The organism is Marinoscillum sp. MHG1-6, from assembly GCF_024714475.1.
GTDB lineage: Bacteria > Bacteroidota > Bacteroidia > Cytophagales > Cyclobacteriaceae > JAMZMI01.
Genome location: NZ_JAMZMI010000009.1, coordinates 115,343 through 173,013, shown reverse-complemented (window position 1 = coordinate 173,013; position 57,671 = coordinate 115,343). Strand labels below are relative to the sequence as shown.

The 57,671-nt window shown below is 41.9% G+C and carries 26 protein-coding genes (2 of these 26 running past the window's edge); 20 read left to right on the top strand and 6 right to left on the bottom strand.

Annotated elements, in window-relative coordinates; translation table 11 throughout:
* Positions 1 to 765 carry the 5' portion of a PorP/SprF family type IX secretion system membrane protein gene (locus NXR94_RS16475; protein WP_258105778.1) on the bottom strand. It extends 1,266 nt beyond the left edge of the window, so 765 of the gene's 2,031 nt are visible here — the first part of the coding sequence; its start codon is at positions 763 to 765; the stop codon falls past the left edge of the window.
* Between the two features lie 202 nt (positions 766 to 967).
* On the opposite strand from NXR94_RS16475, the gene NXR94_RS16470 reads away from it, so the two are divergent.
* From NXR94_RS16470 to NXR94_RS16440, 7 genes are all read left to right on the top strand, one after another.
* Positions 968 to 1,777: a PorT family protein gene (locus tag NXR94_RS16470; protein WP_258105777.1), complete on the top strand. Its 810-nt coding sequence runs from the start codon at positions 968 to 970 to the stop codon at positions 1,775 to 1,777.
* 130 nt (positions 1,778 to 1,907) lie between these two features.
* Positions 1,908 to 5,171 (top strand): HEAT repeat domain-containing protein, encoded by a 3,264-nt coding sequence (locus NXR94_RS16465; protein WP_258105776.1) that lies wholly within the window; start codon positions 1,908 to 1,910, stop codon positions 5,169 to 5,171.
* Positions 5,172 to 5,235: 64 nt separating this feature from the next.
* Positions 5,236 to 6,741 (top strand): DUF4062 domain-containing protein, encoded by a 1,506-nt coding sequence (locus tag NXR94_RS16460; RefSeq protein ID WP_258105775.1) that lies wholly within the window; start codon positions 5,236 to 5,238, stop codon positions 6,739 to 6,741.
* A gap of 1 nt (position 6,742) precedes the next feature.
* Entirely contained in the window at positions 6,743 to 9,982 is a 3,240-nt protein-coding gene (locus NXR94_RS16455) for a hypothetical protein (RefSeq protein WP_258105774.1), read from the top strand.
* A gap of 18 nt (positions 9,983 to 10,000) precedes the next feature.
* Positions 10,001 to 11,104 carry a PorT family protein gene (locus NXR94_RS16450; protein WP_258105773.1) on the top strand — a complete coding sequence of 368 codons (1,104 nt, stop codon included), beginning with the start codon at positions 10,001 to 10,003 and terminating at the stop codon, positions 11,102 to 11,104.
* A gap of 1 nt (position 11,105) precedes the next feature.
* The gene (locus NXR94_RS16445; protein WP_258105772.1) at positions 11,106 to 12,425 is read left to right on the top strand and encodes a hypothetical protein; all 1,320 of its coding nucleotides are present in this window, start codon (positions 11,106 to 11,108) and stop codon (positions 12,423 to 12,425) included.
* A gap of 82 nt (positions 12,426 to 12,507) precedes the next feature.
* Positions 12,508 to 26,706 carry an Ig-like domain-containing protein gene (locus tag NXR94_RS16440; RefSeq protein ID WP_258105771.1) on the top strand — a complete coding sequence of 4,733 codons (14,199 nt, stop codon included), beginning with the start codon at positions 12,508 to 12,510 and terminating at the stop codon, positions 26,704 to 26,706.
* 69 nt (positions 26,707 to 26,775) lie between these two features.
* Here NXR94_RS16440 and NXR94_RS16435 read toward each other — a convergent pair whose 3' ends face one another.
* Entirely contained in the window at positions 26,776 to 27,306 is a 531-nt protein-coding gene (locus tag NXR94_RS16435) for a hypothetical protein (RefSeq protein ID WP_258105770.1), read from the bottom strand.
* A 226-nt stretch (positions 27,307 to 27,532) separates the two neighbouring features.
* Here NXR94_RS16435 and NXR94_RS16430 point away from each other — a divergent pair, with 226 nt between their 5' ends.
* Positions 27,533 to 28,267 carry a DUF3108 domain-containing protein gene (locus tag NXR94_RS16430; RefSeq protein ID WP_258105769.1) on the top strand — a complete coding sequence of 245 codons (735 nt, stop codon included), beginning with the start codon at positions 27,533 to 27,535 and terminating at the stop codon, positions 28,265 to 28,267.
* A 4-nt stretch (positions 28,268 to 28,271) separates the two neighbouring features.
* Here the strand turns inward: NXR94_RS16430 and NXR94_RS16425 are convergent, their stop codons facing one another.
* Positions 28,272 to 28,802: a YdeI/OmpD-associated family protein gene (locus NXR94_RS16425; RefSeq protein ID WP_258105768.1), complete on the bottom strand. Its 531-nt coding sequence runs from the start codon at positions 28,800 to 28,802 to the stop codon at positions 28,272 to 28,274.
* Positions 28,799 to 29,104 (bottom strand): hypothetical protein, encoded by a 306-nt coding sequence (locus NXR94_RS16420; protein ID WP_258105767.1) that lies wholly within the window; start codon positions 29,102 to 29,104, stop codon positions 28,799 to 28,801. Before NXR94_RS16420 ends, NXR94_RS16425 begins: the two co-directional genes overlap by 4 nt.
* 134 nt (positions 29,105 to 29,238) lie before the next feature.
* Between NXR94_RS16420 and NXR94_RS16415 the strand changes: the two genes are divergently transcribed.
* Positions 29,239 to 30,030, top strand: coding sequence for an ion transporter (locus tag NXR94_RS16415; RefSeq protein WP_258105766.1), 792 nt, complete (start codon positions 29,239 to 29,241; stop codon positions 30,028 to 30,030).
* Positions 30,031 to 30,038: 8 nt separating this feature from the next.
* Here the strand turns inward: NXR94_RS16415 and NXR94_RS16410 are convergent, their stop codons facing one another.
* Together NXR94_RS16410 and NXR94_RS16405 are read right to left on the bottom strand one after the other, a co-directional pair.
* Entirely contained in the window at positions 30,039 to 32,342 is a 2,304-nt protein-coding gene (locus NXR94_RS16410) for a DUF5703 domain-containing protein (protein WP_258105765.1), read from the bottom strand.
* Positions 32,342 to 33,778: a sialate O-acetylesterase gene (locus NXR94_RS16405; protein ID WP_258105764.1), complete on the bottom strand. Its 1,437-nt coding sequence runs from the start codon at positions 33,776 to 33,778 to the stop codon at positions 32,342 to 32,344. The genes NXR94_RS16410 and NXR94_RS16405 overlap by 1 nt, the downstream gene beginning before the upstream one ends.
* Before the next feature lie 148 nt (positions 33,779 to 33,926).
* Here NXR94_RS16405 and NXR94_RS16400 point away from each other — a divergent pair, with 148 nt between their 5' ends.
* The 11 genes from NXR94_RS16400 to NXR94_RS16350 form a co-directional block, all read left to right on the top strand.
* On the top strand, positions 33,927 to 37,418 hold the full coding sequence (locus NXR94_RS16400) for a malectin domain-containing carbohydrate-binding protein (RefSeq protein ID WP_258105763.1): 3,492 nt from the start codon (positions 33,927 to 33,929) through the stop codon (positions 37,416 to 37,418).
* A gap of 108 nt (positions 37,419 to 37,526) precedes the next feature.
* Positions 37,527 to 40,202: a glycoside hydrolase family 20 zincin-like fold domain-containing protein gene (locus NXR94_RS16395; protein WP_258105762.1), complete on the top strand. Its 2,676-nt coding sequence runs from the start codon at positions 37,527 to 37,529 to the stop codon at positions 40,200 to 40,202.
* Between the two features lie 66 nt (positions 40,203 to 40,268).
* Positions 40,269 to 41,735: a cytosine permease gene (locus NXR94_RS16390; protein ID WP_258105761.1), complete on the top strand. Its 1,467-nt coding sequence runs from the start codon at positions 40,269 to 40,271 to the stop codon at positions 41,733 to 41,735.
* A 22-nt stretch (positions 41,736 to 41,757) separates the two neighbouring features.
* Positions 41,758 to 41,934 carry a hypothetical protein gene (locus tag NXR94_RS16385; RefSeq protein ID WP_258105760.1) on the top strand — a complete coding sequence of 59 codons (177 nt, stop codon included), beginning with the start codon at positions 41,758 to 41,760 and terminating at the stop codon, positions 41,932 to 41,934.
* Positions 41,935 to 41,955: 21 nt separating this feature from the next.
* Complete coding sequence (locus tag NXR94_RS16380; RefSeq protein WP_258105759.1) at positions 41,956 to 44,649, top strand: alpha-L-rhamnosidase; 2,694 nt, start codon at positions 41,956 to 41,958, stop codon at positions 44,647 to 44,649.
* A gap of 32 nt (positions 44,650 to 44,681) precedes the next feature.
* Positions 44,682 to 46,253, top strand: a complete 1,572-nt coding sequence (locus NXR94_RS16375; RefSeq protein WP_258105758.1) for a glycoside hydrolase family 28 protein — start codon at positions 44,682 to 44,684, stop codon at positions 46,251 to 46,253.
* On the top strand, positions 46,250 to 49,108 hold the full coding sequence (locus NXR94_RS16370; RefSeq protein ID WP_258105757.1) for a glycoside hydrolase family 95 protein: 2,859 nt from the start codon (positions 46,250 to 46,252) through the stop codon (positions 49,106 to 49,108). Before NXR94_RS16375 ends, NXR94_RS16370 begins: the two co-directional genes overlap by 4 nt.
* Positions 49,109 to 49,555: 447 nt before the next feature.
* Positions 49,556 to 52,666: a TonB-dependent receptor gene (locus NXR94_RS16365; RefSeq protein WP_258105756.1), complete on the top strand. Its 3,111-nt coding sequence runs from the start codon at positions 49,556 to 49,558 to the stop codon at positions 52,664 to 52,666.
* Positions 52,667 to 52,672: 6 nt separating this feature from the next.
* Positions 52,673 to 54,517, top strand: coding sequence for a RagB/SusD family nutrient uptake outer membrane protein (locus NXR94_RS16360; RefSeq protein ID WP_258105755.1), 1,845 nt, complete (start codon positions 52,673 to 52,675; stop codon positions 54,515 to 54,517).
* Positions 54,518 to 54,553: 36 nt separating this feature from the next.
* On the top strand, positions 54,554 to 55,594 hold the full coding sequence (locus NXR94_RS16355; protein WP_258105754.1) for a hypothetical protein: 1,041 nt from the start codon (positions 54,554 to 54,556) through the stop codon (positions 55,592 to 55,594).
* An 83-nt stretch (positions 55,595 to 55,677) separates the two neighbouring features.
* Positions 55,678 to 57,671: the start of an Ig-like domain-containing protein gene (locus NXR94_RS16350; protein WP_258105753.1), read on the top strand. The gene runs 3,313 nt beyond the window's last position; only the first 1,994 of its 5,307 coding nucleotides appear in the window; its start codon is at positions 55,678 to 55,680; its stop codon lies off the right edge, out of view.

Sequence of the window (57,671 nt, the reverse complement as noted above, 5' to 3'; positions counted from 1 at the left end):
TCCGAGTAGGGCTGCAATACCTGCGTCTTGTCGGTAGGTAGCTCCTGCCCAGACCATGTGATAAATATGGAAGATGACTGTCCCCTCGTATTGATTTGGGAAGTACTTATTATACCTATATATTATATGAGGTTCTACAGCAAGATTATCATTGATATGGCCACGGTAATTTGCCTTTACCATGACGTTATCTGTAGGTTTGAATCTTATGGGTGCCAATCCTTCCACCTTACTAATGGATAAACCGGGATTGAAGAGGGTAGGTAAGGAAACACCAACATTAAAATGACCAAAATGGTAAGTGGCGCCCAGGTCTCCTAAAAGGAAGCTACTCGATTTGACCAAACCGCCAATGGCCGGATCGCTCAGGTCCAGTCCGTTTTGATTGAGCATGGTATTTCCTGCACCGATAGAAAGTCCAAATCTTAGAAAGTGGGTTCGATCCATATTAACAAGATAGCCCCCGGTGATCTTGCCACCACTGGTCGTCAACGGGCCATTGGACTCATTATATGCGAAAGCACCAAATGCCATACCTCCTTTAAGTGGAATATGAAAATTAGCATGCATTTCCACAGGAGCGCCATCAACTTTGGCCCACTGATTTTTGTACATCACAAATAACACACTATGTCCTTCAACACCCGCATACGCAGGGTTGTAAACGTAGGGATTCATGAAAAACTGATTGTAGACATGAGGTACTTGTTGCGCACTTAAGTGAATAGTGGCAAACAATAGAAGTACAGGAAGAATTCTTTTCATACACCAGTTGACCCTTTTTACTAAAAGGATTTGTCGAATTAATGCTAAAATAACAAACTAATCTGATGATCTGCAACTGCTGAGGCAATTGGTGTTTTATAATGATATCTGGTTTTCATTGAATCATACTAAGAAAAAAGGGGGTGAAAATGGCCCTAACTAGCTCGGGTTTTAGTATTATTACAATCAAGAATAACTGACAATGAGAACTTTCACCTTCCTGGCAATCTTTCTTTTTACCATTTTATCTGCTGATGCGCAGTACTGGTTTGGCCCAAAAGCGGGAGTTAGCTTAAGTAGTTTCAAATATCAGAGCCCAAGATATACTGAAGAGGATGTGAAAGTGAGTCCTACTTTTAATTTTGAAGCTGGCGGAGTAGTGATCTACCAGGCATCTGAGCTTTTCTCGGTTCATGGTGAGCTTTACTACGAGCAGATTAGAAAAGATTTGGAAAGCAGGTTTGATCTTGGGTACGATGCTTCGAGCAGCACCACCAACCATTTTATTTCAGCTCCTATGCTTTTTAGGATGACTTTTGGCAGGACTCCTCCAGTGCATTATTATGTTAATGGCGGGATTAAAATGCGATTTTGGGTAGCTGGTAAAGGGCAGATCAATGGAGGGGAGTCAGAATTTGAGCAGGGATTATTGAAATATGATAAGGTTGTGTTTCAGCAATCAAAATCGGATATAGAAAACGGTGTGGTCGCAGTGCCTCAGGCAAACATTATGCAGTTTGGCTTGGCGGTAGGAGGAGGGTTCTATCTGGATTTAATTACTAAATGTCGCTTGCAGGTAGACTTTAGATATTACTATGGTCACTCAAACATGGGCTTTAATGGAAACCCTGATTTAACGGTAGGAATTTACGGATATAACGAAAGGATGTCATATAGGAATAATACATTTTCTGTATCTGTTTCCTATTTATTTGAATTTGACCAACAGCTCCAGAGAAAAGGAAGAAGTACTAACGCTGAGAGCAACAAGAAAAAGGGACATAAAAAGTAAATGAATCTTTTGACTTGAATTGGGTTATTGGTTGAATTTTAACTTTTCGTGAATTGACTTGACCATTTGATTGATTGATTCACGAAATATTCATAGTTTTAACTCACTGATCACCTAATACCGACCGAACGTGTTAAAGTCTTTTCTAGCATTCCTCGGGGGAGAACCCGGAGAAGAAAAGCCAATGTTGTTATTACTGGGCATGGGCTTTTTTATGGGAATCTTCCTGGCGACCTATCAAGTAGGTGCCGAAACCCTGTTTCTTCTTGAAATGGATGAAAGCTATTTGGACCAGGCTTTCTTCGCTGCGGGTGCTGCCGGGATATTTACTACATACCTTTTTGTAATTCTTCAGAAGCGTATTAACTACAGTACGCTGATTGTTTCTATCTTTTTCCTCATTGTTCTCTTTATGGTGGGTATGCGTGGGGCCTTTTCATTCACTCAATTTGAAAGTGGTAAAGAGGAGCTGAAGTATCTGCCATTTACGATGTTCGTTATGATTGGTCCGATAACAGCCATAACGTTGGTTGGGTTTTGGGGACTTTTCGGTAGGATGTTCGATCTGAGGGCTTCAAAAAGAATTATTGGAGGAATAGATACGGGAGCGCTGACTGCAACGATCCTTGCTTTCTTCTCGATTCCGTTCATTCAAGAAATTCCGGGGATGGATCACCCATATGATTTGCTATTGGTTTCAGCGATAGCCTCTTTTGGGGTGCTGATTTTCACGCTTTGGATCATTAAAGATTTCAATGTAGATAAAGCCACTAAAAGTGGCGATAATGATAAGAACAAGCCTAAAGAGGTGAATTTCTTTGGGTTGTTTAAAAATCCATATCTGCGATTACTTTGCTTCTTCCTGATATTTTCAGTGGGTGCCAGCATTTTCGTTGATTATACATTTTATAGTGTAACAGACATCAATTTTCCGGACGAGGATCAATTAACGACGTTCCTTTCCTTCTTCTCAGGAACGGTGATGATCATGAGTTTCCTGATCCAGAGTTTTGTCAATGACATTATTATTGATCGCTTTGGGTTGAAGGTGGCCCTGATGACTATGCCCATTATCCTGATACTCTTTACTATAGGTGGTATTTTTTCAGGACACTTATATGGTTATGAGACCAGGACTAAGGAATTCTTGTATTTCTTTCTCTTTACTGTAAGTGCAAAAGCGTTTACGGCCAGTTTGCGTGATGCCCTGGAAAGTCCGGCTTTCAAGCTTTTCTTCTTACCAATAGATATCAGAATACGCTTTGATATCCAGTCAAGGATTGAAGGGGTAATTAATCAGTTAGCGATCCTCGTAGCCGGTGCAGCCCAGATGGGACTTGGTTTGCTTACCTATTTTGAGCTGATCCATTACTCATACTTTATTGTGGGAATTGCCGTAGGAGTAATTTTCGCGGCAATCAAACTGTTTGATCAATATAAGGTCACCTTAAAAGAGACACTTGAGGAGCAGAAGAAAGCCTTGAAGGGAGAGGGTGCCAGAAATGAAGATACTCCGATGAATGTGATTAAGGAAGAGCTTTCCAGCAAGGAACCGTCTCGGATTATCAATGCATTGAAAGTATTGGAGAGAATTGATCCAATTCAACTTGAAAGGTCTTTGTTGGATTCACTAAATGTACGTTTTCCGGAGGTTAGACGATATGCTTATAAAAAGCTAGATGAACTTGTTTGCTTTGATGCCCTTGAGATTATTAAAAAGGATGCGAAGTCAGAAGGTGACGAAGAAGCTTTAGCGTTGGCAAAAACAGCCATCAAAAACCTGGAGAAAGCAGAAGCCTACGAAATGAATGATGTGAGTTTGAGAAAACTCATCAGATCAACAGAATCTGAAGATCGTGTATATGGTGCCAGAATATTGTCAAAGTCAACAGATGACAAACATTTGCCCTATGTGTTGGAGTTGCTTCGAGACATCAACCCTAAGGTGAGAAAAGCTGCGATAATTTCAGCAGGAAAATTACGCAGACCGGAACTTTGGCCTGTTCTTGTGGAACATTTACATCATTCTACCTACTCAAATGTTGCGATGTCGGCGATTGCATTAGGTGGTGAGGCGGCTTTTCATACTATTGATACCTCTTTTTATAAAACCGGGCAGTATCCAAGCACCATGTTTAGGATTATTCAATTGCTTGGTAAAATAGGCGGGCGTTCCGCTCAGGATCTTCTTTGGAAGAAAATAGATTTTCCGGATAAGCAAATTGTTTCTGAACTTCTGCTTGCGCTTAGCTATCAGGGATTCCAATCAAGAGATTTCCAATCGGCAAGGATCAAATTGATCTTCGAGTCAGAAATTGGTGATATCACCTGGAATATGAAAACGGCTACTGAGATTCAGGAAGAGAACCATGTGGATGAAATGATTTCAGCAGCTTTCAAGGAAGAGGATCGAAGAAATTATAATAACCTCTTCATGCTTTTGAGCATGATCTATGATTCTCAAAACATACGACTGGTTAAAGAAAACATTCAGGACGGAACCTCAGAAAGTATCACTTTCGGAGTGGAGATGATGAATATATTCGTCGAGGAAGAGCTCAAACCAAAATTATTCCCAGTTGTCGATGAAATCAAGTTAGAGGACAAACTGAATAAGCTTCATAATTTCTATCCTCCGGAAGACTTTGAATCTTATTATGATCTTTTGTTGCAGGTCATCAATCGAGATTATAACAGGATAAACAGGTATACAAAGGCTTTGGCATTATACCGCATTAGTCAGATGGAAGGAGTGGAGGTTTCTAATGACCTAATAGCCAATTTATTTAACCCTGATCCATTATTGTTACAAACCGCGGCTTATACCATGTATAAGCTGGATACCGATGCCTATCACCTGAATACTAAGAGGTTAAAGCCTTCTGTGAAAAAGGAACTGGATAAGGCGATACTGCCTCCGGTATTCCGTGGAGAAGATGAGGACTTCCATCAAAAGCTATTATTGATTGAGAGAGTACTTTTTGTGAAGGAGGTTTATGAGTTGCAACATATTCCGGGAGACATGATCGCTGACCTGACTGAATTATTGGATGAGGTTCGTATTCAGGAAGGCACCACCATAGTAGAGGAAGGGGATCATGGGCAATTGCCTATATATATGATCCTGGAAGGAGAGGTTGATATATATAAGGGAGATCAGATGATGGAGACCAGAGGCAAGGGAAGCCTTGTTGGTGAGCAGGTCATTTTGGATGATGACGTGTATGACTTTACAGCGCTCACACGTAACCGTTGTACTTTCTTGATTTTGTCAAAAGAGGATCTATTTGACTTCATGTCCAAGCATATCGAGGCCATGGAGGTATTTGTGAATATATTCAATGGATATGTTGAAAAAGAGGTCGAGTTATCGGATGCTTTGTTCAGCGTTTAGCTATAATTTGAATTGGTTCATGCAATTGGTACATTTGAATATTAACCACCTAATTAAATGAGAAATGAGTTCTAAAAGGGACATTCTACTATGTTATTCGGAAGCGGATAATCAACCCATTGAGGGCGGTTTAAAAGGTTGGGTGTCGAACTTTCATAAATTCTTATCCACTCTATTGTCTCAAATTTCAAAGCACGATGCCGAAATCAAAATGATCTCGGATAGCGATCTTGGAGATGTGGATTTGGATAATGCTGGAGCTATCCTTCTGGTAACCACCCCTAACCTAATTAGTAATCAAGGATTCATTTCGGCTGTGGAGAACTTTGCAAGTGCAGCGACCTCCAAAGGTACCTTGAGGGTGGGAGGGATCCCACGGGTATTTAAGATCAATATCAAACCTTATGAAGTTGACCAACATTTACCATCCCTGGGTGATCTGATTCCTTATGATTTCTATATCGTTGATCCGTTAACTGGTGAACCTCTGGTGTTCAAACGTTTCTTTGGAAATGAAGCTGAAAGAAGTTACTGGATGAAGTTGGTGGATATGGCTTACGATATCAATCAATTGATTAGTGAGGGGATCAAAAGTGAGAAAAAGGATGATAAATCAGTAGTTGATCGGGAAAAAACAGTTTACCTGGCCAGTACTGGAGTAGACATGGTGATTCAGCGCGACATCATCAAGCGTGAGTTGTTACGTCATGGCTATAAGGTATTGCCTCAGCACTCCCTTCCTAAGGAATCTGCTCCTTTGGAGGCAATGGTGAAGGGAGACCTGGATAAATGCCGCCTGTCTATTCACTTGATTGGTGAGGATTATGGTTATAAACCTAAAGGGTCTGACTTATCTATTGTGGACATTCAAAATCGATTGGCTTCTACTCATACTTACGATATGGCGGAGTACAATAAGACCGCCAAGGACAAAACACCATTTAGTAGATTAATTTGGCTGTCTCCAGATCTTAAAAATGTTACAGAGCGACAAAAGATATTTATTGAAGATTTGAAAAGTGAGGCTGCTTCTTTGGAGGAAGCTGAAGTTCTTCAAATCACCATTCCTGAATTAAAATCCATTATTCGGGAGGAACTGGTAACCGGAGGTAGGTTTAATACGCAACGAAACATCAAAGGGTATAAACTTGAGGAAGAAGGGGACAACAAGGTGATTTATCTGATGACAGATAAGAAGGATAGAAATGAAAGCAAAGAAGTAAAGAAATACCTGGAAGATTCGGGATATAAAGTAGTGCTTCCGAGTTTTGACGGAGACCTTGTGGACATAAGGTATATCCACCAGGAGAACCTGAGAAGATGTGATGCTTCAATCATTTATTACGGAAAATCTTCTGAAGCATGGCTGAAAACCAAATTACAGGATTTATTGAAAGCCCCTGGATTTGGACGCGAAAAGAAACTTTTGGCTAAGGCAGTTTATATGGATGGCCCGAAGGAAGACATAGATTTAAAACAATTTGAAAAAAATAACGCACTGGTCTTGGGAAATAATGGAGGGTTTAAACCAGAGCATCTAAAACCATTTCTAACCAAACTCGAGAACTAAAATGAGTGAGAAAGAAATCAAAATTGACGAGGGGCAGGATATCGTTGATATCACCGAGTTAATTAACCCTTTTCCAGGACTAAGACCGTTCGGAATTGAAGAAAGCCACCTGTTTTTTGGCCGTGAGGGTCAGAGTGACGAGGTATTGGTGAAATTGGCAGAAAATCGATTTGTTGCGATTCTGGGTTCTTCCGGTAGTGGTAAGTCGTCATTCATGTATTGTGGTTTGGTGCCTTCATTGAATGGAGGGTTTATGACCGAAGCCGGTTCCAACTGGCGAACGGTAGTAGCCAGACCAGGAGGTGGGCCTATAGATAATTTAGCTGAGGCGTTGTTGATAAAAGACAAGGCCTTTTCCAGTTTATCAGAGGAAGACAAACTGATCAAGAAAACCATCATTGGAACTGTTCTAAGGAGTAGTTCACTTGGGTTGGTTGAGGTGATCAAGCAACTTAAAACCGATGATGATCAGAATATCCTGGTTGTAATTGACCAGTTTGAAGAGCTTTTCAGGTTTAGGAAGCTCGAAGCAGCACATTCTGATATGGATGAGTCTTCCGCTTTTGTGAATCTCCTTTTAGAGGCGATACACCAATTTGAAGAACCAATTTATGTGACGATTACCATGAGGTCAGACTTTATTGGGGAGTGTGCTAAGTTCCCTGATCTGACTCAGATGATAAACGATTCCCATTATCTGATTCCTCAGATGACCCGGGATCAAAAAAGGAATGCTATTGATGGCCCGGTTGCTGTTGGTGGAGGTAAAATTGCTCCGCGTTTAATTCAGCAGCTATTGAATGATGTTGGGGACAATCCTGACCAACTTCCTATTCTTCAACATGCTTTGATGAGAACCTGGTCTTTCTGGGTAGATAACAGAAAGCATGGTGAGATGATGGACTTGCGTCATTACAATGCCATCGGTACCCTGAGAGAAGCCCTGTCTCAACATGCCAATGAAGCCTATGACTCTTTATCAAAGAGGGAAAAGGAAATTTGTGAGGTAATGTTTAAGTCACTGACGGAACGTGGTAGTGAAAACCAGGGAATCAGGAGACCGACGAAATTGGGAACCATTGCTTCCATTGCAGGTGTGACTGATGATGAGGTGATTCATGTGGTGGACAAGTTCAGGGAGCCCGGACGATCACTTTTGATGCCTCCATATGGTATACGACTTGAAAGCGAAACTGTAATCGATATCTCTCACGAGAGTTTGATGCGTATCTGGGATAGGCTGAAGAGATGGTTGGATGAGGAATCTAAAGCTGCTGAAATGTACCTCAAACTGTCTGAGGCTGCTGAAAGGTTCCAGCAGGGTAGAGCATCTCTATGGAAAATGCCTGACCTTCAGTTGGCACTGAACTGGAGAGAGGAAAACAAGCCGACTCTTGTTTGGGGGCAGAGATACAATCCTGCTTTTGAAAGAACCATTGTATTCCTGGAGACCTCCGAGAAGGCTTATATCACTGAACAAAGGAATAAAGAACTACTTCAGAAACGCCAGATAAAACGGATGAGGTTTGCCGCCTTGTTCCTTGGTTTTGCGGTGTTAGTTTCTTTGTTTTTCATTATTAATGCCTATCTGCAAAAAGGATACGCGGAGGAGGCTCTCGTGGTAGCTGAAGAACAAAGACAAAGAGCGGAAGATTTGCAGGTTGAGGCTGAAAAGAATGCAGAGGAAGCTATTCTGGAAAGAAATAAAGCAACGAAGGCGCAAAAAGAAGCGGAAGAACAGAGAGAGGAAGCTGTGAAGCAGACAGCCATTGCTGAGGCACAAACGGAGATAGCCAATGCAGAGAAAGCAAAGGCTGAAGTGGCGAGGATAGCGGCGGATGAAGCAAGAGTAGTGGCTGAGGATGCCCAGAAAGAGGCCCAAAGGAATGCTAAAATAGCCGAAGAGCAGCGGATTCAGGCGGAAAACTTGAGGATGCAGTCCATTGCCCAATCTATGGCGATCAAGGCAACGAAAATCCAGAACGATGATGAGCTAAAAGCTGTCGTAGCCAAGCAGGCCTTCTTATACAATGAGGAGTATGGTGATCCTAATAAAAATTATAACGGTGATATTTATGCCGGTATTTATTATGGTTTGCAAGGAGTACTGGATACAAAAGAAACTATCGATGTCGATGGTGAAAAGGTAACTTATAGCCTGAATGACGGTGATTCAGTGATGAATCAGTATCGTGGTTATCAGGATATAGTTGATCCGGAAACCGGTATTGTCAAAAACGTAGGTGTGAAATCTGTTCTTTATTCAGCCGATGGAAATAAAATGTACTCAGCTGGTAGCGATGGCCGTCTATTGGTTTGGGACATGAAGTCTGGTAAAAGGCAATACAAGGAAATCTTCCGTAAGACGGCTTTCAGTAGTGTTGCTAACATTAGTCCGGATGAGAAGTATTTGGCGTTGGGAACCAATGACGCCAATATTCTCCTGATTGATCTAAAGAATCCATCTGAAAAGCCTAAGAAGATTGAAGGGCACAGGGGAGGAAGTGTATATGATTTGGTATTCTTGCCGGAATCAAGTCAAAAATTCATTTCAACGGGTGCTGACAACAGGGTGTTACTTCATACAGAAGATACGAATGAAGAAATTGCCTTGCTGACTGCTAAACCTACCGCTTTGGCTATTAATTACCATGGTACAAGAATAGCAGTAGGTACTGATAGAGGCGAAATTTATATGATTGACCTTACCTCCGAAGGTTATGAGAAAACCAAAATTGTATACAAAAAAGGTAGTGAACAACGCATCCAGGCTCTAGATTTTAGTCATGATGACAGATTACTAGCAATTGGAGATTATGAAGGAGTAGTTACGGTATGGGATTTGGAGAAACGCGAACGTTCCGGTCCAAGATTAACTGGGTTTACCTCCCCGGTTACTGTTGTGCAATTTAGCCCGGATGATAAGCTTATTCTTGCGTCAAGCACAGACCAATCGGTACGTATGTGGGATACTGAGAATATTTATGATTTGCCTACCGTATTTGACGACCATACCGACTGGGTAAATTCAGTTGATTTTGCTCCAACTGGAGACAGGTTTGTAACAGCGTGTGAGGATGGAATCATAAGATTGTTCGAAACTACTCCCGATAACTACGCTGCACGAATTTGCGGTTTGATTGGAGGAAATATGTCAGATACAGAGTGGAGTCAATATGTTGGTGAGGATATTGATTATGTCACAACATGTGAGGGACTACCACAAAGAGAGGACGATTAATAGGTTTAAAAATCAGTTATGAAAAAAATTGTACTGATCATTTTTTTGATATCGGTAGGTACTATTCATCAATTATTAGCACAAAACTGTACGCAGCGATTAAATAAAGCGGAAGATGACTATGAAGCAGGGCGTCTATTGGCTATACCTGGGGTCATCAATGATTTACTTTCAGCGGACTGTTTGTCTAAGGAAGAGGAAATCAGAGCTCGGAAGCTTCTCACCAAGACCTATATATTCATGGATGAGGAGACCAAGGCCGAAATAGCGCTTATTGGTTTGTTAAAGGCCGATCCGGAGCATCAACTGGATAACCAGGTTGATCCCCGAGAACTGGAGTTTTTGATGGCGGAGTTTAGAACAGATCCAATTCTAAGAATTGCACTTCGAATTGGGGCTAATATGACGATGATTAACATCATTGATGATTATAGTTACAGCCCTACCAATACAGAGACTTTTCCCAAGTATTATAATGGTAAGTTGGTTTCAGGATCAGGGAGTGGCTATAAGCCGGTTTCCGGTCAGGGAATAGGTCTGACAATTGAGTTAATGGCGGAAAGACATCTATGGAAAGGTATAGAAGTAGCAGGAGGTCCGCAGATCAGAATATCAAGTTACAATGTGGATACCTATTTGGTGAATTCCAGTACCGTATCGTCGGTTAACAATCGTCAGGTTTATTTTCGAACACCGGTTTTAGCGAGATATAACTTGTGGTACAGCCAACACCAGGCACATAAAATCAAACCTTATGTCTATGGAGGTATGAGTGCTGACTTCCTAATGAGTGGAACTTATGCAGAAGCATCAAGGCAAGGTGGTACAGCTTATACGTTACCGGGAAATAGGAGTGATCTTCAGGACTATGATCTTGTGAACACTTTTGATGTGTCCTGGTTTGGAGGACTTGGAATGAAGTTGAGAATCAAAACCCACTATCTGACGGTGGAGGCACGTTATGATAATGCCTTAACTAACTATATCAAAGCGGAGAACAGATACGAAAGCAAGAGCACATCTTTTGACCTGGGATATGTACCAGATAATGTATCTATCAATGCCCTGAGCTTTACCGTGGGTTGGTCACATTCGATATATAGTCCTAAGAAAATTTATTAATATGAAGTTTCCGAAACTTTTAATCGGTGCCTTGTTATTGGCTTCTTGTTCTGTGACAGACAATACCAGCCCGATACCCTCTGATATATTTATCAAATACTTTGGAGAGTCTGGTGTTCATCGTGCCGTAGATGTTGTCTATAATGAAGCGCATGGAGAGTTCATGCTTCTCGGCTCTCAGAATTTGGGCGGTGATTTAACTACTGATTTCTATTTTGCCAAAGCCGATGAAGGAGGTAATCTGATAGAAGCAGTTTCCAAAGATTTTACAGATAGCTTAGGTGAGAGTTTGATTGATGTGCCTAAAAAGCTGGTTCAATTGGATGATGACAGATACCTGGTAATTGGTACTTCAGCAAATACTTCTGAGGAAACCAAACTTGTGTGGGGAATCGTGGGTCACGACCTGAATATGGATAACGCTACTTTTTATGAAATCACCAATGCCGGTAATGATTTGGAAGGTGCCGATATCATTAAAGTTGAGGGAGAAGAAAGTGTTTTGATTCTTGGGTCGGCATTAACGCTTGAGCCCAACGATCTTGCCAATCCTTCAACAGCTGGCCGCCAATTTTATCTTTCTAAGCGTGCAATGGCTGATAACTCGGAGGTCTGGGGTGAAAGTAGAACAACCGGTGTTGTTGGAAATGATATTCCATTGAGAGTTTTCCAAAGAGCGGATGGAACCTTTGCTGTTTTTGGATCAACACAAGAGCAAAGTGGAGACTGGTCAGGTACTAATGTCAGGGTAGTATTTACCAATATCTACGGAGAAGTCGATGCCTCGGGTGTATATGGACTGGATGCAACAACAGAAGTTAGTAATCTGAATCAGTTCAATGATGTGCCTTACGATGTGTTGCAAACTCAGGCGGGCTATAAAGTTGTTGGTGGTAGCTCAATTACAGGTGCTTCGCATACCTCTTTTTTGATGGAAATCACTAATCAGGCCAATCTTCAATATGCTACACCAATATCTAACGACTTTAGCCTTAATTCTCAGGCCTTTACGATCACCCGAGCATTTAATGGAAATTACGTGATCATGGGAAGCTACAACTCCTTTCAACCAAACGTGACTGAAACGGGTCTAAATGAGTCAAGGCTGGAGGAGGCCATGGTGATCCAGGTGGATGCATTTGGAAATAAAATAGAGGACATTGATGATTTTTTTGGATTGGAATCTGGTAATGACAGGGCGATTAGAGCCATCACGTTGCCGGTAACCGGAGAAATTGTGATGCTGGGTACTTTCGATTTTGGAAGTGGTATTAGTCTACTAGGGCTGATAAAATTTAATCAGGATGCCGAATTAAAGTAAGGAATTCCTGAATAGTGAAAGTTTATATTGAAATAGTTTAAAAAATAATTGACCTTTATAATTGGTTAAAACCCGTCTATATATGAAAAAACTTTACTCCATATTCTTTTTCATATTTCTCGCCTCCTTAAGTGTTTATGCTCAACCAGCGATATCCTCACTTGATCCTTTAGATGATGCCACAGGTGTTGCTTTGGATAAAAGCATCTCGATCACGTTTGATGTAAAAGTGGAACCTGTCGCTAATGGAGGTTCTGTCTATATCAGAAAGACCGCTGATTCCACGGCTGTAGATTCATTTGTAGCTTTTACAGATTTAAGTTGGAGTCCAGATAGCATGACTGTATCCTTTCAGTCTGCCTTTTTAGCTGAACTTACCGAATACTCTATCATTATACCAGATACCATTTTCAGGGATAAGTCGACGCTACAAGCATTTCCGGGAATCTTGACATTGGCAGAATGGAGTTTTACCACTGGAGAATTTACGCCGCCCACTGCTACAGCTTTTTACCCGGGAAGTGGAAATACTAATATTAATCCCGACACTGTTCTTTCCATAAAGTTTGATGAAACAGTCGCAATTGCTTCAGATGGTTTCATTCAAATCGTCCTTACATCCGATTCCACAGTCGTCGAAAATATTGATGTTGCTACGGCCGCAGTAGTGAGTACAGGAGACAGTGTAGTGATTACTCCAACGGCGTTGGTAGACAGTGAAAGTTATTCAGTAATAATACCTGATAGCGTTATCCTAGATGCTTTTGGTAATTATTATGTCGGAGTTCCGGATAAAAGTGGTTGGTCTTTTTCAACGGGAGACTACACGGCTCCTCTCGCAGTCAATCTTTACCCTGGTAATGGCTCTATTGATATAACGTTTGATTCCACGCTGGTTATTACCTTCAATGAGCTCGTTTCTGGTGCGCCGGGTGGATTTGTCTATGTAATGCAACAAGACTCAGTACAATTCGATGCTATAGATGTCTCAGGATTTGGTAGTTCGGATAGTGTAGTTATCTCTGTAGCAACATTTTTAGAGGATTCAACTTATTCGATCATTATTCCTGAAGGTGCATTCGAAGATGGAAACGGTAATGCTTATGCCGGCATCAATGACTTGTCTACGTGGAGTTTCACAATCGGAGATTTTACAGCGCCTTCTGTTACTGCTGTTTACCCAATGGATGAGAATTCAAATATTAATCCGGATACTGCGCTTTACATTAAATTTGATGAAGATTTAGTACTTGATCCGGCCGGGACGATTACTATTAGAAGAACTCCGGACTTAGCTTTAGTAGAGTCGATTTCTTTAGGTTCAGGGGCGGTTACTTTGGTTGGGAGCGATAGTGTAAGGGTTGCTACATCACTTTTGGTAGATACTACTCGCTATACTATCACGTTTTCTGGCGATGCGTTCTCCGATGCATCTGGTAATTATGTTCCGGCATTGACGGATACCTCTGTTTGGAATTTTTCAACAGGGGATTACACGGCGCCATTAGCCGAAAACTTTTATCCTGCGAATGGTTCTATTGATATTGCTGTAGATTCCACATTGGTAATCACATTCAATGAGACTGTTTCTGCCTCCTTGGGAGGTGGCGATATTTATATAATAGATATCACTGCTGGAGATTCAGTATTGTTTCAGACCCTTGATATTAATTCAGTAATACCTGTATCCGATGTTGATAGTGTAGCATTCTCTGCAGGGTTATCATTCTCGGAGAATACCTCTTATGCTGTAATTATTCCTGAAGGAGTAATAGTCGATGGGAATAACAATGCGTATGCGGGAATAGGGGATACCACGGTTTGGAATTTCACCATTGGTGATTTTACAGCGCCTAGTTACACCAACCTTTATCCGGCTGACGAGTCCGTGAACATTCGTCCCGATTCGGTTTTGAAGATAAAATTCACTGAACCTATTCAACTGGCGAATGACGGATTTATTACCATTTTCAACTCTCCGGATTCTACGGAGGTTTTCTCTTTGAGTATTTTATCTCCGAATGTAAATCTGGCCGATGCGGATAGTAGTGTCACGATAACAGCTGCATTATCAGATACAACGAGATATGCAGTAGTCATTCCGGATAGTGTTATTCTTGATGGTGCGGGCTTCTTTTTTGCCGGGATACAAGACACAACTTTATGGAATTTTGAGACGGGGGATTATACAGCGCCCTTAGCAGAGAACTTTTACCCAGGCAATGGCGCAATTGATATTGCCGTCGATTCCACGCTGGTAATTACTTTCAATGAACCGGTTACCGGGGTCGGCTCTGTTTATGTGATGCAGCAAGATTCATCAATTTACGAAACCATTGATGTTTCTGGAATTATCAACACGGATAGTGTTGTTATTTCAGCGGCAGTATTCCTGGAGGACTCTACTTATTCAATCTATATTCCTGATGGTGCTTTTGTAGATGCAAATAATAACTCCTATGCTGGTATCAATGACCTGTCTACCTGGAGTTTTACAATCGGTGATTTCACCGTTCCGAGCGTTCTTAACTTTTATCCTGCCAATGGTGATGTAGATATCACGAAGGATACAACCCTATCGGTAAAATTCGATGATGTTGTTCAGCCATCAGATGATGGCTCTATTTATCTGGTTTATGGAGACTCTTCAAATTTTGAAGCTATTCCAATAGCCTCGGTTAACTTTTCCGGAGATAGCATCTATTTCTCTCACAGCCTTTTCTTAGATGATTCTACTTATGCAGTCATTATTCCTGATACGGTAATAACAGATGACAAGGGCAATTTCTTTGGAGGCGTAAATGACCTTGCTACCTGGAGCTTTACCATTGGGGATTTTACCGCCCCAATTGTTGAAGCGGTTTATCCAATGGATGGAGCCACTGGAATCACTAATGACTCCACGCTTTCGATTAAGTTCAACGAGCCGGTTCAAAAAGGATCAGGAAACATAACCATTGTGCTTACATCTTCTCCCGGGACTATCATTGAAACTATTGATGTTAACACTCCGGCGGTAACCATTTCTGGAGATAGTGTTACCATCTCTCATGCATTACTTTCAGATGTGACGGATTACTCAATAATTGTTCCCGGATCTACTATTACAGATTTATCTGGTAATGCATTCGCGGGTATTAATAATGCAGGGGACTGGAATTTTGAAACAGGTGATTTTACACCGCCGGTGATCTCTAACGTTTCGATAGAAATATATCGTGCAGATAGTATCGGTCTGGATTACGAGTTTGGGGAGATAGGGCGACTTTATTATACAATAAATGATTCCGATTTTAATCCGGATTCCACTGAGGTTTTCACTCCTATCGGTAATGTTTCATCCGGTGATACGGCAGTATCAGTAGATAATACCCCATTAACATTGAATATTGACCTACAGGGACTTTTAACGAATGGCACAGAATACTTTATCGCTATAGTTTCCGAGGATTCTGTCGGTAACCTGAGTGCTGTGCAGAAATATAGCTGGACAGCAGATGATGTCGCTCCAAATATTTCGGTCTTGACACTGCAGCCTGTTAGTAATACTGGAATTGAGCTTAATTATCAGGTCAATGAGTTTGACTCCATCTATTTCGCCATTTTTGAAGGACCTGCTATACCTGCACCTGACTCACTCGAATTAAGAAATAAATCGTCACTGGGTAGCGTTTTGAATGATGGGTTTGCGATTGCTGCCGTCGGTTCAACACAAACGCAGTTAATCGAATTCTCATTTACTGATGCTACACAGTATTATATTTATGTGACATCTGTTGATACAGCGAACAATCTTGGCATCGTTCAGTCATTGAATTGGACAGCTGATGGTACTCCACCAACAATTGAACTGATGACCATCTTCGATAATGACAATGATGGCTTCATTGATAGTTTAATCCTTGATTTTTCTGAGCCTGTAGTGGAAACCGGTTCCACACCTGTGTTAGGAACTGATTTCAATCTGGAAATGCCGGATGATTCATTGGCTATATCCGCAATAGTAACAGATCCACTTGGGAGTGATATAGTGACCATATATAATATTGTGGGCCAAAAGGTTCCTAATACGGCTGCTGATTCAATTCTTATTTACGGATTAACGGGCATTTGGGAGGATTTAGCACTGAATGATATTGTCGTAGACAGTTATAATCACACCATTGTTGCCGATAGCGCGAGTCCGGTGATCCTTGGTTCATTCCTGCCTTTGAGCAATAATTATTTGGATGTAACATTTAGTGAAGAAGTTTATAATACTGATACTGCATCACTATCTGGGACAATAGAAAATGAATTTGCGTTTACGTTTATAGATGATGGTGATGGAACAACGGCCAGTGTTACCAGTATAACCCTGGTGGATGGTACGACTGAACCATCGATATTCGGAGAAGATGTATTGAGATTTAATTTATCAGTTGGGGGAACTGATCCTTCAGGAGATGAGACGATTGAAATTGGTGTGAACACTGCTTCTGTATATGATGCCTATCATAATGTTGTCTATGATACGATTTCCACGGGCTTAATCAACCTGTTTAATAAGGATCCGAGGATTACAAAATCTGCTACACATAATAGCATTTCGTCTGTAGAAAATACCTCTACCGGGGCGATTGTTTTTGAGTTTGACATTACTAATATTCTGGCGAGTGACCTGCTTATTACTGGTATGGTATTCGAGAAGGGAACTTCCAATACTGTCTCAGATTGGACCGATGTCATTGCCGGGGCACGTTTAAAATCGGGTAATGACGTTAGTTTTGCAACCATATACAGTGATTCAATCAAGTTTACCGGATTAGGGATATCAGGTAATGATGTTCTTGGTAAAATCAATAAGCCCGGAGGAAACGGAAACCCGGTGGTAAAAACTTACGAATTTAACATTTGGCTGAATACTAGCATTACTGATTCGGTCAATCTTGACGATCAGATTTTACAGTTTGAATTATCAGGTAATGACATGACTTACAACGATGCGACAACATTGTTGGAAACGGATTCTGCTAATTCGGATGCGGTTGATATTGAAGTTATTGCAACAGAGCTTGTTGCTTTAGAAGAGGAGCCGGTTCAGTTCCAAAGGCAGTCATCAAACACAATGACGATAGTCGGAACGGATGTGAATGGAAATTTTGATTTAGGATTTTCGACAACTGTAAACGTCAATGATCAGACTATTGTGGCTGGAACGTTTACAGGCACATCAAGTGTGCTAATGGTTAATGACACTGCGCTGTTTACAGATCTCAATATCGATCAACTTGGAACAGGAAATGTGCTTAGGTTCTCTGCATCTGGTTTTTCAAATCTGGATGTTACCGTTGATGTTGTTGATAACATAGGGCCATCCAAGGTTGCCGTGTATCCAGCTGAAGGAGCCACGGGAATTGAGCTCACGGATACGCTGGTACTCAAACTTGATGAAACCATTGAAATTCAAACAGGTAAGATTTATCTGGTCAGGGACGCCGTACCACCGACTATCACTGAAATTGATGTGACCGATGCCACGCAGGTCTTTGCTTCCAATGATTCTCTTTATGTTGTGCCTACAGATCCATTAGTGGGGAATAGTGATTATTATTTATTGGCAGACTCAGGAATTATTTCTGACAATATTCTGGCTACTAACTTGTTTGCCGGAATTTCTTCCGCAACGGAATGGTACTTCAGCACGACAACTGTTGATAATTTAGCGCCAATACTTACTATCACAAGAAATACGCCTGCGACTGGGACACCGGATGCTACCAGGGAGGATTCTGTAACTTTCGCCCTTAAGTTTAATGAGCAGATCAATACGGCTTCTTTTACCGCCGCAGATATAATGGTGAATCCTGTTGGCTTGACATATAGTAGTGGGCCGACGATTATTGCTACTGGTGACAAGAAAAACTTTACGGTGACCATAGCGCAGATTGATAATGCGGCAGATGGGTATTTGAGCATAGAAGTTGGACCAGCAATTACCGATTTGGCGGGCAATCCAATGTCGTCTGCGGTAACTTCTGCTAGTTTCAAAATTGACCGTGTTGCACCTGCGGCAGATTCTATTGCGATATCCTCTAATAATGCGTTAACTGATAGTCTGGCAACAACAAGTGATGACATCTCATTGTATTTAAGGTTTGACGAGCCTGTTGGTGCAAATCCTTCTTTAGTTTTCAAAAGTGGGGGAGTGGCCGTAGTGAATGCTGTTTCCATTACACCTGTTAATGACAGCACATTTACAGCTGATTATACTGTAAGCCCATCAGATGTTCAGGGTGAAGTTACTTTCTCGGTAACCTTCGTGGATTCTGCCGGGAACCAAACGGTGCATGCTTCAACGACTGATGGTTCAGATATGTTCATGGATAGGACAGTGCCGTCTGTAACATTATCGACTTCGGAACCAGCCACTACAAATGCTGATCCATTCGTTGCGGTTGCAACGTTCAGTGAAGGTATTATCGGATTTACACAGTCTGATCTTGACTCCACTAACTGTACTATTGATAGTATTGTTCTAGTGAGTCCTAATGTTTACAATATTTACGTTAACCCGGATGATAATATCACGTCTTCAGTCACATTGAAAGTACGAGCCGGAACGGTAACGGACAGTGTTGGTCTGGCCAATACGGTTTCGAATACATTGAATGTAAGCTTTGATGATGTTCCTCCAGCTTTTAATTCCAAGACAGCTAATGCGGTGTCGACTACAGGGATCAATTTTGATCTTGAGTTGGATCAGTTGGGAACTGTTTATTATATGCTCAAGGAAAGAGGTGTTGGGACCGTTCCTGATACTTCTGATGTGGTTGATAGAGTTGCGGTTACGGGACATATTGCTGATGGAGTAACCTCTACAGGTACCATCTTTGATTTTACCATTACCGGGCTTAATGCCACCACAGCATATGACTTATATATTGTAGCCGTAGATCCTGTTGGCAATGAATCAGCGGTAGACTCTATTATAGATGTGAGAACAATCCCATCAGCGCCAACCTTGACTGAAAATCCAACCGGGCTTTCCGGAGATACCAGTCCAAGTGTTGCAATGTATCGTACTTTTAGAAACCTGAATCCGTCCGGTAATACCCCTGTTAATATATTCCCGACATTTGATGGTAATACCATTACCATTTACGGTAACTCGGATCTGGATTCTGCAATATTTAGTATTGGATCTGCCAGCCTAGCGGGGGAAGCTCCTCAAGTGGCTGATTTCTTTGCTGATAGTGCTGCTATTGGGTTGGCTTTCAGTGATCTTGAGGATGATAATGGTATTTATACTTTCTACATTACTCAAACCAATACTGGTAACTCACCTAGCCAAAGTGCGGCAAAAAAATATTCAATTGCGCTATTAGATAATATTGGAAACTCTAGAGGAGTAACAGTTTATACAAATGATGATCAGGTAGGTACTACATTAGGCGTTGGAAACCACCCATCAGCAGATCAGGAAGTCACTTTTAGTGGAGCAGGTCTTTCAGGCTATGACTATAGTTATGTAGCCGGGGATACCTCATATGTTGATTTTATACCTGCAGATGCTAGCACCGGGTTAAATCAAATTTCTGTTCGTTGGTTCAATTTAATTTCCAATGTTTCAGCCACTTTCCTTCCAGGTGAATTGAACTTTACTGTGAATGCAGTTTCTTCTGTATTTGTGGTTGCTGGTCCTGCGAGCTACTGTAAGGTAGATGATGCTGATGCACTTCCAATTAACCCTGATCCTGATGGCGTTGATGTTTTAACAGACGGGGATGGGTCTGATCCGGACTTCCATACTGTTGAAGTTTATTACATCAGAAATGGAAAGGTTGATAATACCATTGCGGGAGCGAAAGTGGGTGTTCTAAGTAATCAGACAGCTAACATTGCTGACCTGGTTATCACTTATGACAGTGCGCTTGTAAGTAATTTGAATGCGGATTTCGGTAACCCTCACAGTACTGATTTATGGGATTTCAGACCATCAGCGCTCTATGAGATCGGTGGTTTTTCAGGTCAGGAAATAGATACGTTGGTGTTTGCAACGATTATTTCGGATGATACTGATTCATTGTTTACAGTATTGGGAACTGAGTTTGTTTACTTATATCCTGACCCAACAACTACAATCACTAATGTCAACGAGTACTACTGTGAGGATGATGGATCGTTTGATATAACCGCTACTGTTGTCGCATATACAGGCGGACCAACCACAAGCGGAGTTATATCAAATGGATATCTACTAGAGCGTCATGCTGATGCCTTTTACTCAGGACCTGTGCAGTCAGTGAGTTCAGGAGGATCCGCTTTATTTGATCCTTCTAATCCATTTGGAGGAGGCCCTCAGACAGGATATTATAGAATTATTTATCAATCAAATGCTTCAGTGAATGGGGGTTGCGTCGGTGCAGACACTGCTGATTTCCAAATATTAACAAAACCTGTAGAGCCTGAAGTTGATGAGACGGCTTATACAAGCATTGGTACTTTATCGAGTGGCGAGTACCTGTTTGAATATTGTGGAGGTGATGATATATTGGATATAAGCATTCTAACAGCTGGTGTAGACACAGTGCTTTGGTATCTGGACGCTGGTGGGGTTGATGTGGTTGCTCCAGAAAATGTCTCCGGGACTCAGGGAGAAACCCTTAGTGTGCTTGACGAGTTCTTTGGGGGATCGATTCCAACGCAGAATAGAACCAGACAAGTTTGGGTTTCTGTCATAACAGATAAGAACATTAATGGATCTGGTTATGACGGCTGTGAAAGTGATCTACGTCATATTACTATTCAGGTTTATACTCCGCCAAACACTATAGTTATTGATGATGCACTTGATGCGGTTGCTACTAACGAGACGAATCTTGGAACCTTTACCGTGTCTCCATCGGTGGATACGATTGATGCGACAGGCTACATTTATGAATATTGTGTAGATGGGGGAGCGGCAGCAACTCTTGAGGATATTGTGGTGAATAGTGGTCTGAATGGTACGGTTTCGAGTGAGTCTTATTTCACGATTTATAACAGTGCGTTTTCACCAGTTGATAGTTTTGGAGTGACTGACTTAACAGGAGGCACTTTTGATGGTGATTTAATCTACAATCCATCATCTGCTCCATTGTCATTGTCACTAGTGGCAGGAGAAAAGGATACCTTCTATATCTCAAGAACGGATTATGATAATAACTATCCTATTGATCCTGATACCGCAGCCTTCTCCGGTTGTGAAAGTGATTTGAGGATGTTCACGATCTCTGTTTTTGATATTCCAGATGCTCCTGTTAATGCTAATTTCAAGGGTGGAGAAAATACTGCAAGTCGTCAGGCACTCCCAGGTAATGTTATCCAGTATTACATGTGTAGTGGCGATGAAAATGAATTTGTTCAGTTAGAATCTCCAGGCGTTACTGGTTCAGTGTATACATGGTATACGGATAACGGCGGTCCAGATGTGCCAATCCCAGTCGAGGCATTCAATGGACGATTAATTACTATTGATGAATTGGAGACGTTTGGTGGGTTTGATGATTCACTAGCTTCTACCTATACTTATTGGGTAACTCAGACTCGTGAAGCTAGTAATACGACTGACTTTTTAGGTTGTGAAAGTAGCCCTACTCAGGTTGATATTACAGTTTATCCGGATCCATCACCTGTGCTATTCACCAATGGGGGTGCACAAGATCTTGTGATCAGTGCATGTACCGATGAAATCGCTAGTACATTTATTACTGCAACAGGCGTTGTTCCGTCTACCTTTAAGTGGTATTTATCAAATGCAGGAAGGACGATAGAAAGTAGTTCAGCTATATATACACAATTGTATAGTGTGTCACCTGGAGCTTTTGGTCAAACTACTGCTAGTGGAGCTAACCTGCAGCTTTCCACCATTAATAAAGATTCGACGGTATATTTCTTGGTATCACAGACCAATAATATTGCTCCTAATGGTTCCACATTTGGAGGTTGTGAGTCTGAATTAGCCAATATGGCATATCTAACTTTTAATGTGTTTGATATACCGGCAACTCCAACAACTGCTGACCAGACATTATTTTATTGTGATGATGATGTGGTAAACAGCATTACTGTTTCTGGTGAGGCGACTACTGAATATAACTGGTTTGTTGATGATGGAACTGGCTTCCCTGCTGGAGGGGCGATCCATACTACTTCAGGATCTTCCAATTCGACCATTACGGATGCGGAACTTGGATTAGATGCTGGTGTGAATACTCCTGGAGTGTACAAGTATTTGGTAAGTCAGACATCCGATATCGGAGGGGGAGGAGATGGTACTTTCCTTGGATGTGAAAGTCCTTATTTGTCTATTAGCATTACCGTTGTTGGAACACCAGCAGCACCTGGGGTCGCAGATCCATTGCCGCAGTGTGAACCTGATGTAACACCTTCATCAACAGTAATTAGTTATACTGGATCCGCGAATATTCAGGGAACTACCGAGTTTGTTTGGTATGCTGATGACATGACTACAGAGTTGGATCGTATTGCGACCACTACTCCGACAGCCAAGTTGACCTATACACCTTCCAATATTGAGGATTATGTTGCATCACCTACGGATACTCTGATTACCATTTATGTATCTCAGGTGCTAAATATTGTAAGTGGAGAAGGGTTTTCGGGTTGTGAAAGTGCAATGTCGAGGGTTGATATTATTGTTTATCCTGAACCATCAAAACCGTCAACAGTTGGCAATGTGGAAGCCAATACTTACGTATTCTGCGAAGGAGATGATTTTACAGGACAAACAGTAGATATATTCAATCCACAAGGAGATGAAGTTTATACCTGGTATCAGACCTCAACAGGTTCAAATGTGATCAATACCGGACCTAGTATCAGTTTTATTAATGATCTTGATGGTATTTCGTTAGATGGAAAGGCATTCTCCGTATTCAACAATGTAACGGACTCTACTCAAGGTACCTACAACTTTTACGTTTCTCGAACTCAAAATATTCGATCAGATTTAGGGTTCACTTCAGGTTGTGAAGGGCCAAGAGAAACTGTTACAATAAAACTTCAGCCAAAACCTGATAATATGGCATTTGTGGGACTGTCTTCTACTTATTGCTATGATGATGATGTGGTAAATATTTCATCAACAGCACGAATAGAGGGAACCAATTATGGAAGTGTCACGGATTATTTAAACAGTTACTCTGGAGGATCCGCGACAATAACGGTAACCTCGGGAGGGACTAGTGTTAATATTGATAATGGCGACGGTACTGCAACCTTTGACCCATCAGATTTAGCAGATGCAGTGGGGGAAGATTCTATTGGAAATACCAATGTTCATCAGCTAACACTCCAAATTACCACCGAACAAGGATGTATTGAAACCTATTCACAATCATTCACCATTTATCCTAAACCGGATATTAGTCTTCAAATAAGTGAAGCTGGGGTTGGTGGAGCGGTTGTTCTTGGACCAACAAGGCCAGAGGATCACTACTATATGTCTGTTCGTGGAGGAAATGTGCTACTACAGGGTTGGGATTTTGATGCCAATTTTGGATTAGGAGGTAGGTTGACCTCTGGTACATTTACCAGTAATGGAATAGCCATCGGACAAGGAGAGGGTGTTGGAGTGACTACTACCGGGGAGGCATTGTTTGACCCTAATGGAACGGATGGCTCAGGCGCGAAGACTAATTTGTACAGTCCTGCAGAAAGCTTTGAAATTTACTATAATGCGGTTGGTCCAAATGATTGTGAAAATACGATCATGAAGAACCTTACTGTATTGCCAGTTCCGGAGTTCACTGATTACATTGATGGAAATGGAAATCCAAGAAAGGTTAAGAGTTTGCAAATTTGTTTAACTCAGGATGTTATTCTGGAAGCAGGAATTGACAATCTGGCGGACTTGGGTGTATCCTTTAATAATGTCCATTTTAACTGGTATGCAAGAGCACAAGGTGCTGAATTGGATACGTTGGTTATGGGAGATGTTCAACATGGTACCTACACGGTTGATGTAGACAAAACCGGAACAACTTGCAAAATTCAGTTCACCAATGCGTTTGATGAGAATCTGAATACTCCGGGTTACCCTAACCTTGAAGGTACGGTTGATTTTATTGTAGAGGCGTATTATTCTTATACGGCTCCTCATGGAGATGTTGTTCCATTGAATGTTACACCTGGTGAAGCGTATACTTTGGGTAATACACCTCAGCCTAAGATGAGGTGGGATAGTACAACCGTAGGTAGCAATACCATTGTCTATTTCTCTGATGATATAGGAGCGGAGCAACCTTTGGATGACATGCTGTTCAGTGTAATTAATGTAAATAATTCAACAGATACCTTATATAATTATTATAGAGACTCTTCATATGTGAATGCAGCACCTGGAAACACCATTCGAGACAGTTTGGTATTGACTTCTGCGGAGTATTCGTTCGCGGCAGGTGAATACATGTTGAGTCTTGAGTACAACACCACTTCTCAATGTAATGCTACTGAAACCAGGTACATTACGATCAATGATCATGTTGCATTGGCAACCGGGGCAGAGTTTATTGAAACATTTGAAGGTGGACCTGGAGGATGGTACATCAATGATATAAGTTACTCAGCCGGTAAATTAGGGTTTGATACGCTTGATATAACCACAGATCAGTCATGGGAGCTGGCTCCGACTACCACTTTTGGTGATTTGAATACTTCAACGTGTTGGGTGACCAATGCAACTACTAGTTATTTGGCGGAGGAGCAATCCTGGGTTTATTCTCCTACTTACGATCTTTCGGCGTTACTGTTACCTACCATTGGGGTGACTTATGCCAGTTATATGGATCCGAAAGATGGGGTGGTATTGCAATATTCTACTGATGATGGCGTGACATGGAATGCGCTGGGTAGTTATACGCTGGAGAATGGTACGTCAGGTAAGAACTGGTATAACAGGCAGGCGATAAATGCCAGCCCGGGTAATGCCGATGATATTTTCGTGCCTGGTACTAACGTTTTTAACCCTCAAGTATACGGATGGTCTTTTGCTGGTGGTAGAGTTGGTTTTCCTGATGAAAATGAGGTGAAATGGAGGGCAGCGGCCCATAAACTAGATGCTATTGTCGGACTTGATCATATTCGTTTCAGGTTTGCTCTTGGGGCAAGTACCGGACAGAAAACTGACAATGTAGGTACGCCTTATTATGGATTCGCCTTTGATGATTTTAAACTTTATGATAGAGAAAAAATCATTGTGATCGAGCAGTTTACATCGCTTGCAGATAGCAAGAGCAAGCTTGTGGATGAGGAAATTGATAACCGAATCACCAATACCCTGGGTAGTGATGCCCTGGTGATCAATTACTTCACTTCATTGGTAGATCAACCTGATCCATTGAATGCGAAAAGCAAGAATTATACAAGTGCCAGGTCTCTCTACTATGGTATTGAAGAGGTTCCACGTTCTGTTATTGCTGGTCAGATTCAGACAGGAAACCTGAATGCTACCAATGTGACTGATATCATGGGATGGAACATTAACCGATTCAATGAAATTGCTTTGGATGAGGCCGGGTTTGATATTGGGGATATCGTTATTGGGGGTTCTGAACAACAGATTACGATCTCGACCACATTTACGTCAAACGTCAATTTACCTGCTGAAACAGAGGTTTCATTCAGGTTTGCAATTGTAGAAGATTCAATTGCTGGCCAGGATATCAATACAACTTACAGTACCCCGTTGATCAATAACGCGCTAAGAGTGATGCTGCCAAGCGCCAGTGGAATGACTTATGTTGGTGAGGTTACGCAAGGACAGACCGACTTTGGTCTTGATTTATCAACGCTTCGATGGACCATTAATGACGTATATGATGCAAGCAATCTAGCGGTGATCGTATTTGTTCAGTTGGATACGGAGGTTGATTCAGAAGCTGGGTTGGGCAAAGGGATTATTCTACAGTCTAAAAAGATTGCGGTCCCTGCAGGAAAAATTGAACCTGCTTCGAACCAGATCACAGCTACTGCCCCTGAAAAAGGCAATGAATTCAGTGTTTTCCCTAACCCATCGGATGATGAGTTTATGATCAGGATAAATGGTTTTGTTGCCGATGATATGGATTGGACCCTATATGATCAGTCTGGAAGAGAAGTGAAACAAGGGTTGATTAGAAAAGGACAGGAGACCATAACGGTAGGCAGCAGCGAAGTTCCAAGTGGTTTGTATATGTTAAGGTTATATAACAAAGACATCCTTTGGGAACCGAAAAGATTAATGATTATCCATCAATAATGATAGGAATGAGCATTAAAAAAAGGAGATCAATTTTGATCTCCTTTTTTTATGTCCTTCATGAATGGCCTACTTGACATGTAAATGATGTGCATGCTTTCTGATCATATCCACCCTTTTGGTAATATGCTTAACATATTTATTAAGTTCTAATTCAATCATATAAACCTGACTATCATAGGATTCTGAACCAATCTCTGTTTTCAAATCTTTGGAGTTTCTTTCTATTTCGCTTCTTCCTTTACATTCTTCATGCAAGAAGTGAATGAATTTTTTCATACTATATTCCTCCTCAAACTTTTCAATGTCCTTGATGGTTTTTTCTATCTCTTTGTCATGGCTAATTCTTACTGCTTTGGTGAGCTTTGCGTATAGAACCGAATCGTAATGATGGATTCCCTCAACAGTCTCAATAAATTCCAGCCTGTAGTCCTTGTCAGTGCAAAATCTGGATAAGCCATCATAACTATTGAGCTCCTCAGACTTTTCGTCCCAATCATAGGTTAAGCTGTCAATTTTTTGACCTAAGGATTCTGATTCCTGCGCTGAGGCGATAAGGCTAAAGAATAAGATTGATGGAAGTAGAAATATTTTTTTCATCTTGAATTTTTATAGGTTCTCTGCAAATATTAAACCAATTTGATGGATAAATTACAACAAAATCTAGTGATTTTACCATTTAGTCTTCAGGCTGGAGCCAGTTAGGTACGGAACTTGCATCCAGAGGTTTTGCTTGAACTGAATTCAGTGGAACCTAAAATAACCTTCGAAATAAAATATGCGATCATATTTACGCCTCATTATCTTTTGTGTTCTGACATCCTTGATGTCCGAAATTAACGCGCAACAGGTGAAATACTTTAGGACCGGTGAAAAGCTTGAATACAGTATCAATTATGGATGGTTCAGGCTTGGGGAGGCAGAGGCAATGGTCATTGATCACCGCGAGAATCAAGGCGGGATTAGTCAATATAGTATAGAGCTCAAGGCGAGAACCGTTGGTTTTCTGAGTTTTATTAAGAATGTTGAAGCCCGTTATTCATCTTATTTGGATACCCGGACTTATAAGCCTGTTTATTCGGAAAGCCAACTGCTTGAAGGGCGTGATACCTGGGATCAGGACAATTTTTTCGATTATGAGAAAATGATTGTTGATGTTCGGGTCAGGAGGAACAGGGCAGATAAAAGATTCAGCCAGCGAGACGTGCCTCTCAAAGAAAATACTTATGACATTCTAGGGACCTATATGTATTTAAGAAATATTGACTGGGGGCAACTTGATGTGGGTGACAGCTTAATGCTGAGTACGCTTTACCAAAAGAAGATTTATGATTTTGGAGTAGAGAGTGCTGGTTATGAAACGGTAACTTTTGAAGGTGAAGATTATAAGGCCTACAAGCTTTATGTGCTATTTCCCATTAGCACAACCTTTCCTAAGGAGAAGGCGGTTATATTCTGGGTAATCAATCGGGATGGTGTGCATTTACCTGTTATGATAGAAGCGAATATGAGGATAGGGAGGGTAACCTGTGAATTGAAAGGGGTGTCTTATCCAGATTGAGTTGCTAGGGCTTGAGGTGACGCTGTTGATTAAATTCCTTTATTTTTTCGTTGAGCATTTTAAAATTTAATTTTCCCTGAACCTCAACCAGATGTGCGGCAATTGCCAGTGATTTTCTCAATCTGCTATCAGTATTCTTTACCTGGTTGACAATATAAATGAGGTTTCTTTTTTTGCCTTCAGTTAACTGGAGGAAATACTCCCGGGCTTCAATGTCCTGCTTCAAGGTAATGTCTAATTCTTCAGGCATTGGCATGCCGTATTCGGACTCATCCTTTTGGATATTAATGGTGATTGACTCACCGGGTTGAAGATTGAGTTCTTTCAAAAGGGGCTGGTTGATCAATATAAAGTAACCTTCTGAATACGGCACGAGACCCGTCTGAATCTTTTTTCCTGATTGCACAAAAGAGCAAACTACCCTGCGATCGAGACCATTAGCATATTGATCACCTATTGTTTTCGGAACGTGTAAGTAAAAATTATAAACCTTGTTTTCTGTGAATTGAAGAAGAGCAGTTTCAAATGTGGTCATTTGTTATCCAAATTTTCACAAGTCAGACAGGCATTGGCATAGCGATCGTATTCATCATATGATGGTCCCGGTTTTCCGAAAAAAGTAACAATTTTATCCAGTCGGATTTTTTCAGATCCCATGGTGATAAATTCTCCGTCCGGATTTCTGCTTTTCTCGAGAATAAGCCCTTCCACACATTCTAATTTTCTCACATCATCAAGGTAGTAGTGCACCTTCCCAGAGCTCTTTTTGGATATTATTATTTCTATTTCTTCAATGTAATCGTGATGTACTTGTAAATATTTATCTTTAGGCTGCATTGATATAAGAGATTGTTATCGATGTACTTCCGGTTAATTTAGTTTTTTATTCTTTAGCCCCAAAGCGATAAATTGCGGGAGTTGATAAAATTGTATGTCTTTTAAATTCAATTGAAAGCTTTTTAGTTCCGTCAATGATCTCAAGAATACTAAGCATTTTTCTTAATGAATGGATCATCCTCGTGGCCATTCTACTTAACTCTATTTTATTGTTTTCCATGGGCTTTGAGGGGCTTCATGAGAATGACTTTTTTGTTTTACTCGATCATTTATTCACGCTGTTTTTCATCTTTGAAGTGCTCGTGAAAACGGGTATGTATGGTTGGAAGAAGTATATTTCTAATTCCTGGAATAAATTTGATTTTATACTGGTAGCCATCTCCATTCCATCGCTTTTTGAATTATTAGTTGATATACCGGACATTTCTTATCTACTGGTTTTTAGATTATTGAGGGTTCTTAGAATTTTGCGCTTTATGCGCTTTATCCCTAATATATCTCAAATGATTGCCGGGATTGTAAGGGCTTTCAGGGCATCAGTATTTGTGTTTGTAGCTATCCTAATTTACAACATCCTTCTTGCTGTACTAAGCAGTTATTTATTCAGAGACGAAGCTCCTGAGCTCTTTGCTAATCCTGTTCTCTCACTTTACTCTATTTTTCAGGTGTTTACCCTTGAGGGTTGGAATGAGATTCCTGCAACTGTGATTGCAAACTCTGATCCCGGTTCATGGAAACCTGCTTTGACCAGGATTTTCTTTGTTTTTGTTGTGCTCACAGGAGGGATCTTTGGTATGTCCATTGTAAATGCCATTTTCGTCGATGAGATGGTGATGGATAACAATGAGGAACTGGAATCTAAGGTGGACAAGCTCAATGAAAAAATTGATCGTTTACTGGAGGAACGAGGCCGGTCAGAATCATAATCTGGGAATTATTGAAGAAGGATTTTAATATCCTTCTCTCTTTCTTTTGGAGTCACTTGAAGTTTTGAAATCTTGCCTTCTTTTAATTCACATTCAATTATTGTGTTGAAAGGGGCGTGAAGCTTAAACTGCACATCCCATTCCTTTGGCCAGGATGGGAAAAGGAGTAATTGATCATCTGTTGTTTGTAGCAACATCTCCTGTAGCCCAAGGGCTCCGGAACCTCCCCAGTTATGATCCGGGATCCAGTCAAACCCAGGTCCCCAAAATGACGGAAATCTTCTGCCGCTATCTTGGAGTTTCAATGTGGTCAACTCTACCGCTTCATAGACCATTCCAAGTCTTGCTGCCCAAATGCTGTATTGTTTCCATCCTATATGAGTTTTGAATTTCTGAACATCCTGATCGTATCTGTAGGTATTGATAGCAGTATCCAGCCCCGGTTTGCCCACTCCGAAAAGCCCCCAGGGGTAGACGGGGTAAAGCTGAGGCGCTTCGGTGTTGTTGATCCTTTCCCAATGTATAGCAGGGGAAATCAATACCTTATTCTCTATTTTTCTGTAGGGAATACCTGGGATCTGATCCAGCATGTCAGACCAGGTATTTCGATGGTCCGCAGGTAGATACCTGGATTTCAGCAGTCGAGTAAGCACCACTTGTAGCCCGGCGATAGTTGCAGAGGCATTGTAGGTCATCTTGTATGTCTCACATGCTGATCCCGGATATAGAATTAAGTCTCCATTTTGATCCAGGAGCTTAGTTCCACGTTTTGAGGCCAGATATTGATAATGTTCGTTGAAAAAGGTCAGAGAGCTTTCTATCAGTGGGATGTATTTGGAAATATCTTTATCAGCATAGGTCTCTGTTTCTAAAATCATGAGGCAGAACTCTAACACGGTATCCCATTGGTATTCCAGCCAGGCGTTGTATTGCATGCCTGGGTCATAGTTTTCAGGTCTTTTGGAGCCATATTCGGCGTAATTGGGCAAACCAAAGTTTTCAATTTGTTCAGTAAAACAAGCACCATTATGACCCCAATAATATTGGCTTCGTAACTCTGCATTTTTAAGGATACGCAGATAAAACTCAAATTGCGGAATCATCATATCGAAGTCACCACTTCTCAGCATGGGGAAGTAAACAAGCCGTTGATTTTGAGCCGTATGGGTACCTCCACCCCAGTTTCTATGGTCGGGAGTAAACTTATAGATGCTATCAACGGAAGAAGGGTCATAAGTGAAGAGCCCTCCATTGAATTTTGTTGGCCATTCACCATAAGCATTGCAGCCCAACATATATCTGAATAGCTGGTAATTGCGTCCAACCTGCCAGACCGAGTCTTGCTCCTCGCGATCAATCCTAATGTGACTCCTGTCCCAATAGTCATTCCACCAGTTGCAGGTATTCTTCTTAAGTTTTTTTGCGTTTGATTGGGTATCTATTATCTTTTGTAGCTGGTTGTTCCACTCTGAAAGAGAGGGGAGTTGCTCATTATGTAGAATGACGGATACATTATGTGATTTGGAGGGTTCTTTGCTGATTTGTTTCCATCCTTTGAAATCCGTATCCATATAGACCCCTTCATAAATTCCGCCGATTTTTAGGTTGCTACCGGTTACCAGCCCACCAAAGATTCTATTACTCAATGGATCATAAAGCTGATCCTTTATTGGGGTCAGCTGCTGGTCATCCACAGTGAGATTAAATATCGTTTCGCCACCATTCAGATGGGCAAAGGTTACGCCTCGGTCACTGGTGTATATGGTGTCTTTTGAGGTGACGACATTTTTACCTCGCCACTTGTATGAGCTGGCGAATTTTGCTCTACCCTCAAGTGAGCGATCCTTATAGCGCCAGCTCTCATACCCAACTTCAATTTCGGATGGGATAGAAGTGTTAATATCAACATGAGCCACCGGACTAAAAACATCTACCCAAATATCCAACTCGGCCTTGATTTGATCGTTTTCAGCAATAATTACAATGTTTCCATCCTTTAAATTGAGTTCCTGTCTAAAGGATCCATCGGTAAAGGGATTCGGGGTAATCCCAATCCTCATTCTCCCTAATTTCAGTAGTGTATTATTCTCGTCAAAAGCCCCGCTTTTGGAAATGTAAAACAGTAATTCATCATTTTCTACCCATACATTCAAACCGATATCGCCACCACCGCATGGCATCGATTCGGAGGAGTTATTGCTTTGGCTTTCCCAGACAATATTGTAATCCGCGACCGATTGGCCTCTTACGTCAAAAAAGGACAATAGAAATATTGCCGAGATAAGAAATGCTGTATTAAGAGGGGTATTCATTATTCAGCGGACCAATTGTCAGTTCGGAATGAAGTTACCGGGATGCCTTCCGTGCTAAAAAGCTGAGCAGGTCCTTCATTGCTGAAGGCGTACCTAACAGCGATAGGTTTAGCCACCTGATCAGACCATATCTGCACAGTCTTTCTCCTCACCTTGCACGTGGCAGGATAGAAGACTTTATCTTCTCCTGCGATTTCAAATGCGGTGACTTCTTTTCCATAGGATGTAAGGCCATTGGGAAGATTTTTGAAAGTGAGGGTAACCTTATTTTCCTCAGTGTTTAGTTCATCAAAGTCAGGAGTAGCGAATCCAAATCCTTCAAAGCCGTACGTTTGGGCAAGAGCTAAATAGGCTAGTCGCTCTCCAGGCGTCTTTTTATCCATTGGGTGGATGGTTTTCATATCTCCTTTATCCAAAATGCACGCCATGCCACTGTTTGGGATAACGTACTGTGCTTTTCGCTGTGCGTCTCTTAAATAGGCCGAATTAGCAAACCAGGGCTTATTCGCTGGGTAGAAATTATCATAACTGAATGGTGCAATTTGGACGAAATAAAAGGGAAATACACCCTGATCCCACAGTGCTCGCCAATGGTGTACCATATCAGGAAACAGTTCTTCATAGGCTAGTGGTCGTTCGGCATTTGACTCCCCCTGATACCAAATGGCGCCCTTAATTGTATATCCGATGACGGGTGAAAGCATGCCGTTGAAAAGTACCGTTGGTGTTCTATTGACTTCTTTTATGGAATCGTCGTTATCAGGGATAACAACATTTTCGTAGGGAACGAGCATTGATTCACTCATCCATGCCTCCACATTTGAACCCCCAAAATTCACATCGACAAGGCCGATAGGGACTCCTGTAAGTTCTTGCACAAGTTTGGCAAAATAATATGCTGTAGCACTGAAATCACCTGTAGTGGAAGGACTGGCAGATTTCCAACTCCCTTCAAAATCGGTTTGAGGAAGAGTAGTTGATTTTCGTGGTACGGAGATCAACCTGATGTTGGGATTAAGGGAGTGAATGATCTCATCATTGGAATTTTCCACGGGCTCACCTCTAAAGCCCTTCACCGGCATTTCCATGTTTGATTGCCCGGAGCACAACCAGACTTCTCCAATAGCTACATTTTTAATGGTCTTTTTCTCTGAGCCTTCAATTGTTATGGTGTACGAACTCCCTGCTTTTGGAGTAGCCACAAAAGCTTTCCATTGACCATCTTTCTTTACCTTGGCTGAATAGGTTTTATTATCCCATGAGGTAGTTATTTTAACTAATTTGTTTTTGCCCAGTTCGGTTCCCCATATCGCAGCTTCAGTTTGTTGTTGAAGTACCATGTTATCGCTGAAGAGCGCTGGAAGTTTGATCTGTGCAAAACAAGAGACTGCTAGACAGAGCAGCACAAGGGAAAGGGTGTTCCGTAAGGTCATCATAATGTTGTTTGTAAATTTGGATGATTAAAGCTAGAATGAATTTGTGAAAACGGTTGCATGATAAGGCAGGATGGATGGTGTAAAAAGTACATTTAATTTTGAAATGCTTTATTAATACCCTGAACCCCAAATAAACACATTAATCAACATGGGACTCAAGTCTTACTGTTACCTATCAATTGTTATTCCATTTCTGATACAATGTGGTCAGGTGTTGGACCAGCGGCGCGTGGTTTGGTCATTGAATAATGATTGGGTTTCTATTGCAGGAGATAGCATCAATCAATTTGCCGGGTTTGAGCAAGAAGGGTTTAATGCTGAAAGTTGGGTTAAGGTAAACGTTCCACATAATTGGGATAAATATGAGGGTTATCGACGCCTAAAGCACGGGAACCGACACGGAATAGCATGGTATAGGAAGCATGTGTCTCTTGATCAATTCAGCGAGGGGAGAAGGTATTTTTTGTTTTTTGAGGGGGTTGGCTCTTATGCTACTGTTTATCTAAATGGACAGCAGGTAGGCCATCATGCAGGCGGACGAACCACCTTTACAATAGATGTCACTGATGCCATCCATGAAGGAGATGATAATCTTTTGGCCGTCCGAGCAGATCATCCTGCCTTCATTCAGGATTTGCCCTGGGTTTGTGGTGGCTGCTCTGATGAATATGGTTTTTGCGAAGGCTCTCAGCCTATGGGGATTTTTAGACCTATCCATTTGGTGGAAACCAGCAGCATACGCATCCAACCATTTGGTATTCATGTCTGGAATGATGAGCGGGTACGGGAGGATTCTGCAAGAATTCATATTACGAGTGAGATTAAGAACTATTCTTCTCAAGCCCGACAAATAGAAGTAGTCAATAGGCTTGTTGATCATCTGGGAGAGGAGGTTACTTCCAAAACGACTTCAATAACTATTGAAGCTGGTGAAACGCAAAATTTAAGGCAGGATTCAGAACCTTTTGGAAATGTAAGGCTTTGGTCAACTCAGGATCCGTATTTATATGATTTGGTCACTGAAGTTTATGAAGACGGTGTTTCAGTGGATAAGGAGGTTACTCCTTATGGCATCAGATGGATCAAATGGGACATTGCTGAAAACGGGTCCAATCGATTCTTTCTCAACGGAAAACCGGTTTTCCTTAATGGAACGGCTGAGTATGAGCACAACATGGGTAATAGCCATGCCTTTAGTGATGAAATGGTTCAAGCCCGAGTTAGTCAGATAGTTGCTGCAGGGTTTAACGCCTTCAGAGATGCACACCAGCCGCATAATTTCCGATACCATCAGGAATGGGATCGCCAGGGAGTATTGTGGTGGACTCAAATGAGTGCACATATCTGGTATGATACGCCAGAATTTAGAAAGAACTTCAAAGCCTTGATGAAGGACTGGATCAAAGAGCGACGAAACAGTCCGTCCATTATATTGTGGGGGCTTGAGAACGAGAGTACTTTACCAACAGAATTTGCAAAAGAATGTACTCAAATTATTCGTGAACTTGATCCAACATCACCTAATCAGCGTCTGGTCACTACGTGTAATGGCGGCACCGGAACGGATTGGAATGTGCCACAAAACTGGACGGGAACCTACGGCGGCAATCCCGATACCTATGATGAGGATTTAAAAAGACAGGTGCTGGTAGGAGAATATGGTGCCTGGAGAACACTTGACTTACATACAGAAGGCCCTTTTGATCAGAAAGGAGCTTACAGCGAGGACCGGATCACCCAGTTGATGGAGAAAAAGGTGCGATTGGGAGAAATGGCTGCTGATAGCTCCTCGGGACATTTTCAATGGATTTTCACTTCACATGAAAACCCCGGAAGGAATCAAAGTGGAGAGGCTTATCGTGAACTGGATCGTGTGGGACCGGTCAATTATAAAGGGCTTTTATCTGCTTGGGGAGAGCCTGCAGATGTCTTTTACATGTTTCGGGCAAACCATGCTCCAAAGGATAAGGAACCGATGGTCTATCTCGTTTCGCATACCTGGCCTAATCGTTGGGCTGGTCCCGGAATGAAGGATAGTCTGGTTGTTTATAGTAATTGTGAGGAAGTAGAGCTATTCAATGGTGATCGATCCCTGGGGAAGCAGAAACATCCGGGATTGGGTAGGCATTTTCAGTGGGATCATGTTGAAATTTCAGAGAGTCTTGTTACCGCTGTAGGTTATGTGAATGGCAAGGAGGTTGCCATGGATAGAGTTGAGTTTCATCATCTTCCCTTGTCGCAAGAGGTCACCGAGGAACAGGAGGCTTTAATACCCAACAAAGACGTGAACTATCTCTATCGGGTGAACTGTGGTGGGCCGGACTATGAAGATGCTAACGGGAATTTGTGGATGGCAGATGTGCATCTTGGGTCGGATGATGCCTGGGGATCAACTTCATGGACCGATGCATTTGATAAAATGCCACCTTACTACGCGAGCCAACGGCGAACTTTTGATCCAATCTTAAACACGACTGATGATCCTCTTTTTCAGTCCTTCAGATTTGGACAGGAGCAATTGAAATTCCATTTTCCGGTCGAACCGGGAACCTATGAAGTGGAGCTGCATTTTGTGGAGCCCTGGTACGGCACCGGAGGTGGTTTGGATTGTGTCAACTGGCGCAATTTTGATGTGGCCATCAATGGTCAGGTGGTGATAGATGATTTGGATATTTGGTCAGAGGTCGGTCACGATCATGCCCTCATTAAAAAAGTGCGAGTAAAAGTCACCGGAGATAAGCTGGTTGTTCATTTTCCGGAAGTGAAATCAGGTCAGGCAATCATTTCCGCCATAGCAATTGCTGCTGAAAACAAGGATTTAAAACCACAGGCAACTTCTCGAAAAACATTGCAAGTCAAAAGGGGAGGTAAAGTATCAACCTGGTTGGACTGGGGACAAAAACCATTTGATAGGAGTGAATTAGCTTTCAGGAATTTACCACCTGAACTCTTTGGTGCAGATTGGATTAAAACAGAAGATGGAAGTGGAATGGTAGAACTTGGTTTCGCCCGAGAGGCAGATATGTATGTGGCACTAAAACGGGGACTTGACCTTCCTAATTGGGTTTATGAATTTGATCGAACTAAATCTGTTGTGCAGTTGGCAGGAGATGGAACCATCGAATATGACGTATATAAGAAACGGTTTCCAATGACATCATCTCTAGAACTTGGGGCAACAGGGCAAGAGTATGGAGCTATCATCTTAGCGCAACCGGCAGCAGAACTAGAGCCGCCTTATGACCTTAAACCGAAGGTGCCTTATGATGAAGATGTTGTAATCCTTAAAGCAGGACAATTGACAATTGAGGAGAAGAATAATTTACCGGCTGTGATAGTGGGTTCGAATGCCCGAAGCATTATAGAATGGCCCATTGCTACGGGAGTGGCAGATTATCATGCCATCCACTTCAAGTTTGCTAATGAGAGTGAAGAGGAAATTAAGGCTACTTTCAACTTGATTGCTGCGGATGGTTCTTTAATGCAGTCAACTGAATTGGTATTTCATCCGACACCACCGACTAAATACCGTGAAATATCGACGACTACTGAGTCGATGATCAATGCGGGTAAATACAAGGTGCAGGTTGTGGTTGAAAATGGCCAGGGATTGGCGTTAAGAGGGATCCGTGTTCAGTAATATAAGTTTAATAGAATTGTCCACTATTGGATAATGGAAGTTCAGCAGGTTCTATTTGGCTAATTTGGCAGTTACGTTCGCCGCGTAATAACATTAAACCCAAACCCTATGCTTTATAAGTTACCTAAAGCAGTAGTTTTTATTTGCCTTTGCGGATGGTTACTGGTGTCCTGTCAGTACCATGAGATTAGTATAGGATTTCCTGAGAATTCTTCGCCCAGAATGCAGTTTGGGCTGTCCCAACTTCAGGAAAGTTTAATGGCAAATGGCTTTGAGCTATCGGACCATGAGGAAGGAAGACGCATCGAGGTAGCCATTGATTCCGCAGCTTTTACTGTTCCAGAGTCTTATACAATTCAGGCAAACGATACAGAGGTTCGGATAACTGCCGCTGATGACTCAGGGGTTCTTTATGCCTGCATGGAGCTTTCAGATCTTTTCAAGAGCAAAGGAGAAATCCCCTCAGATTATAAGTCTGATCAGTCTCCCGATTTGAAGCTAAGAGGGACGTGTATTGGGCTGCAGCTTACAGAATATCTCCCCGGCAGACATGTGTACGAATACCCGTATACACCTAAGAACTTCCCTTGGTTCTATGATAAGGAGCTTTGGATCAAGTATTTAGATATGATGGTGGCCAATAAATACAACTCTTTGTATTTGTGGAATGGTCATCCTTTTGCTTCATTGGTTAAGCTGGAAGACTATCCCTTTGCTCTTGAAGTGGATGAGGAAACCTTTAAGAAAAATGAGGAAATATTCACTTTCCTGACTGAGGAGGCTGATAAACGAGGAATATGGGTGATTCAAATGTTTTATAACATAATTGTTAGCAAGCCTTTCGCTGAACACTATGGCATTAAAACTCAGGATCGAGGACGTCCAATCATCCCATATATCGCTGATTACACGCGGAAATCCATTGCTGCATTCGTAGAAAAGTATCCAAATGTGGGACTTTTAGTAGCTCTTGGAGAAGCTATGCAAGGTATTGACAATGATGTAGCCTGGTTTACGGAAACGATTATCCCCGGAGTGAAGGATGGACTGAAGGCTATGGGGCAAACACAAGAACCCCCCATTGTGCTTAGAGGTCATGATACCAATGCATCGGTGGTCATGGAAAATGCATTACCCCTTTACAAGAATCTCTATACCCTTAATAAATATAATGGGGAGTCTCTGACAACTTATGAACCCAGAGGAAAATGGGCGGAATACCATAAGAGCCTGAGTGAACTAGGCTCAACACATATTGATAATGTGCATATCCTGGCCAATTTGGAACCTTTCAGGTATGGCTCTCCTGACTTTATTCAGAGGAGTGTAAAGGCGATGAAATCAACACACGGAGCCAACGGGCTTCATCTATATCCTCAAACTTCATATTGGGATTGGCCATATGCACCTGACCTTACTGATCCTAAAATGCTTGAAATGGATCGCGACTGGATTTGGTATCAGGCATGGGGACGATATGCCTGGGATGCGAATCTGGATCGTAATAAAGAGATCGAATACTGGTCTGGTTTATTCGAAGAGGTATATGGGTGCGACGATTGTGGAGAGAAGATATTGAAGGCCTATGAAGCTTCTGGTGAAATTTCTCCTATGATCCTGAGGCGATTTGGTATTACTGAAGGTAACAGACAAACGATGACACTGGGAATGTTTATGAGCCAGCTGGTGAGTCCGGAGAAATTCAGTCTCAATAAGATGGTCTATGAGTCCCACGGTCCGGAAGGAGAGTTGCTATCGGAATATGCGCGCAAGGAATTCGATCAGGAGAACCATGTAGGCGAGACACCAGAATGGGCTGCGGATAAGATGGTGAGTTATGCGGAGGAGGCAGTCGCGGTAATAGATGCGGTTAAAGGAGTGAGTAAGAATTCTGAAGAATTTGAAAGATTGAGGAATGACATTTATTGCTACGAGGTCTTGGCCAGGTTCTATTCTGAGAAGGCCAAAGCAGCGATGAAGGTTTTGAATTATGGCTACTCAAAAAACATTGAGGACCTGAAGGAAGCGCTACCACATCTGGAGCGCAGTGTCGAGCATTTTGGAAGGCTTGCCGAGCTAACAAAAGATACCTACGCTTATGCCAATAGCATGCAAACTAAACAGAGAAGAATACCGATTGGAGGTGATGATGGGAAGAATAAAACCTGGCAGGAGCTCCTTCCATATTACCAGGACGAACTGGATAACTTTAAACGCAATATTGAGTTGTTGATCAAAACTTCTGGTGAAGCCGGCCAAAAGCCCGGCGAGACCTTAACAACCGTTGAAGTAAATTTTACCGGGAGTTCTCAAGGCACATATAAGGTGCAAGAAGGAGCTAAACCATTTAGTGAAAGCCAATATGTTATCGAAGGTTTGGCTGAAGAGTTGGTAGGGCTTGAGGGAGTGTTGTATTCTTTTCAGGATTTAGATGATCATGATACGGAGGTGAAGTTTTCCAATGAAAAGCCCGTGAAGATGTTAGTGGGTTATTTTCAGTCAGATAAAACGGAGTTTTTAGCTCCACCAACACTTGAGCACGATGCTTCGGCCAATGAATATGGTCAGGCAGATATCAAATTGCTTAACGCTATCAAAATCATTGGATTACCTCCAGTGAATATACATACCTATTATTTTGATCCGGGTGAACATTCGTTGTGGTTCGATAACGATGTCTTCCTCTTACTGGGCTTTATCGATGGGTCGGAGACGATCTCACCCAGGGATGCGGGGTTTGTTCAGGAAGGGCAAATGGCCGGGCTAGACTGGTTATTTTATTAGGTCAATAGAGCGGGAAAATTACTGAGGAGATTGTGTTAAATTGTTTATAACCCAAAAAAGAAAAATATGAGTGAAATTCAGCAGGCCACAGCAGGTGGATCATCCCTTGTTGAAAGACTGGACGCATTATACGAATATGATCGCGAGCCGGTAGCCAAAAACAAATTGCATGGTTGGGGGACCTTCATCGCAATGTTTGCCGGAGAGCATGTGGCAGGAACTGAGTTTGTGTTGGGCCCTCTGATGGTTATGCATGGGGTGTCTGCTGTAGACTTTTTTGTGGGGCTTTTGATTGGTAACGTACTTGCGGTTTTGAGCTGGGCCTTGTTTTGTGCGCCGGTAGCTGTTAAAACACGTTTGACCATCTACTGGCAACTGCGTAAAATATGTGGGCCTTACCTGACCGTAGCTTACAGTGCCTTCTATGCGGTAATTCTGTGCCTTCTTGCAGGAGCCATGGTAAGTGTGGCGGTCACGGCTATTTCGATTCCTTTCGGAATACCTAATCCTGATTATGTTGCCGGGGATACCATTCCAACACTTCCGTGGATGTTTTTAGCATTGATCGTGGGAGTGGTAATTGCAGCCCTGGCGGTATTGGGTTTTGATAAAATAGCTCACTTTTCTAAAATCTGTGCTCCCTGGATGGTGCTGGTGTTTTTCTCAGCTGGGTTAGCTGTGCTAGCTGATTTGGGAGCAACCGGTTTTTCAGATTTCTGGACCATCGCCAGTGAAAAGATCTTTACAGGGGTTCCGATTGGGGGCAATTCGAAGTATACCATATGGCACGTGATTGGCTTTGCATGGCTGTGTAACGCCACCCAGCATATCGGGATGAGTGATGTCACCATTTTCAGGTATGCCAAGGATTGGAAGCAAGGTTTTGCATCGGCTTTTGGAATGTTCCTCGGCCATTATATGGCCTGGATTGCATCAGGTATACTTTGCGCAGCATTTTTAGCAGAAGGTTTTACAAACCCACAACCGGGTAACATTGCACTGTTCGGCGCAGGAATGGCTGGTTTGATCAGTGTAGTGATTGCAGGTTGGACGACAGCCAACCCAACACTTTACCGTGCAGGGTTGGCTATACAGGTGGCTACACCGAACTGGAAAAGATGGAAGGTGACCTTCCTGGCAGGTGCCTTCATGATAGTTACGGCATGCATCCCCGCTGTCAATGCTTATTTGGATAGGATTATTGGGTATTACGGGCTGTTTTTCATGCCCCTAGGAGCCTTCATTTTCGTTGATGTTTGGATCTTTCCAAAGATTGGGCTCGAAAGTGATTATGCAGAAAAGAATAATATACTCTTAAGTTGGCCGGCAGCTGTGGCGTGGATGGCCTCTTTCTTTATTATGCTGTTTTTCTATGGTAAGGACAACTTTCCATGGCTGACAGAAGCTTTGGGACAACAGCCGCCCTGGCTGGCAAGCATCAACGCTGACCTCATGTTCATGATTGCTCCTGAATGGATACTGTCCGTGCTCCTTTACATAGGATTGAGCTATATACAACAGCAAAAAAGGTAGTGCACAACCTAAATTCAGAACAATGAAGACATTATTGAAGATATTATCCTTGATTGGTTTGGTGCTTACACTGCTACCATCATTCCTCGTGTTTTATGACGTCATTGATATGGCAACACATTTTAATCTTATGGGCGTAGGTGTAATCCTCTGGTTCGGTTCTGCACCATTTTGGATGAAGGGACCATCTTTAGAATAATGAAGACATAAGAAGGGTTTAATGCAAATCATAAACTTAAAATCCGAGTATAAGTGTAACCCATTAGGGCTGAGCACCCCATCGCCAAGGTTGAGTTGGGAGGTAGTGACTGATGAAAGGGGGTGGAAGCAGCGGGCCTATCGAATAACGGCTTCAACTTCCTCTAGCCTGGATACCGAAACTCTCATTTGGGACTCGGGAAGATTAGAATCAGATCAATCCATTCATGTGGAATATGCAGGTTCTCAACTTACCTCCGGTCAGAGAGTTTATTGGGGTGTAGAAGTCTGGGATGAAAACGGGAAATCAGCCAAATCCCATGAGACAGCTTTTTGGGAAATGGGAGTGTTGGATGTCTTTGAGTGGAAGGCCAATTGGATCACTTACCCCTGGGGGAATAATATTTCTGAGTCATCTGCGAGTCCTTTTTTTAGAAAGTCTTTCGGTGTTGAAAAGGAGATAAAATCTGCTCGAATATATGCCGCAGCATTAGGGCTTTATGAATTGGAGTTGAATGGTGAAAAGGTTGGAAACGAGGTGTTTACTCCGGGATGGACGAACTATCATCAGCGGATTCAGTATCAGGTTTACGACGTTACCAAACAGCTGGCACAAGGCGAGAATGTCGTTGGTGCTGTGCTGGGAGACGGCTGGTATCGGGGGCATTACGGTTGGTGGGAAAACAATCGCAATACCTATGGAGATACCATAGCTCTTCTTTTACAACTCGAAATCGAATACATAGATGGGACTGGTTTGATGGTAATATCAGATGAATCCTGGAAGACGTCAAAAGGACCTATTCTCAAATCTGATATTTACGATGGAGAAACTTATAATGCTAACCTGGAATTGACTGGTTGGTCTACCTCGAAATATTCGGATAATAATTGGCAGCGTGCTAAAACCTATGCTCACTCCAAAGAAGTACTAGTCAGTTCCGAAGGAGACCCGGTAAGAAGGATTCAGGAAATTAAACCAATAGATGTTTTCTTAACTCCAAAAGGAGAACAGGTTTTTGATCTGGGACAGAATATGGTTGGCTGGGTCAGGCTGCAAATATCCGGTCAAAAAGGCCAAACGATTGTACTCAGGTTCGCCGAAGTACTGGATCAGGAAGGAAATTTTTACACTGATAACCTTAGAAACATAGAATGCACCGATCGCTATATTCTTAAGGGTGCCGGGTTGGAAGTGTATGAGCCTAAGTTTACTTTCCATGGCTTTAGGTTTGTTATGATCGAGGGGCATTCCGAAGAGGTTAGCAGAGAAATGATCACGGGGATAGTAGTGCATTCAGACATGCAACTTATCGGGAGTTTTGAGTGCTCAGAACCTATGATCAATCAGCTTCAGAGCAATATTCAGTGGGGACAAAAGGGAAATTTTTTGGATGTTCCTACCGATTGTCCTCAACGAGATGAACGACTTGGCTGGACCGGAGACGCCCAGGTTTTTGCTCCTACTGCCAGTTTTAACTTCAATACCGCACCATTCTTCACAAAATGGTTGAAGGACCTGGCCACTGAACAGAAAGAAGATGGGAGTGTGCCATGGGTGGTTCCAAACAATATTGTTGATGGAGGAGGAACTGGTTGGTCGGATGGCTACGGTGCTACCGGTTGGGCAGATGCAGCAGTGATCATACCCTGGACACTTTATCAATATTATGGAGACACTCGTGTCCTGCAGGAGCAATACGATTCCATGAAAGGATGGGTGGATTACATGATCCGCCATTCGGGTGAGGAGCTGGTCTTTGATTATGGGTTTCATTTTGGTGACTGGCTCTCTTTCGCTGAGTATTACAGCTACCATTACAATGCCCCTGATTACGGTTATGCCGGAGCTCATACCGAAAAGGCATTAATTGCTACAGCCTACTTTTATTATTCTGCTGGTTTAATGGAGAAATCGGCCCGTTTAATAGATGAGAAAGCTTATGCTGATGAATTGAATGACCTCCTTCCAAAAATCAAAGCGGCCTGGAACCGTGAGTTCATGACACGGACGGGGAGGTTGGTTTCCAGTACTCAGGCGGCTTATGCCATTGGTTTGGTGTTTGGTATTGTCGATGATGAGAAACTAGACACCATCTCCCAAAGACTTGCAGATGATGTGAATCATTTCGGTCACCTGACTACGGGGTTTCTAGGGACGCCCGTTTTGAATTACGCGCTTTCCGATTTCGGGAATCAGGATCTGGCATTCATGCTGTTGAATAATAAGCGATATCCTTCCTGGTTATATCCCATTACAAAGGGAGCCACTACCATTTGGGAGAGATGGGATGGCATCAAACCTGATGGGACTTTTCAAACTGTGGGTATGAATAGTTTTAACCATTATGCATATGGGGCGATTGGTGAGTGGCTGTATTCCAGGGTGGCAGGTATCAGAATTGATCCGGAAAAACCTGGATACAAAAATGTGTTATTTCAGCCGCTTCTTGGGGGTGGGTTAACCTTTGCGAAAGCTTCTATTCATACGATGTATGGGAAAGTGTCGGCCGGTTGGGAAGTAAAAGGAGATAAGACCTCCTACACTGTTGAAATACCTCCCAACTGTACAGGGACGGTGATACTACCAGATAAAGATGAAACGACATTGGGTGGGAAATTGGTTGAAGAAAGCCCAGACGTTATCGCCATTCATAGAGAGAATAAGACTGTGGAAATTAACCTTGGGTCAGGAATCTATACCCTCTTTTTTTAGCAATTGAATTAATGATTTTGATACCTACAATAATGAACGCCCATAAAAACCATAAGCTGATGCTCAGCGCTCTTTTGTTCTTGATATTGCACGTGTCTGAAGCACAGGAATATTACAATATCATGGATTACGGTGCCAAAAGAGACGGTAAGACCAAAGCAACAGAGTCTATTAGAAAGGCAATCACAAAAGCTGCTGAAAATGGTGGTGGAACCATTTATTTTCCTGCGGGAGACTATTTAACCGGGCCAATTCACTTAGAAAGTAACATTACTCTGTTTATTGATGCAGGGGCTTACATCAGGTTTAGTGATGACTTTGATGACTATTTGCCTTTTGTGCAATCACGCTATGAGGGAATTATGGTTAAAAGCTTTTCTCCATTGATCTATGCTTATGAGAAGGAAAACATTGCGATTATTGGTCGTGGAACCATCGATGGTCAGGGGTTGAAGTGGTGGCATCAGACCGAGCGCCTGCAAGGGAAAGATGCTAAACGCGTAAAGTATCAGGACATGCATGAACAAGCCAATCAGGATGCGATCAACCTACCTGACGCTCCACATATGATCAAGAGAGGCTTTTTGCGTCCTCCATTCATTCAGCCTATGTTTTGTAAGAATGTGAGAGTGGAAGGGATCACTATCAAGAACTCTCCGTTTTGGACAGTTACTCCTGAGTTTTGTGAAAATGTAACGATTACGGGTGTTACCATCAACAACCCACCATCTCCAAATACAGATGGAATCAACCCCTCATCATGTAAGTACGTGCGCATTTCAGATTGTCATATCAGCGTGGGAGATGATTGTATTACCATTAAGTCAGGAAAGGATAGTGATGGAAGAAGAATGGCGGCTCCGGCGGAAGATTATACCATAACTAACTGTACGATGCTTTCCGGTCACGGAGGAGTGGTGATTGGAAGCGAAATGTCAGGAGGGGTTAAAAAGATTACCATATCCAATTGTGTATTCGATGGTACTGATAGAGGCATTCGCATAAAATCTACGCGAGGAAGAGGAGGTGTTGTGGAAGATATAAGGGTGGATAATGTGATCATGAAGGATATCAAAATGGAAGCGATCAAATTAAATATGTTTTATTCCAAAACAGATCCTGAGCCTGTTTCTGAGCGCACTCCAATTTTTAGAAACATACATTTCAGTAATATCACAGCGGATGCCAACAAGGCTGTTGTCTTGATTGGATTGGAAGAGATGCCAATCGAAAACATCACCTTTAATAACATTCGTATGACGACGAATGAAGGCGTGAGCATCAAAGATGGTAAACGAATTGAGCTGCACGATGTAACCATTAACGCCAGTTTGGGAGCAGCCATTGAGATTGAAAGTTCCAGTGATATTGAGATTGATGGATTTAAGACTTATGATCACCAGGAAGGACGACCTTCCATTGAGTTGAATGATGTTGAGAATGTTTTCATTCGTGATAGCCGGGCCACTGAGGAAACAGATGTGTTTCTGAAGGTTTCAGGTGAAAACTCTAAAAGTATTTTTATGACTGATAACTTTTTGAACTCAGCTGAAGTTCCGGTACAAGTCGCGCCTGAAGTAAAAGAATCGATCATTCTAGAATGAAACTTAAGCTTATGCGAAATACCCCAATACTGATACTCTTATTTGTATTTTTTCTGTTAGGTGCCTGCAAGGAGCGCAAAACAGAAGAAGTCTACTATAGGCTGTGGTATGACGAGCCGGCTGAGGCATGGACGGAGGCCTTGCCTATTGGAAATGGTCGGATTGGTGCGATGGTGTTTGGAGGAGTTGAAACAGATCGGATTCAATTCAATGAGGAAACACTTTGGACAGGAGCACCCAGAGACTATAACAGAGAAGGGGCCGCTGATTATTTGGAGGAAATCAGAGCGCTACTTTTTGCAGGGAAACAAGACGAAGCCGAAGCGCTTGCTGGGGAGCACTTCATGGGAAAGATGAGCAACGAGGATGAGTACCCTCAGCAATTGGCGACTTGGCTAACCAAAGTTAAAGGCGATGAAAGCCTGATTTATGCGTCACCAGATTTTGATGATAGTGATTGGGGAGTGATGACCTTTCCTAATATTCAGGGTTGGGAAAGTATCGGCTTTGAGGGGCTTGATGGGACAGTCTGGTTGCGCTTCACTTTTGATCTTCCTGAGGATTGGAAGGACAAGGATCTGGTATTAAACCTGGGAAGGATAAGGGACACGGACATCACTTATTTCAATGGCAATTTCATCAATTCAGAAGACAATAAGAATGCTCATCGGAGATACAAAGTGTCAGCCGCCGACACCGGCCTAGGAAAGAATGTTGTTGCCATCCAGGTGCTCAACTTTTATGATAAGGGTGGATTGGTGGGTTTCAAAACAGGGGAGCCCATGGTCATCTATCCGGTAGGAGAAGAGATGGAGAATGGAATTCCTCTTGATGTAGAGTGGAAGTACTTTATTCAGAACAGTCAGGTTCCACAATATCCAAAATACCAGGAGTCATACCAACCTTTTGGGGATTTGTGGCTGGAATTCGAAGGACAGGAGCATATTGAGAATTACACCCGTGAACTGGATATAGAAAATGCAATGGCCAGGACCAGCTATGAATCAGAGGGAGTGCGGTATACCAGGGAATATTTTGTAAGTGCGCCCGATCAGGCATTGGTTTTACACCTTGCTTCTTCAGTGCCCGGTAAACTGAACTTCAAGGCCTCTCTCACGAGTCTTCATAGAGATTTTGAGATAAGGAAAGTGGATGATCGGGTAATCATGCTACTGGCGAAGGTGGAGGATGGTGCCTTACATGGAGTCAGTTACTTGAGATGTGAAAGTCCGGAGGGATACATTTCCGTTATAGGTGATATACTAACAGTAGCTAATACCAATGAGGCTACCTTGTATCTTACAGCTGCTACTAATTACAGGAATTATAATGATGTTTCAGGGAAGCCTGAGGTAAAGGCAATGGATGCTTTGAACCAAATAGAGGTTGGTGCATATGATAAAGTTAAAGCTACTCATATTGAGGATTACCAAAAGCACTATAACACTTTTGACATTGATTTAGGGGAGAATAGGCTTGACTCGCTAACGACCGATCAACGAATAGTAACGTTTAACGAAACTCAAGATCCATCCCTGGTTGGACTGTATGTTCAATATGGACGATATTTATTGATTTCATCTTCCAGACAGGGCACCAGACCTGCTAACCTTCAGGGCATCTGGAATGAAGAGTTGACACCTCCTTGGGACTCAAAGTATACCTGTAATATTAATCTGGAAATGAACTACTGGCCCGCAGAACCATTAAACCTTTCGGTGATGCATGAGCCACTTTTTGAGCTGATTGAAGAGGTTGCAGAAAGAGGTGCTAAGACAGCCAAAATACATTATGGAGCCAATGGGTGGGTACTACATCACAATACAGATTTATGGAGAGGTACCGCCCCCATCAATAACCCAAATCATGGGATTTGGGTAACTGGCGGAGCCTGGCTGTGTCATCATCTTTGGGAGCATTATGAGTTTACCCTGGACACAACATTTCTAAGAGAGAAGGCCTATCCGCTAATGGCAGGTGCAGCAGAGTTTTTCATCGATTTTCTGGTGGAAGATCCAACAACCGGGTACCTGGTAAGTGGGCCTTCGAACTCACCTGAAAACGGTGGATTGGTCATGGCCCCCGCAATGGATCATCAAATTGTGCGAGAGCTATTTCGAAATTGCCTGGATGCTGCTCAGATTCTGGGTATAACAGATGACCTTACACGTCAGATAGAAGAAACGCTTCCGAAAGTAGCCCCTGATCAGATTGGGCAATATGGTCAGCTGCAGGAGTGGTTGGCAGATAAGGATGATCCTGAAAATCATCATAGGCATGTGTCTCATCTATGGGCCGTATACCCGGGAGAGGAGATTAATGTGAAAACACCCGAATTGATGGATGCAGCCATCAAGTCTTTAGAATTTAGGGGCGATGAGGGAACAGGATGGAGTCTGGCATGGAAACTCAACCTTTGGTCCAGATTCAGAGAAGGCAATCATGCATGGAAGATGGTGAATACCTTGTTAAGCCCTGCCTGGGTAGAGAGAAGTGGCAGGGGAGGTTCCTATGCTAACTTGTTTGATGCACATCCTCCATTCCAAATCGATGGCAACTTTGGTGCTTCCGCAGGGATATTAGAGATGATTGTTCAAAGTCAAAATGATAAGATCGTGTTGCTGCCTGCATTGCCTGATGCCTTGGGAAATGGAAAGATAAAAGGAGTCAAGGCCCGTGGAGGCTATGAGTTAAATATTGAATGGTTAAATCATGAGTTGGAGAAACTTTCCATTTATTCCGTATCAAATGGAAAATGCATGATTGAATATGAAGGAATTTCAAGGGAAATACCCATGAGGGCAGGAGAGTCTTATTTGTTAGATCCACAGTTGAACTGGGTCATAAATAAATGAGAAGGAAAAAGGCTGATGTAGTATCATCTGCTTATAGGTGTTAAATAAACACTTGTTGTCATAATCTCAATATTCGTCGAAATTGCGTAGAAAAAATTGATGAGTGAGTAAAAAATAGTAACTTTTGTTAAACAATCAGATAATCAGACAGGATAGTGCAGGACGGCTAGTGCAGCTATATTCAGGAATTTAGATATAGGAATAAATGTACTTTTAACATTTCTTGATCAAAGTGAGCAAACGTTTGTAATTTTTTTAAAGGATGTTGCCATTTGATGTAAAAATGAAAGCAGAAAATTCCCGAGTGAACCGAACTACTAGATTTTATAAACAAGGATGAACCAAAACTTACGGATTTTATTATTAGTACTAGGCTTTTGTGCAATCGTTGGCAATAATTATGCAAACGTTTTAATTGAGCAAGATTCATATGTACTAAAAGGGCAAGTGATTAGCTCTGATGATAATGCTCCACTTCCAGGTGTGACCATTATTATTAAGGACACTCCATCAAAAGGTACGGTTACCGATCTTGATGGTAATTTTTCTTTACAGGTAAATGATGAAGATGTACTGATATTCTCCTACGTAGGTTTTGTAACGCAAGAGGTTCCGGTTTCCGGTAAAACTGAAGTAAATGTAACGATGCCCCTGGACGTTGAGTCCCTGGATGAGGTTGTTATCGTAGGTTATGGCGAGCAGAAGAAAGCTAATTTGACTGGCGCAATTGTCTCTGTAAAACCTGATGAATTAGAAGATATTCCTACAGGTAATTTGGCTCAGACATTAGTTGGTAAGCTAGCCGGTGTCCAAGTAAGTCGAAATGGTACTGGTGCTCCCGGTGTACCATCACCATTGATCATTAGAGGGGAAGATGCATCTGGAAATATTCAAAGACAGGTATTATATGTAATTGATGGGGTCATTTACACTAATGAACAGGACGGCACAGGACCTTCTGGAGATGAAATGTTTAATAGACTAGACCCTTCCGAAATAGAAAGTATTTCAATCCTAAAAGATGCAGCCGCTGCGGTTTATGGTGCCCGAGCTGCAGGTGGAGTAGTGGTGGTTAAAACCAAAAGGGGCAAGGCAGGCAAGACTGTAGTGAATTATTCAGGTTCAGTTGGAGTTGGGCAACCTACTCAGATTCCTAAAATGCTTTCCGGTTATGAACATGCCTCCATGTTGAATGATATCGCAATTGGCGAGGGAAACCTTCCTGGTGGTCGTCCTCCGAGAGCAAGCGATTTGTTTACAGAAGAAGAATTGGAATTGATCAAAACCAGGGATTACGATTGGTTGGATGATTTGTTTAAAGCCGCTATTACGAATAGACATACACTGAATGTTTCTGGTGGTTCTGAAAGAGTACGATATTTCGTTGGCGGAAACTATTACTACGAGACAGGGAATTTTGATAACCTGTGGTACAGAAGATATGGTTTGAGATCAAATATTGAGGCTGATCTAACCAAAGACCTATTGTTTAATATTGGGATGAGTTTTAACGAAGGGACCAGAAAAGTTCCTTATGTACAGGGAGATGACGGTAGGTTGACAGGATGGTTTAAAACACCTTTAACCGCACCAAAATGGGTTCCTGCTATAATGGATGGAAAACCCGTAGATATAGGTTATGCTAACAACCCTTATGGGTTGTTGGAGTCTGGTAGTGAGCGATTTAGTGTTAGTAATAATACTAATATTAATACAAGTCTGACTTATGATGTTCCCTTTGTAAAAGGTCTTAAACTCAACACACGATTCTCATACAACTTAAATACTTCTACAGGTTCCAATCATACAACGGCTTATGAGGTTTATTCTTTGGAAAGAATTGCAGGAACTAACAATAACAAGTTGCTTTTTGAGGAGACGCTTTCCGCAAATGATCCCAGGACTATAAATGTTCCTGCGATTTTGTCCGAAAGTTGGGGCAAAGGTGTGAATTATCAATTGAATACCTCCATATCATATGCCAACAACTTTGGTAAACATAATTTGAACGCATTATTGGTATATGAGCAGGCCGACGGACAATCACGTAGTTTATCTTTCAACCAAACCGGAGCCTTAGTCGACGGTTATCCCTATGTATGGGCTTATTCAGCAAATAATATAACAAATAGAGGTGATTACGATCAGACTGGCCGTTGGGGTTTAATTGGTAGGTTAAACTACGACTATGATGGAAAATATCTTTTTGAGTCAGCCTTCAGAGGAGAGGCCTCCAGCAAATTTGCTAAATCTGAGCGTTTTGGATTCTTTCCTTCTGTTTCATTGGGTTGGGTCATTAGCGAGGAGTCGTTTCTACGTGATAATGTCGGTTTCATAGATTTCTTAAAGATCAGAACCTCCGTTGGTATTGTCGGAAATGATAATACCAGACCTTATGAACACAGAACGGCATTTATACCGGAAGCGCAAGCTAATGGTCCGATTTTCGGAACAGGCAATGGATCCCTTTCTAATACAGCTCAACCCAGACTGAATGGATTTACGGTGCCATCACGAACATGGGCTAAAGTTAGAAACCTGAACGTCGGGCTTGATGCACGAGTTTTAGATAATAGACTGAGCTATACTTTTGAATATTATTACAACAAAACATACGATGCTTTTGATCGGGATAGAACCTATCCGTTTGTTCTTGGGAATGACAAGCCTCCATTTGAAAATTACAAAGTTTCATATTCAACTGGTGTAGAATTCATGCTTGGTTGGTCAGAAAAGGTTGGTCAGGATTTTGGATACTCTTTTGACGCCAACTTCAGCACTAGAAAGAGTAGACCTGTCAAATTGTATCAAAACCCTGCCGTATTAGGCACCTGGGTTGATGAGAGAAAAAATCCGGATAGTAACCAACCTGGATACTTTGCATTGGGCATCATCCGTGATGCAGAGCACCTTGCCGAGGTAGAACAGATGTATCCTAACCAGCCGAGAGATGCAAATGGTTTCTTGTTGGTCGATGGTAAACCACTGACTCCGGGAATGATTTATTATGAAGATGTGGGTGGCCCGGATTATAGCCGTGAGCCAGATGGAATTATTGATGGAAATGATAGAGGAATTATTGCCAAATATACGGATGCACCATATAGTTATGGGTTTACGCTTGGGGCGTCATGGAAGGGTTTTAAGGTATCAGGTTCTTTTGGAGGAGTATTTGGTCATAAGGTATTTATTACAAAAAATGAGCAGGCCCTACCTGAGGTTGATGAGAATGTTTATTCCTGGTGGAGTGATTATTGGACAGAGGAAAATACAGATGCAAAACTTCCGCGTCCCTATGGGTATGGGTATGAAGGAGAGCACTCCACATTCTGGATGAGAGATGGGCATACTCTAAGACTCAACTTCCTGAATTTCTCTTATCAAATGCCTAAACCGATTTCAAACAGACTTAAACTGAATTCATGGAAATTCTATGTTTCTGTGACGAATGTATGGACAATCGTCAGTCCTTTCGACTACAAAGATCCAGTTGTTAGCGAAGGTTATGATTACCCTTTGGTTAGAACGTTTAACATAGGAACAAGCTTTTCACTTTAGTAGAATATGAGACATTTCAGTAAAATACTTATTGCTGTTTTTATTACGCTTTCAATCAACTCATGTAATCAGGTGCTTGATACGGAGGATCAGTCCGCAGTTGATGAGGTATTGTTATTTAATGATGATGGGCTGGCTGTAATGTATTTAAACAGACTATACTTATCTGTTTTGCCACCCAGGTTCGATATGCTTCGGAATGCAGATTTGACTACTGATGGGACTGGTGGAGGACAATACATGACGGGTATGTTACTTGATCCGGTAGAAGGGACAGATGATACACCTGGAGCTTATAACGTCACGACCTTTGCCAATATTCGGAACATTATACTTTTCATTAATGGTGTGCTTGATGGAAATCTTGAAGAAGTCTATAAGGAAGAGCTTTTGGGACAAGCCTATTTTCTGCGAGCCTATGTGTATTGGGATTTGGTATTGTATTACGGAGGAGTCCCTATTATAGATAGAATATTGGATGTGAATGACGGTGCTGCTGGAAATTCTTTCCCCAGGTCATCTGCCAAGGAGTGTGTAGATTTTATCGTAGCTGATTTAGATAAATCCATTGAGCTTTTGAGTAGTAAATCAATGGAATTTGGAAGAATCACCGCCTCAGCGGCAGCGGCACTAAAAGGCAGGGTTTTGATGTTTTATGCCAGTCCGCAGTTTGACCCTAATGGGGAAAATAGCGTGGATGGAATCAGCGCAAGATGGCAAGAAGCCTATCAGGCAAACCTTGAGGCAAAAGATATAGCTGAAGCGGCCGGGCATGATTTATATCCGGATTATGCTAATATTTTCATCAATGAAGATAATGAAGAGGCCATTTTATTTACAAAGTTTACCGTTGGCTTGCGTTCTCATGGATATGACAACTCTGTAAGGCCTTTCTCTGTTGCTAATACCTATCAAGGAAATGGCACCCCTACCTGGGATTTTGTAAAAGCTTTTACAATGAAAGATGGTTCGCCGGCTACTCAAGGTGCTGGTTATGACTCAGCTGAGTATTGGGTTGATAGGGATCCAAGGTTTTATAATATTGTAGCTTACAATGGATCCGAGTGGAAGTTTTCCGGACGAGCTGACGACTACCAATGGACCTACCAATATAATTCCCAAGAGGGAGGAAGGCTACCCAATACGGGTTTTTACTTACGTAAGAATGTAAATACCAGCATTCCAAAAACAGAGTCGAACGCTGTTGGGACAGACTGGATTGAAATTCGATTTGCCGAAGTGTTATTGAATTTAGCTGAATGTGCCAATGAGGTTGGAGAAACATCAATAGCCCTTGATCAGCTGCGCAGAATAAGACAAAGAGCCGGTATTGAAATGGGTGCCAATGATTATGGATTGACGCTGAATGGTACTGACAAAGCGACGCTTCGAGCGTTGATAATGAACGAACGCAGAATCGAGTTGTGCTTTGAGAATAAAAGGCATTTTGACCTGCGACGAAGAAACATGTTTATTAATGGATTGAGTGCGGTGGGAAATGGTATCAACGGATCCAGAAGAACAGGAATACTCACTGAAGTTGATACGGCCTATATCAGTACGATCAATCCGGATCTGGACACCATTCCTAATGGGATAAACAAAATGGTTGCAGCCGTGGGATATTTTGAAGCAAATATTCAGGATACCGTGGACTGGAGCAATCCGGTTAACCCAGGCCTTTATTTCAAGTATTCCCTGGAGTATAAGGATAACGAAACCAGTCAGATCAATTATTTACAGCCAAAGTATAATTTCTACTATTTGCCAACAAATGCGACTGTAAGAAATGAGAATTTGATTCAGACAAGGGATTGGTTGGATGGAGATTTTGATCCTTTAGTCGAATAAGAAAACAATGAATAGCAATACCCTTAAAACTACAATATGATGAAAACTCGAACTTTACAATTTTTATTGAGCCTGATATTTTTAGCAATATCTAGTATAACGTTTGCGCAAACCGACACCACCATAATTCTGAACCCGGACAACTTTGTGCCGCATGAAGATGGGTACTATGTGTCGGGTGCTGATGTTGATAAAGTGGGGAATGATGGTATACCAGAACACTATGATGGCTGTGAGGATGCTTATGGTGATGCAAGTCACAATGAAACTGGCATTCAAAACGGTTGGACCTATGAAAATGTGATCATTTTCAATGATTGCCAAGATGATGAAATATCGGTTGCAGCGGGATCTACTATTAAGGGGACTCAACCTGTAAGTGATTGGCCTACATCTGAAAGTATAATTCAAATAACTAAGCTAAAAAAACTCGATTCTGCAGACATGACATTTGGTTATATCCAAAGTCCTGCATTCTCTAACATCAAATCATTGACGGTAAAAGCAAGTACTGATGTTTCTATCAACGGAGGTCGTGACATTTTCTTTTTAATAGAAATATCTCGTGACGGTCAGGTGTGGAGTTATTTAGATTATTCTGAAATCCCTGGAGGGGATGCATTAGCTGACGCATTTATCATTCAGAAAATGACTAATCAGGGTGGAGATATCCATACTTATACTTCTGGTAATTCGGATTTTGATGCGATCAAAGCCATTTCCGAAAGTGCTGATTCAATCATGTTAAGAATTGTTTCCTTCCCTGATTTGGACCGATCAAAAATTGATGGAGAGCGTTTGAAGATTTGGGAAATGACGATTGAGGCTCAGACAGTAGTCCCATCTTCAGGTGGACCAGGAGACACAACAGCACTTGCAACTTCAGTAGATCTTACACAAGCACCATACAGAATTGTGAATGGAGAATTTGAGTCTCTGTGTAATGAGAAGCTCTACGTTTACAGGCTTTCAGGTGCACTCGTTGGCACAGGAAATAATGTGAAAATACCAAGCAGTAAAGGCTTGTTTATCATCAAAACTGAGAGTGGTTTTGCGGAGAAAGTCTTTATAAAATAATACCACAGATGAATGAGTGAAAACCCATTCATCTGTTACCCTTTAATAAGTTAATACTCAACTAAACAACTAAACCGAGAATTATGAAATCTGGAATTTTACGTTCGATTCTTTTTGCCGGTGTCCTTTTGGGACTACTTGCGAAAACGAATGCGCAGCAGGTTCACCGGGTGCCTAGTACGGTCCAAGGTGTGCCTTATTTAGAATCCTTCATAGAGGATATAACTAAATGGCAACCTGGTGATGTCATTTTATTGATTGATGAGGAATATACCTTAAATGGTACAGTCGACTTCTTTCAGGATGTAACTATCGTCGGAGATCCAAGTCTTCCGGAAGCTCCTTTGTTGTATTGTTATGACAATGGATTCAGAGCAAAAGAAGATAGTATTGATATAACCTTGAAGAATCTTCGTATGGATGGATATGATCCTAATGATGGAAAGTATGCTCCGTATGTACTTAGATTTGATCAGTTTGATTGGAAATACTTTAAGAATGTCACACTTGAAAATGTCGAAGCATGGGATTTTCAAGGGGGTATTCAGCTTTACAAGAACAAAAATGGATATTATGAGTCGTTGACGCTGGACAATGTCTATTTCCATGATATGGCGAACCAGTTTGCGGTAGATCCATTCCTTAATGTGGTAAAAGAGCTTTCAGTAACTAATTCAACTTTCGCTAATGTTTTTGGATTTTTAAAGAACCCATACTTCAATAAGGATGGAACTGGTGCTCATCTATTTCAGGAACAGAACTTCTTAGTCGAAAACAATACCTTCTACAAGGTAGGAGGAAATGGAGGAGCTTTGATCCAAATCAATGACCCGAATGACAACTCGGTTACATTAGACTTCAATTCCAATATTGTAAGTACGGTTATTGACCCTGATTTTTCGCGACCATTCTTGATTAACGCTGATGCAGGAACATTCACTTTTGACAACAGTGTCGTGCATAACTTCACATCTCTAAGAGATAACAGCAAGTGGAATCTTGATACTGCTGCTCTTCAGGCGAATGTGACTTTGACCGCTATTGATAAAAATGATCCTGGTTATACCAATCCTGATAACGGAGCTTTTTACACAACCTTAACTATCGGAGATCCGGAATGGAGCCAAAGTGCAAGTAGCGTGAAAGATCTTGAAGCTTTCATTGAAGATACCAGCTTATGGTCTCCGGGAGAAACTATTCTTTTGACTGAGCCTGAGTACCATGTGTTCGGAACAATTGACATCTACCAGGAGATCGTGGTAGAAGGAGCAGATGCTAATAATCCTCCGATCATCTACATGTACGATGCTGGTTTCAGAGCCAAAGAGGACTCCATTGGTATCACGTTGAGAAACATGATCCTGGACGGAGAGCCACCAGCTGATACAGATGGTAAAAAAGGTACCTATGTATTGAGATTTGACCAGGGAGGCTGGTTCAATGACTATGATATATTAATTGAGAACGTTGAGGCTTATGACTTCAACGGGGGTATTCAGTTGTACAAAAACCAGAGAAAACACTACAACAGTGTGGTTATGGATAATGTATACTTCCATGACATGTTAGGAGACTTCGTTTTGGACCCAAGACTTTGCTGGGTTGAGAACACCTCCATTACGAATTCAACATTTGCCAATGTGAAGGGCTTTATCAAGAACTTCTACAATGACAATGATAACAACAACAGCAATCCATGGGATAGTCTGACACAGACGGTATTCATCGATCACAACACGTTCTACAATGCTGCCAGTGATGTCTTCATTCAGCAGAATGATGGTAAAGATGGATCAATGGATTTTACATTCACTAACAACATTGTGAGTGGATTGTTGGATGATGTGAATAGCCGTCCATTCAGAATCAATGAAGAAGTAGGAACGGTAAGTATCCAATACAATGTCTTCCACAACTTTGAATCATCGAGAGTAGATGGTAGTGGCAACCTGGCTTATAACCTGGATTCAGCAGCAAGACTATCTAACGTAGATACGATGTTCATCAGCTTTGATGATCCAAGATACACGGATGCGGATGGTGGAGAATTCACACCTAAAAACTTTGATGTTTACGA

Coding starts and splice junctions, on each gene's coding strand:
- NXR94_RS16460 (WP_258105775.1), top strand. CDS start 5,236: ATGAGTTCTAAAAGGGACATTCTACTATGTTATTCGGAAGCGGATAAT.
- NXR94_RS16390 (WP_258105761.1), top strand. CDS start 40,269: ATGAGTGAAATTCAGCAGGCCACAGCAGGTGGATCATCCCTTGTTGAA.
- NXR94_RS16380 (WP_258105759.1), top strand. CDS start 41,956: ATGCAAATCATAAACTTAAAATCCGAGTATAAGTGTAACCCATTAGGG.
- NXR94_RS16440 (WP_258105771.1), top strand. CDS start 12,508: ATGAAAAAACTTTACTCCATATTCTTTTTCATATTTCTCGCCTCCTTA.
- NXR94_RS16425 (WP_258105768.1), bottom strand. CDS start 28,802: ATGACCACATTTGAAACTGCTCTTCTTCAATTCACAGAAAACAAGGTT.
- NXR94_RS16415 (WP_258105766.1), top strand. CDS start 29,239: ATGATCTCAAGAATACTAAGCATTTTTCTTAATGAATGGATCATCCTC.
- NXR94_RS16470 (WP_258105777.1), top strand. CDS start 968: ATGAGAACTTTCACCTTCCTGGCAATCTTTCTTTTTACCATTTTATCT.
- NXR94_RS16360 (WP_258105755.1), top strand. CDS start 52,673: ATGAGACATTTCAGTAAAATACTTATTGCTGTTTTTATTACGCTTTCA.
- NXR94_RS16445 (WP_258105772.1), top strand. CDS start 11,106: ATGAAGTTTCCGAAACTTTTAATCGGTGCCTTGTTATTGGCTTCTTGT.
- NXR94_RS16455 (WP_258105774.1), top strand. CDS start 6,743: ATGAGTGAGAAAGAAATCAAAATTGACGAGGGGCAGGATATCGTTGAT.
- NXR94_RS16375 (WP_258105758.1), top strand. CDS start 44,682: ATGAACGCCCATAAAAACCATAAGCTGATGCTCAGCGCTCTTTTGTTC.
- NXR94_RS16370 (WP_258105757.1), top strand. CDS start 46,250: ATGAAACTTAAGCTTATGCGAAATACCCCAATACTGATACTCTTATTT.
- NXR94_RS16400 (WP_258105763.1), top strand. CDS start 33,927: ATGGGACTCAAGTCTTACTGTTACCTATCAATTGTTATTCCATTTCTG.
- NXR94_RS16405 (WP_258105764.1), bottom strand. CDS start 33,778: ATGATGACCTTACGGAACACCCTTTCCCTTGTGCTGCTCTGTCTAGCA.
- NXR94_RS16410 (WP_258105765.1), bottom strand. CDS start 32,342: ATGAATACCCCTCTTAATACAGCATTTCTTATCTCGGCAATATTTCTA.
- NXR94_RS16385 (WP_258105760.1), top strand. CDS start 41,758: ATGAAGACATTATTGAAGATATTATCCTTGATTGGTTTGGTGCTTACA.
- NXR94_RS16420 (WP_258105767.1), bottom strand. CDS start 29,104: ATGCAGCCTAAAGATAAATATTTACAAGTACATCACGATTACATTGAA.
- NXR94_RS16450 (WP_258105773.1), top strand. CDS start 10,001: ATGAAAAAAATTGTACTGATCATTTTTTTGATATCGGTAGGTACTATT.
- NXR94_RS16435 (WP_258105770.1), bottom strand. CDS start 27,306: ATGAAAAAAATATTTCTACTTCCATCAATCTTATTCTTTAGCCTTATC.
- NXR94_RS16430 (WP_258105769.1), top strand. CDS start 27,533: ATGTCCGAAATTAACGCGCAACAGGTGAAATACTTTAGGACCGGTGAA.
- NXR94_RS16395 (WP_258105762.1), top strand. CDS start 37,527: ATGCTTTATAAGTTACCTAAAGCAGTAGTTTTTATTTGCCTTTGCGGA.
- NXR94_RS16355 (WP_258105754.1), top strand. CDS start 54,554: ATGATGAAAACTCGAACTTTACAATTTTTATTGAGCCTGATATTTTTA.